The following is a 56,828-nucleotide window of genomic DNA, read 5'->3' as shown; positions in this document are numbered from 1 at the left end:
CCGGGCCCGCGCGTAGACGTCGAGGGTGGTGCGGCGCAGCCGGGCCGCGGTCTCCGTGCCGACCTCGCGGGCCACTTCCTCGTACGACACGTTCTCGTCGTGGTCGCCGACGGCCGCCTTGGTAGCGGGGGTGAAGATCGGCGCCGGCAGTTCGGAGCCGTCGACGAGACCCTCGGGGAGAGCGAGGCCGCAGACCGTACGGGACGCGTTGTACTCGAGGAGGCCCGAGCCGGTCAGATAGCCGCGGGCGACGCACTCGACCGGGACCATCCGCAGCGACTTGCAGATCAGCGTCCGGCCGGCCCAGTCCGCGGGTGCCCCGGCGGGGAGCTCCGTGGACAGGACGTGGTTCGGGACGAGATCGGAGAGCTGCTCGAACCACCACAGCGACAGCCGGGTGAGGACGCGCCCCTTGTCGGGGATCTCGGTGGGCAGGACCCAGTCGTACGCGGACATACGGTCGCTGGCGACCATGACGAGGTCGCCCGCCTCGTTCCGGTACAGATCCCGCACCTTGCCGGTGTGGAGGTGGGTGAGTCCGGGGACCACCACGGGCTCGGGCTTTTCTACGAATCCGGACACGCTGCCTCCGCGTAGGTTGATCCAGGAGTCGTTCCGATTGTCCCGTATCCGGATGGGGTGGGGTGGAGCGGGGTGGAGCAGGGGCAGCGCGTGGCGGCGGTGACGCGTCGTTCAGGCGTGTTTGCAGATGCGGTCGAGGAGATTGGCGGTGGCGCGCTGGATGCGCGGGTCCACATGGCCGGGGCGGTCCAGCGCCGGGGACCAGGCGAAGGTGCCGGAGGCGAAGACGAGGGCGCCTGAAGGGGCCCGGTAGAGGGATGTCTCCTGGTGGCGCGTCGTGCCTTCGCCGTCCTGGTAAGGGGAGTGGGCGAGCAGGATGCGGTTCTCGTGCTGGGGGAGTGTGGTGCGCGGGAAGTAGCGGTCGGCCTCGCCCGCGACCAGGCCGTCGATCTCGTCGCCCTCGTCGGCCCCGGTCGCGTCCCAGAGCCAGTGCTCCGCGTTCCGTACGACCAGGGGGTGGGGGTCGGGGACCCGGCCCGCGTACTGGATGCCGAGGAGCTGCTGCTCGGCCCGGTCCACCTCGCGCCAGAGCGCGGGCTTCCCCGGGCCGCGGCGCTTGCGGCAGGTGAGCAGCCGGTCCGGTACGCCGGACGGCGACGGGGAGAGGCTGACCTGCCAGTACATGGTGTTGGCGGACAGGAAGACCAGCGAGGTGCCGCCGTCCCTGGCGGCCTCCACCGTGCGGCGCATCGGGACCGACCAGTACTCGTCGTGGCCCGGGAAGACCAGGCCCCGGTAGCGGCCGACGTCGATCCGGCCCGCGTGCAGATCGCGGGTGTCGGCATACGCGATGTCGTAGCCGTACCGCTCGGCCCAGCGGATGAAGTCGTAGGCATGACCGACATGGAGCGGCAGACCGGCACCCGCGTACGGGCGGTCGAAGGAGACGGTGACCGCGGCGTCCTCCTCGCCCAGGAGCCGGCCCTGCTCGTCCCAGGCGTGATAGAGGCTGGCGCCGGTGCGGCCGTCCTCGGGGTAGAGGTTGTACGCCTGCCAGGTGATGTCCGGCAGGACGAGCAGCAGATCCGCCGGGTGGTCGTCCCGCACCGTGAAAGGGATGTGGGAGCGGTATCCGTCGGCCGTGGTGAGCACGGCGACATAGGCGCCGATCGACCAGTAGGTGGGGATCTGCAGCCGCCAGGACTGCCACCAGTGGTGGCAGGAGACGGTCCGGTCGGCGGTGAGCGGGGGCGGCTGGACGATGCCGGACAGCCGCGGGCTGGTGGTGATCTTGGCGGCGCCATCGCCGCCGTAATGACCGATCCGGTAGATGTCCACGGAGAACTGCTGGGGCGGGTCCACGGTGATGTGGAAGTCGATCGCCTCGCCGGGGGCCGCCGCGCCGGTCGAGATGAAGCCCTTGATCTGGCGGTGGACGTCGTCGGCTGTACGGGTGCCGCCTCCGGTGCCGCGGGCCAGGGCGAGATCGGCGTACCAGGGCACGACCTGGCCGGTGTCGTCGAAGTAGTTCTCACTGCCGCGCAGCCAGGGGAGGGGGCCCTGACCGAAGGGGTCGGAGACGGCATGCGCCAGGGCACCCGATTCCCACCGACGAATCTGCTCCGCCCCCATAGCGCTTACCTCCCTCGAATCCCCCGAGACAACGGTGATGTGCCGGCTGTGGTGCGCCGAGTGTCAGCCTGTGATGCGACGACTGTCAGCGCCGATCCCCAGCACATCACATAACGCACGCACTCCGTCACCGTTCGTCGTGAATTGACGGGAATGGAACGCGCTCCTCCGGATTACTGGCCGGTGCCGCGAGGACGGGGTGGGCAGTGGATCACACGAGACGGACGGGCTTGTCCGTGCGGACACCGACCGAGGCGAGCCAGCAACGCAGCGGTCCGGCGTCCCCGTCCTCGACCAGGCTGAGCACGGGACTGCCCAGATCCGCCCGGCGCTCGCCGTCGACCAGCAGGGCCGGCCCGTCGAGCCAGTCGAGGCCGGCCGCCGCGCCTGCCGTGTCCACGGCGGCGCAGCAGACCATCGCCGCGACATGGTCGGCGAGCAGCTCCGTGCCGGTACGCGGCGGCTGGAGCGGAAAGAGCGGCAGGGGGTCGGGGCCCCAGAAATCCAGGACGTCCCCGTCCGACGCGGCGGGCGAGCCTGCCGGAGACTCCTGCGGGGCCGCCGCCTCCTCGCGGGCCACCGCCGCGCTGATCCCGGCCGCGAGCTCCTCGCCCCGCCCGTCCGGTCCGGAGAGCTGCTCGACGACCCGGGCCAGTGTGGGCACGGCGACGCCGAGGGCATCGACGCCGTGTGCCCCGAAAGCCCGGACGGCTCCGGCTCCCCCGACCGCCTCGTCGGGTCCTCCGGCCGGGGAGGGCCGTACGCCCATCGCGTCGAGGACGCGGAGCAGGCGGGCCGCTTCGGTACGCCACTTCCGGTCGACGACCTCTTCCGGATACTGCTGCCAGTCGACCGGGGACCAGTCGGGACCGGTCTCGGCGGGGCCGCCGTGGAAGAGACGGGCGGCGAGCAGCGAGGCCGCCTCGTCGGCCGCGCCCGGCTCCTCGAGGAGGTCGCAGGCGGGGCGCTCACCGAGTCGGGAGGTGAAACCCTCGGCGAGGCGATCGCGCCGGGAGAGCTCGGTGAGGGCGGAGACGACGCCCGCGTCGAGCCTGGACGGCCAGCGGCCCATCCGCCAGGCCGGCAGCGCGACCCGGGTGAGCAGCCGGTCCCAGCCCGCGTAGGCGAGGCCGACCTGCTCCTGAGCCGCGATCCGCAGCCCGTAATCCACAGCCTGTGCACGCTCGGACGCGGCGGCGGCGACACCCCGCTCCATCGCCGCGGCATGGCCTCGACAGCTGCGCAGGAGCAGCCGGGCGATCCAGCCGACGAGGCCGCGCGGCAGCCTGCGCAGCCGCGCGAACCGTCCGGGGGCGGGGGAGGCCGCATCGGCGACCGCGCCGTCCAGCCCTCGTACGAAACGGCGCGCGGCGGCTATATCGGGGTGGGCGGCGGAGCCCGTACCCGCGACGACCGGGGCGAGCACCGCCCGTAGCTCAGCAACCCGCATCCACCACAGGAACGGCGATCCGATGACCAGCACGGGCGCCACCGGTGCCCCATGCCGGCGGCCACCGGAGGGGGCGGGCCGGGTCGCCGGGCTCTCCGCGGGCTGCGCTGAGCGGTGTGTGCGGTCCTCCAGCCAGCTGTCGCAGTCGGGGGTCAGAGCTATGGCCGACGGCGCGGGTACGCCGAGCCGGTCGGCGAGGTCCCGGACCAGCCGGTAGAGGTCGGGGGCGGCCTGCTCGGTGAGCGGGACGGTCGGACTGACCGCCGGCCTCGCTCGTGCGATCGCGACCGACACCGCTGCGGCGCCCAGCAGCACGACCGTCGCGCAGGCCGTCACGGCCCAGCGCAGGGCATCCCACCCGCCGCCGCCGATGCGGCCCTGCGCGGCCGCGACGAGCAGCACGACGGCGACCGCCGCCGGCAGCAGGGCCGCGGCTGTTGCCCTGCTGCGGATGCGCAGCAGGGCGAGAGCCCGGGCGCGCGCAGCCTGCGCACCCAGCTCCTCACCAGTACCGGTACCGGACACGGCCGGACGTCACCCCCTCTGCCCCTGCGGCGGTATTGCTCACTCCCCCACTGTGGCACCCGTCACTGACATCGCAATGCCGGTGGGCCAAGTGCCGGAACGCTTGCGCCGCACCCTAGTTGGGGCCTCGGCGGGCGTCATTCGGATGGCCCAGCCGTCACTCGATGGAATGGCTTTGGGTAAAGGTGCTGACGGACCGGTGTCCATAGGGCAAAGGCGCTCGGGCAGCGGGGTCGGGACGTCCCGGGACATGCCGCGCCCCCTCGGGCCTCGGGCCTGAGGGGGCGCGATGTACAGGGCCGGCCGGGGCCGTCCGGTCAGACGCCGGCGGCCTTCCGGGCGATGTCCGTACGCAGCTGCGAGCCGTCGAGCCGGATCCGCGCGGCCGCCGTGTAGGCACGCTCACGGGCGCTGGCGAGGTCCTTGCCGGTCGCGGTCACGGACAGCACGCGGCCGCCCGCACTGACGATCTCGTCGCCGTCACGCCTGGTCCCGGCGTGCAGGACGTACGCATGCGGGGCATCCTGCGCCGCCACCTCGTCGAGGCCGTGGATCGGGTCACCCGTCCGCGGCGTGTCCGGGTAGTTGTGCGAGGCGATGACCACGGTGACCGCGGCCTCGTCGCGCCACGTGAGCGGGGGCAGCTCGTCGAGGGTGCCGTTGGCGGAGCCCAGCAGGACACCGGCCAGCGGGGTCTTCAGACGGGCCAGGACCACCTGGGTCTCCGGGTCGCCGAAGCGGGCGTTGAACTCGATGACACGGACGCCGCGCGAGGTGATCGCGAGACCCGCGTACAGCAGTCCGGAGAAGGGGGTGCCACGGCGGCGGAGCTCGTCGACGGTCGGCTGGAGGACCGTCTCCATGACCTCGTCGACCAGCTTGGGATCGGCCCACGGGAGAGGGGAGTACGCACCCATGCCGCCGGTGTTCGGACCCTCGTCGTCGTCGAGTGCGCGCTTGAAGTCCTGCGCGGGCTGGAGCGGCAGCACGGTCGTGCCGTCCGTGATCGCGAAGAGGCTCACCTCGGGGCCGTCGAGGAACTCCTCGATGACCACGCGGTCGCAGGCCAGCGCGTGGGCGCGGGCCGCCTCGATGTCGTCGGTGACGACGACGCCCTTGCCTGCGGCGAGGCCGTCGTCCTTGACGACGAACGGGGCGCCGAAGGCGTCGAGGGCGGTGTCGATCTCGGCGGGGGTGGTGCAGACGTAGCTGCGGGCGGTGGGGACACCCGCCCCGGCCATCACGTCCTTGGCGAACGCCTTGGAGCCCTCCAGCCGGGCCGCCTCACCGGAGGGGCCGAAGCAGGGGATGCCCGCGGCGCGCACGGCGTCGGCGACCCCGGCGACAAGCGGTGCCTCCGGGCCGACGACCACCAGCTCGGCGCCCAGTTCGGTGGCGAGGCGCGCGACGGCGTCGCCGTCGAGCGCGTCGACCGGGTGCAGTTCGGCCACCTCTGCGATGCCGGCATTGCCGGGCGCGCAGTACAGAGCGGTGACGTCGGGGTCGAGGGAGAGAGAGCGGCACAGGGCGTGTTCGCGGGCGCCGCCGCCGATGACGAGGACCTTCACGGGGTGCAGCCTAACCGCCGGGGCACAGCCGCCTTGACGGATGCCGCTCCGTGGACAGCCCGTGAGGCGTACCGCGACCCCGCCCGGCCCGCGCTACTCGTTGGTGAACTCCTCGACGACCGTGGCCCCCAGCTCCCGGACGATCAGGTCATGACCGGAGAGCGCCGAGTCGACCAGATCCGGGTCGTCCGCCTCCGGAGTGTCGTCCTCCGGGGCGACCGGACGCGGCGGCTCGGGAGCGGCCTGCGGCTGCGGGGCGGGGGCCGCGGCGCCCGGCTGCTGATACGGGGCCGGTGCGGGCCGGGACTCGTACTGCTGCGGGGCGGGCGTGGCCGGGCGCTGCGGTGCGGGCGGGGCGGACGGCCGGCCACCGCCGGTCTGCGGGGGCTGTCCCGCGCCGCCCGAGGGGTCGACGATCGCCTCGATCTTCCACTGCATGTTGAACTGCTCGGCGAGCGCCTGCTTGAGCACGTCCTCGCTGCCGCTGCTCACGAAGTTGTCGCGGGCACCGGCGTTGAGGAAGCCGATCTGCAGGGTGGCGCCGTCGAACCCGGTGACCTGCGCGTTCTGGCTGAGCAGGATCCAGGTGAACCGGCGCCGGTTCTTGACGGCCTCGAGGATGTCCGGCCACATGTTCCGCACCTGCGCGGCGCCCTGCGCCATGCCCGGGCTGGGCTGGGGGGCACCGGGCGCGGGCGCCGGGGCTGCGGGGGCCGGGGCAGGGGCGACAGGGGCGACGTGGGCCGGTGCCTGGCCCGGGGCGGAGGCGGTCGGCCAGCCACCGGGGCGGCGCCCGGACTCCGGCGCGGCCGCGGCGGGCCAGGCCCCGGGGCGCTGCCCACCAGCGGGAGCCTCGGAGGGTGGCTGCGGAACGGGAGCGGCAGGTGCAGGAGCGGCAGGTGCAGGAGCAGGGGGCGCTGCTGGGGCCGCGTACTGGGTGGGCTGCACGGGTTGTACGGGCGCGGCCGGGGGCGCGGCCTCGGGAGCCTCCCCCCGCACGGCCGCCCGCGCCGCGGCGACCCCGTCACCCGTCGGAACCACGGCTGCGGGCGCATGCGCCTGCGCCTGAGGTCCCGGTACGTACCCCATGGCGGGCCCGGCCCCGGCGGTTGCGAACGAGGCGCCGCGCTCCAGCCGGTCCAGCCGGGTCTGCAGCGAACGCTCGTCGTCGAAGGCCGCGGGCAGCAGCACCCGGGCGCAGATCAGCTCGACCTGGAGACGGGGCGAGGTCGCCCCGCGCATCTCCGTGAGCCCCTGGTTGACCAGATCGGCGGCGCGGCTCAGCTCGGCGGCGCCGAAGACGGACGCCTGGGCCTGCATCCGCTCGACCACATCGGCGGGTGCGTCGATGAGGCCCTTCTCCCCGGCATCCGGCACAGCGGCCAGGATCACCAGGTCGCGCAGCCGCTCCAGCAGGTCGGCGACGAAGCGCCGCGGGTCGTTCCCGCCCTCGATCACCCGGTCCACGACCTCGAACGCCGCCGCCCCGTCGCCCGCGGCGAACGCGTCCACGATGGAGTCGAGCAGCGACAGGTCCGTATAACCGAGCAGCGAGGTCGCCATGGCATATGTCACACCGTCGTCGCCCGCGCCCGCCAGCAACTGGTCCATCACGGACATCGAGTCACGCACGGATCCGGCACCGGCCCGCACGACCAGCGGGAGGACGCCGTCCTCGACGTGGCTGTTCTCCCTGCCGCAGACCTCGCCGAGATACTCGCGCAGCGTCCCCGGCGGCACGAGGCGGAACGGGTAGTGGTGCGTACGCGACCGGATCGTGCCGATGACCTTCTCGGGTTCGGTGGTCGCGAAGATGAACTTGAGGTGCTCCGGCGGCTCCTCGACCACCTTCAGCAGGGCGTTGAACCCCGCCGATGTGACCATGTGCGCCTCGTCGATGATGTAGATCTTGTAACGACTGGACGCGGGCCCGAAGAACGCCTTCTCCCGCAGATCACGGGCGTCGTCCACGCCACCGTGCGATGCGGCGTCGATCTCGATGACGTCGATCGACCCCGGCCCGTTGCGCGCGAGGTCCCGGCAGGACTGGCACTCCCCGCACGGCGTCGGCGTCGGTCCCTGCTCACAGTTCAGACAGCGGGCGAGGATGCGCGCACTGGTCGTCTTCCCGCAGCCGCGCGGCCCACTGAACAGGTACGCGTGATTGACCCGGTTGTTCCGCAGGGCCTGCTGCAGCGGGTCAGTGACATGCTCCTGCCCAATGACCTCGGCGAACGACTCGGGGCGATAGCGGCGGTACAGCGCAAGGGACGACACACCTACGAGGTTATCGGGGCGGACTGACAACCGGCCCCGGCCCGGGCACACCACCGGGTCCCGCACCGCCGGAAGACACCGGGAGGCTCCGCAGGGCCCCGGGAACGCAAGGGCCCCCCACGCACCCGCCAGAGCCAACCTACCCTTGCTGCCTTCCGGCCCTGGGGGAGTTCAGTCAGATAGCGCCACGTGAGGGGCTGACACCTACCTTAGCCGATCCCACCCCGATCAAGTCCACCGGCCGCCGTCCCGACCCCCGCCGTGGGGAACGTGTTCGCGAGCACTCCTCAACGTCTTGTATTGTTTGCCGCGGAGGATTCGCCTAGTGGCCTAGGGCGCACGCTTGGAAAGCGTGTTGGGGGCAACCCCTCACGAGTTCGAATCTCGTATCCTCCGCCATTGCTCTCACCGGGCAATACGTCGAAGGGCCCCACCGCTTGCGGTGGGGCCCTTCGACGTTGTCTCAGCCCTCGTTGTCCTGGTCTTTGTCCACAAGGGCTGTTTGTGGAGCTCCCCAGATCGCCGTGCCGATCTTCCGGGCCACCTCCTTCAACAGATGGTCGGGGACGTGGGGGTACCGCGCCCGCATCCGTGCGGCCCCGCCCGGTTCCCAGCCCATGATCTGGTCGATGACCCGGTCCGGTACGCCCAGCAGCATGAGGACCGTTCCGGCGGTGTGCCGGGCATCCCGGACCGCCGCGTCATCCAGGAGTCGCTTCCAGTCGTGGTAGTCCGTGTTCGGACTCAGCGGTCCGCCCGTGAGCTTGGTGAAGACGTAGTCCGATTCAGTCCACAGATTCCCGGCGGACTCGCGTTCCCGGGCCTGAGCCTCTTTGTGTGAGCGCAGCATCAGGACCAGCGGACCCGGCAGGGGTACAGCGCGACGCCCGGCGCGGGACTTGGTGTTCTTGGTCTCACGCCGTGCCTGGAGGCGGTCAGGGCAGTAGCCGGCCTTCCGGCCACACGGCGCGGTCTCCGTGCACCCGTGTTCATACTTGAGCCGCAGCCGGTTCCGGCGCAGCTTCAGGTACTCGTTGTCCAGGTCCACGTCGGCCCACCGGAGTCCGAGCGTCTCGCCCTGCCGGAGTCCGAGCGCCAGTGCCAGCATCCAGCGGGCGCTGTTCCGGCGCTTGTTCACCTCGATCAGGAGGCGCTGGACCTCCTCCACGGAGTAGGGCTCAATCTCCGTTTCTTCTTCCATCCGCGGCGGCTTTGCCAGGGCAACGGCGTTCTTCGTGGCGTGGCCGCGCCGCGCCGCCTCACCGAGGGCGGTGCGGGCGGTGCGGTGTGCCTGGTGAGCGGTACTGGCCTTGCTGCCGTTCTTCTGCATGCGGCGGTAGAGGCTTTCCAGGTGTTCCGGCTCCAAGCGGTCGATGCGGTGCTTGCCGATGCCAGGAACGAGGTGGACGCGAACGGCAACCTCGTAGCCGTCGTACGTGTTCTCGCTAACGGCCGGCTTGGCGATGTTCTCGACCCAGTGCCACAGCCACTTGTCGACCGTCCACGGCTTGCCAGGCTGCTGAGCCGATCCCTGGTCACGCTGCTTCTCCAGCTTGCGGACCTCATCAACCAGTTCTTTGCGGGTGGGGCGGGTGAGGTGCCGCCTGTAGGGCGTGCCGTCGTCCTTGTAACCCATGGGCACCCGGGCGTGCCAACGGTCGTCTTTGCCGTAGTAGATGGCCGATTCGCCGTTGGCCCGGCGGGTGCGCTTCTTCTCTTCCACAAGGGGTCCTTTCAGGCGGCGGGCTTGTTGGCGGCGCGCAACCGGTTCACGTACTCGGGGATGGCAACGGCGGGCACTCGGCGGAGTCGGCCGATGGGGACGGACTCCAGCTCTCCCGTACCGATGAGCCGGTAGCAGACGGTGCGGCCGATCCGGAGGCGGCGGGCAGCCTCCTCCACGGTGAGCAGCACGAGGGTGTTGTCGAACGTGTCGGCGGGGCCGTGTCCATGCGGAGATCTCCCTGGGACCGAAGGAGCGAGCTTGGGGGCCTTGCAGAGGTAGTGGCTGCGCGTGTGTGTCCGAGGTTCGGATTTCTGCGTCACCGCGTCATCAGCGTCACTTAAGCCTCTGACCTGCGGTTTTGGGTGACGCTGCGGATCTGGGGTGCGTCACCGGTGCGTCATCGGCTGCGTCACCGGGTGACGCAGGTGACGCAGGATGACGCAGAGTCGGCCGTCTGCGTCATCACTGTCGGCGCAGGTCAGGTGCCGTTTTCCGGTCCGGGTGACGCAGGTGACGCAGCGTCTTCCCTCTTAGAGGAGCTAACAGAAAGGACTCGACGGGCCATGTCCTGTTCCGGGGTGGGCCGTTGGTCAGGCTGTGGGGAAGGGGAACGGCCCGCCGTGGCTGATATCGGATGACCTGTGGGGACGAGTCGAGCCTCTGCTGCCGGTGCGCTCGCGTCGGCTTCGCCATCCCGGCCGCTTGCCGCTGGACGACCGCAGGTGCCTGCAGGGCATCTTGTTCGTGCTGCATACCGGCATCCAGTGGGAGTGGCTCCCGCAGGAACTCGGCTTCGGCTCCGGGATGACGTGCGGGCGTCGGCTGCGGGACTGGAACGAGGCTGGCGTATGGGACCGGCTGCACCAGGTGCTGCTGACCGAGCTGCATCAGGCGGGGAAGTGGACTGGACCCGGGCGGTGATCGACGGCTCACACCGACAGGCACGGCGAGGCGGCCCAAACAGGACCGAGCCCGGTCGACCGTGCCAGACCGGGCTCGAAGCACCATGTGATCACCGACGCGCACGGCACTCCGTTGGCCATCAGCCTGACCGGCGGAAACCGGCACGATGTCACCCAACTGCTGCCTCTCCTCGATGCGATACCGCACATCAAGGGCCGCACCGGTCGGCCACGCCACCGGCCGCGGCAGCTGTTCGCCGACCGCGGCTACGACTTCGACAAGTACCGCCGGCTGCTGCGGAAGCGCGGGATCAAGCCGGTCATCGCCCGACGCGGCGTGCCGCACGGTTCCGGGCTCGGCACCGTCCGCTGGGTGGTAGAGCGCACCAACGCCTGGATCCACGGCTTCCGACGCCTGAGAATCCGCTGGGAGATCCGCGACGACATCCACGAAGCGTTTCTCAAGCTGGCATGCTGCGTGATTACTTACCGACGCGTCCAAGCATTGTGTTAGCTCCTCTTAGGACAAAGAAGGGGCTGCCTGCAGTACTTGGGTGCGCCTTACAGAGCGAAGAAGGAGCCGCTTCGCGGCGTGACCTTTGGGCGGCGTGCCGCCGAACAGCAAGAGGCACGTGCTCTTCTTGCTGTTCGCTTGAGCGTGCGGATCGCGGATCAGAACGCCCGCGACTGCTCGTGTGACGCCGGCGCGGCCGTGCGGGTCATTTCGAGGTAGCGGCCCGCCTTGGTGCGGCCCGAGTCGATGAGGACGCCCCGTGCCGCCAGCGTGGGCTGGAGGCGCTTGAGCCGGTCGGAGAGGACTTTGCCCGTGGTCGGCCACCCCTTGGGCAGGGGACGGCCATCCTCGCCGCTGTAGAGGCGGCTGAGGCAGTGCAGCCACTCCGTGGACGTCATCTGCTGCGCCGCGCCCGGTTCGATGGTGTCGGCGTGCCTGAGGATGGTCTGTGCGAGGAGGTCGCCCTCGATCACGTCGTCGTTCAGGTCGTCCAGACTGGCCCGGTAGGCCGGGAGGGCCCCGAGACCGGTCGCGGCGTCGAACTGCGCGCACAGGTGGGCGAAGTCGGCCATCCGCAGGTCAGTGGGGGTCTCTGCCTCCACGGCACGGACCTTGACCGTGAGGTCCAGGAGCGAGCCGAGAACGACAGGCAGAACCTCTGCGTACTCCGCCCACAGTTCCGCCTCGGTGCGCCGGACACGGGGCCGCTCCAAACGCAGCGGCAGGAGCCGTTCCCTCAGGTCGGGCCGGATGACTCCCACATCGATACCGGTGAGGAGCAGGGGTCGGCGGTAGCCGACGCGGAACACGTCCCCGTCGGTGAACAGCGCCCGCTTGACGCTCTCGGCACCGGTCACGATGCAGCACATCGCGTCCGACAGGTCCGGCGTCATGTGGGAGAGGTTGTCCAGGGCGGTGACCCATCCCGCCGCCACCGCCGCGATCAGGTTCTCCTCATCCTTCGGCGCTCGCCGCAGGTCGCCGCTCATCCCCTCGACGATCCGCACGAGCATCCGCCCGCCCGTGGACTTCCCCGCGCCCTGCGGCCCCGTGAGGAACGGCGCGGGCACGGGCACAGACGGCCCGAGACAGCCGATCAGCCACGCGATGGCCAGGCACTCGGTCTCCGCGTTGGCGAAGTTGCACAGCCGCATCAACAGGTCGATGCCCTTGCCGTCGGTGTCCTTGGCCGGCAGGGGCAGTTCCCCGGTGAGCTGGGTCCGCCTCCAGCAGACCTCATGCGGGTCGGGGGTGAGAATGTCCCAGCCGGTGGGGTGGATGCGGACGGACTGCCCGTCGTCGCGGCCCAGGTCCAGCCAGGTTGCCCCGTCGAACCCGGGGGCTGCGCGGATGTGTACCGGCTGGACGTCCTCGGTGAGTGCGAGCGCTTCGATCAAGTCCAAGGCCTCCTTGAGGGCGGTCCCGTTGAACGCGCCGCGACCGTCCTTGAACAGGCCGACCATGAGTTCCTGTCGGTGACTGCCGGTCGTGCCCTGGGAGCGGATCGGCCGTGTCGGGCGGCGGTCCAGGTGCAGCAGGGAGAGACGTCTGGACCACCACTCGTACACCAATCCTCATGCCGGCCTGGTCCCCGCGCATCCCGGCCTGCAGTGGGGTGGCAAGGGAGACCACCACGCACACCCTTTGGGACGGCTCCCTGCGCCAACAAGCGTTGTTGAGAAAGCGTGGTCTGGCCCATCGGTCCTATAGAGGTCGAGGCGATGCGGGGATGAGCCCTCCGTTCACCGCGCGGGCGTAGAGCCGCTGGTGCCACTCATTGGCATCCGGTCCGGGATCTGACGCCAGCACGGGGTTCGGGCCCGTCTCGATCAGATGCAGAAGAGTCCAGGCGACGCCGTAGCAGTCGTCGGGACCGAAGCAGGCGATGAGCGCTTTCGCTTCCTCCCGTGTGACCGGCCGACCGATCGCAGAGATCTGCTCGACGCGCCTGTCAATCTCCTCTCCGCTCGCGTCACAGTCGGGGAGTGGGCCATCGGCCACGAATGCCTGCACTTCGGGTCTCATGGGTGGATGATCTCGTGTCTGCCGGCGGCTGCCCCTTCTCCGGGTCCTTCCGATCTCGCCTTCCGACCGCCCGGGGTTCGACACGTCACTGGTCCGGGTCCAGAAGCGCGCGAACCTGACCCCATTTGCGTCCGATCAGCTCGTCCAATGCGCGGATCTCCTGCGCGCCCGGATGCTCGACGAAGCAGAAAGTGTGACCTCGCGCGGCAATCAGTGGTCGGCCACTATCGGCCCTCTCAGCATGACGCTCACCCCGACCGGCTGAAAGCCGCAGGCAGTGCGCCGAACCGGCGTGTCTAAAGGGCATCCCGATCGCGGCATGACCGGCGAGCTGAACGCCTGCCGGTTCGAGAACCTGAACTTCCCGCAGAACGGGCAGCGGGCAGAGCAGCGTCCTTGCGGTTTAGGTCAGTCACGCCCACGTGAGTGGCATTTGTGCGAGAGCTGCGTGTCCGCCCAGGGTGGATGACGTTGCCCGGGTAAGCATTTCCGCGTCAGGTCACAAACCCTTTCCACAAAAAAGGAGAGCGTACGGAATGGAACCGAAGCGCAAAATTGCCGCAGCTCTGACTGCCGCAGCCATGATGACGGTCATCGGGGCTGGCGCAGCAGAAGCTCAGACACAGCCTAAGGCAGGAGATACGGCGCAGGTCAACGCTCAGTCAAATCCCAAGCCCAAGCCCAAGCACTGCGTCGACATCGACTCTACAGCGACTGAACTGACGACCTTCGAGTACGTCAAGTACGTCGCGGCGGTGTGTGACGGCAAGGTGTACGTCTTGTCGGTCAATGAGGCGACGCCGACTCTCGCTGATAGTGAATGGAAATTCGTGGGAGGCCCCACCGACGTAATCGATGTCACGCTCGCATCTAATACTGAGGGCGTCGTCCCCGTCGGCCCCACGGTATACGTCACCGTTTTGACTAAGAAGGGAAAGGTGTGGGAGGGCAGATGCCCCGGTGCTTTGCCGCTCGGGCCGTGCGAATGGACACAGCTGACCAATCCGCCTCAGTGATCCGAGGCAGCCTGATCCCCCTCGGCGGGCTCGTCGTGACGTAATTCTTTTCCGGCGGCGCCGCGACTCTCCCTGTCGTTAAACACTGCTTCCCTCAAGCTCGAAATGTCGAGTGACGGAGCACGATGAAACGCCCGCCGAGAAGGCAGCGCCGCGGGATAGCCCAACTGCCTGGGCGGTCCCTGGGTCGCCTCTGGGCCGGCCGAGGCCGCTCGGCCGGGGCCGGTCGGCCAAGCACTGGGAGCCCACTGGCGACGGGGCGATGCGGAGGAGTCTGAGTATCAAGCCCGGCGAGACCGGTACGCGCAGCGATGCCTGCCTTCATCGGCCAGAGCAGTCGCGTGCTCGGCAGGCATCTGGAGCGGCCTTAAAGGACCTTTATGTCCCGTGGTCCGACAAGGCGTCCTTCACCGCCGCTCGTTGTCCTGTTCCTTGTCCAGTTCGCTCACGCCCGCCTTGGTTCGCCGACGTACGCCAGCCCTCTCCGATCTGCCGAGTGGCCGTCCATGAACGCTCACGAACGGCCACTCGCACAGTTGGAAAGCGTGTTGGGGGCAACCCCTCACGAGTTCGAATCTCGTATCCTCCGCCATTGCTCTCACCGGGCAATACGTCGAAGGGCCCCACCGCTTGCGGTGGGGCCCTTCGACGTTCGTAGTCTCATCTGCAGTCTCAACGAGACTTCTCAGAGCCCTCCGGCCCGCTCTCCTCGGGGTCCTTGGCCACTTCCCAGATGGGTCCACCGACCCGCTGCGCAACGTCGGCAAGGATGCCGCCCGTCACATGCTGATACCGGGCCGCCATCGCCGTGGACGACTGCCCACGGCCAGAAGCGGCGGAACGCGTCGGCCGAAGACACGGCCGCCGCAAGGGGCACTGGACTGTCCTCGGCCGCCGGGGCCACGGGCTTGATGTGAGCCGAGTCGGCGTGTGTCGCGTCCGCCAAGCGGGGTCACCTTCTCGGGGAGGGAGCCGGGTGGGGCATGCGGCGGAAGGGGGCGACGGACGGGACGCGCCGTCGCCCCCGATGACGATCCTCGGGTGAGGCGGCGATGCTTAGTAGCCGCCGCCGTAGCCGCCGCCGTAGCCGCCGCCGTAGCCGCCGCCGTAGCCGCCGCCGTAGCCGCCACGGCCACCGTAGCCGCCACGGCCACCACGGCCGCCGTAGCCGCCACGGCCACCACGGCCACCACGGCCACCACGGCCGCCGTAGCCGCCACGGCCACCACCTCGGCCACCGCGGCCGTTGAAGATCGAGAAAGCGCTCATGACGTACCTCCTGTGTGACTGGATGTGCCGGAAGGACTTCGCAGCCAATTGGTTGCCTGAGATCGGCCCCAACGGCACCGAAGACATTTATGCAGCTGGGGTGGGACCCCTTGGGCAATCCGGCGTGGACTGGGGTGATCGATCAGAACCCTCTACGAACGTACCTAGATCAGCCTAAGAGTGCTCGTTCATGCACAAACAGTGACAGCCCTCGTGTGGGTGTGTGACACCTCGGCGGATGTCTCCCGAGGGCGGTAGAGAAGCGACCCAGTTCGCGGCGCCGCCACACGGCTGCCGAACCTGCCTTTGAGGCTGTGAGATCAATGCCTGACGTGAACTCAGTAGCCCTGCGCCGAATACAGACTGACGCCACATCATGTGTCGTCGGACGGGATGCGCCGTTGACCGCCGCCCGCTATGGGACCGCGCTCGGGCAGCATCGGAGCGGGGTGCCACGACCCTCGGGCAGCATCGGAGCGGGGTGCCACGACCCTGGGGCACGTGATCGGAATGGTCGGGAATCGCGGCAGCCATTCAGGTGACGTGACCACCTGAGGAACTCTGTCGCCGGAGGACATCGAGACCGCTGGTCTGACTGCAGTCTTTGACGGCAACACCGGTGCACCCTGCCGTACCAGGAAAGTCGATGCCGGACGCTGCGCAGGACGCTGGCGGCCCGCATGCCCGGCCCTTCGGCCGCCGGAAGGAACTCCTGAAGCGGGTGTCAGCCCTCAGCCCCACTCGAACGTGCTGCGGGGTCCAGGGCTGCCGTGCGGGCAGTCCCGCAGTCTCATTCGCAGCCGTTCGCGGCCGTTCAGGTCTCCCGCGAGCAGCCCAGTGGCCCGGCTCGCGGACGACCGTGAACCAGCACGAACGGGGCCGTGCAGAGTTGGAAAGCGTGGGGGGCAACCCCTCACGAGTTCGAATCTCGCATCCTCCGCCATTGCTCTCACCGGGCAATACGTCGAAGGGCCCCACCGCTTGCGGTGGGGCCCTTCGACGTTCGTCGTCCTGACGCTGCTCGCGGCCCTGCTACTCGGCGCGCCGGTGCGCCGGTACCCGACGCTGAACGGCCCGGTCCAGGCCGACGGCGGCGGCCTGGGGGGCGCCTGCAAGCGTTGGACAGCCCGGCTCCTGAGGGGAAGGCTGGATTGGCGAGGGCCGCGTCCTCGTCCTCGCTGGTGGTGGCTCGCTCAGGCGGAGCCTTGGCGCCCCGCCCCACGTCAGAGGAGCGCTGATGACACCTACCTTCGACGCGGTCGTGATCGGGTCCGGCGTGAACGGCTTGGTCGCCGCTGCCCAGCTGGCCAAGGGCGGCTGGTCGGTGGCCCTCGTAGAAGGAAGCGACCGGCTGGGCGGCTTCATCGCCACCGAGGAGCGCACTCTGCCTGGCTACCTGCACGACACGTACTCCTCGTGGCACCCGCTGTTCGTGTCCGGCGGGGCCTACGCCGCCCTCGGTGAGGACCTGCACCGTCACGGTCTGGAGTATCGCAACACCGACGGACTGATCACGGGCACCGTCACCGACGAAGGGCGCGTGGTCCTTGCCCACCGCGACCCCGCGGCCACCGCCGAGATGTTCGGCCACTCCGAGGACCGAACCGCCTACCTCACCCTGCTGCAGAGGTTCCTCGACAACGCCGACGCACTGGGCGGCATCCTGGGCGGTGAACCACGCTCGCCCCGTGTGCTCCGGCATGTGGTGAAACTGCTGCGCCGCGAGCGCTTCAGTGGCACCGAGCAGTGGTTGCGGGCCGCCGTGACCAGCGGCCGCTCCTACTGCCGCGGCACCTTCCGCGGCGACGAACCTGATGTGCTGTGGATACCCTGGCTGCTGCACGCCGGACTGTCTCCGGACCACGCCTTGGGCGGCCTGACGCTGCCTGTCATGGCCGCGACCCTGCACGGTTTCGGCATGCCCGTGGTGGCGGGCGGCGCTTCGTCCGCGCCTTCGAGGCACTGCTCGGCGAGCTCGGGGTTCACATCTCCACGGGGCAGTCGGCGAAGCGGCTGCTCCTCGCAGGCGGCCGGGTCGCGGGCGTCGCCACCGACGGCGAAACCATCCGGGCCCGCCACGCCGTCCTGGTCTCGGTAACCCCGACCGCGCTGTACGGCGAGCTTCTGCCGCAGGACGCGCCCGTCCCGCCCGCCATCCGTGACGAGGCAATGCGCTATCGGTACGGACGCGCTGCGATGCAGCTCCACGTCGCCCTCTCCGCCCCGCTCGGCTGGCGCGATACGCGCCTGGCCGGCATACCGCTGGTCCATCTCAGCGACGGGTCCGCGAGCACCGCGATCGCGTGCGCGGAGGCCGAGGCGGGACTGCTGCCGCGCAGGCCCACACTGGTCGTCGGCCAGCAGTATGTCCTGGACCCTTCACGCGTTCCGGACGGCGCGGCTACCTTGTGGATCCAGCTCCAAGAACTGCCCTACAAGCCGACCGGCGACGCGGCGGGCGAACTGGACGCCCACGGCCGCTGGACGAAGGAGCTGACCGAGGGATACGTCCAACGGGTCCTGGCCAGGATCGCGCTTCACGCGCCCGACCTGCCGGAGAAGCTACTCGCCTGGGACGCCGTCACACCGTCGGACCTGATGGCGCACAATCCGAACGCGGTCAACGGCGACCCCTACGGCGGCTCGGCCGAACTCGACCAGGCCCTGCTGTGGCGCCCCCTACCGGGCGCGGCCCGGCACGCCACACCTGTACCCGGCTTGTGGCACATCGGCGCCTCGACCCACCCCGGCCCGGGCCTCGGCGCCGGATCGGGGCACCTCGTGGCCCAGCACCTCATCCGCGGCAGGCGCCGGAGCAGCCGCCGCTGACACGCGGTGAGGTGGGCATCTGTCCGGTCACCCACGTCGACGGCACTACGGCCCGCTTCCGCTACTGACCACGTGGACGCCCGAGCCAACACGGCCCGTCCCGTCTCAGTGCCCGTCTCATTCAGCCCCGTCCACGGGCGTTCAGGCCAGTCCCCGAACCGTCACCGATCTCTCGTGACTGAGGAAGTCGCATCGTGCCGAGTGGAAGAGCGGTCGATTCGCCGACCGCGTGACGCACACCGGGACGCCCCTCGGAGGCGTCACCGTTGCTGTACAACTATTCGTTCTGCTCGTTCGTCTGGTAGTGATCCGCTGGATTACTCACCGTTGAAGGGCTGTTATGCGTACACGTGTGACCGTGGCTCTCGTGCCCGTCCTGATCGCCGGCCTCACTCCGCTGCTGGCCTCCCCGGCAGGTGCCGTCGGGGCGAGGTACGCCGACGACTTCAATGGCGACGGCTACCGCGACCTCGTGATAGGCGCGCCGTACGCCGCGCCGAACGGTGTCGACCGGGCAGGTTTCGTCAGCGTCGTGTACGGCTCGGCGGCGGGCCTCGGTCCTTCCGAGCCTGCTGTGATCAGCCAGAACAGCGCCGGCATCCCAGGCGCCGCGGAAGAGGGCGATGCTTTCGGGAGCGCCTTCACCAGTGCCGACCTGGACGCAGACGGCTATGCCGACCTGGTGGTCGGCACCAAGTACGAGGACGTCGGGACCGTTCGGGACCAGGGTGCGACGACCATCCTGTGGGGCAGCCGAACAGGGCTGAGCGGTGCAGCCGGCGTGGCCAACCATGCCCCGGTCATCGACGGCTACTTCGGCGACGTGCTGGCCGCGGGAGATTTCACGGGCGACGGCCATCCGGATCTCGCGGTCGTGCAGAGGGACTACACCCTGCGCCTCTACAAGGGGCCGTTCACCCGAACCGGCGCACCCAAGGCCGTCATCACCAAGAAGCTCGCCATCGGCGCGGAGAAGGCGATCGCAGGAAAGATCAACAAGACGGGGGGTGTCGACCTGGTGACGGTGAACTCCAGGACCACGCAGGTTCTCCTCGGCACATCCACCGGTTTCAGCGCCAGCAGCAAGACCATGACCGGTGGCGAATCAGCCACTGTCGGCGACTTCGACAAGGACGGCTACGGTGACGTCGCGGTGGGGAGAGGCTGGGCCGACGTCGGGGGCGTCACCGCGGCCGGGCGGGTCGGTGTCGCATATGGCTCCTCCTCCGGACTGAGCACTACGCGCAGTACCTGGAGTATCAGCCAGTCCTCGGCCGGACTGCCAGGGACGCCGGAGGAGTACGACCACTTCGGCTCCGACGTCTCCGCCGGTGATGTCACGGGTGACGGATACGCCGATCTCCTGGTCGGCGTCAGTTCGGAGAACAACCGAGGCGGGGCGACCGTCCTCAAGGGATCGGCAACCGGATTGAGCGGCTCCGGCGCGCGGTGGATCTCGCCGGACGCCGCAGGCATGCCGTACGCCTACGGCACCGACTTCGGCAACAGCGTGCTCGTCCGGGACACCAATGGAGATGGCAGGCCGGATACGGCGATCGGCGACTACAGCGCCAACGGGTGGCGGGGCGCGGTGTGGTCGCTGCCCTCGAACGCCACCGGTCCTGTCACCACGGGCTCGAAGATCATTCATGCGCCCGGAACCTCCGCCGGATCCGACCTCTCGACGGAGTTCGGCATCCTGCTCGGCTGAGTCGGATCGAGGGGGCTCCGGCATTTCGGGCACCCGCTCGGAGGTGGAATCCGCGGGCGGCGGTCACCGGACGGATGCGGATAACCGCGTTCTCATTCAATGTCGTTCGCGGCCGTTCGACGCTGCTGCAGGCCGTCCATGGCCCCGGCCCACGGGCGGTGTGAACCAGGACGAGCAGATCCATGCAGAGTTGGAAAGCGTGGCGGGGCAACCCCTCACGAGTTCGAATCTCGTATCCTCCGCCATTGCTCTCACCGGGCAATACGTCGAAGGGCCCCACCGCTCGGGAGGGCCCTTTCGCCATCGGCCACAATCGGGGCAACGCCGGTGTACGACAGTACCCGTGAGCGATGGAGGAATGCTGTGCCGCCGACCTCGAAGCAACTGCGGAAGCTGGGTTTTCTGACCATCGGGCTGTTCGACGAGACCGATCCGCGCCGGGGCCACGAGTCGACCCTCTCGATCATCGAGCTGGGTGAGCGACTGGGCTTCGACAGCGCGTGGGTGCGTCACCGGCATCTGCAGTACGGCATCTCGTCCCCGGTCGTCGTCCTTGCGGCGGCCTCCCAGCGCACCAGCCGCATCCAGCTGGGCACCGCGGTCACCCCGCTGGGCTGGGAGAATCCGCTGCGGCTGGCCGAGGACCTGGCGACCGTCGACATCCTGTCGGGGGGCCGCCTCAATCCAGGGGTCAGCGTCGGGCCGCCCATGCGGTACGAGCGGGTGAAGCACGCGCTCTACCCGGACACCGCCGACGCCGAGGATTTCGGTTACGAGCGTGTGCGACGGCTCCTGGCATTCGTACGTGGGGAGCCGGCCACCGACTTCACCGGCAAGGAGGGTTTCGAGGCGTACTCCGACCGCGTCCAGCCGCACTCACCCGGCCTGGCCGGCCGTATGTGGTACGGCGGCGGCAGCCTGCGGTCGGCGCGCTGGGCTGGCGAGCAGGGCATGAACTTCCTGACCAGCAGCGTCGTGAAGGCGGAGGAGTCGGAGGACTTCGCCGAGATCCAGCTCTCGCACATCCGGGCCTTCCGCGCCCATCACCCCGATGGCGAGCGTGCCCGCGTCTCCCATGGGCTGGTCGTCATCCCCACCGACACCGCCTCGGCGCAGCAGCGCGCCAAGTACGAGGCGTACGCCCTCGAGCGGATGCCTCGCACCACCGCCCCGCAGGGGCCGGCCCGCATGATGTTCGCGCCCGACCTCGTCGGAAGTTCCGCAGAGATCGCTGAACGGCTGCATGCCCACGCCGCGTTCCGTGAGGTCGACGAGGTCGCGTTCGCACTGCCCTTCACCTTCGACCACGACGACTACGTCCAGATCCTCACCGACATCGCCACCGAGCTCGGCCCGGCTCTCGGCTGGCAACCGTCTGCCTGATCCAGGTCGCCACGAGTGCTCGCCGGCCTCGACGGCCATCAGTGCCCGAGGCGGCGGCGGAGATTCCCGACGTCACGTCAATTTTCCCTGACCTGGCGGCTGTTCGGCCCACCACAACCCGGCCGGCGGCGGTCGGGTGATCCGGCTGAGCGCTGTTGCGTGGCCGTGACAGCGCTGGATCGATTCCGGGGTCGACGGCTGCCACGCTTCGTTCATCACGCAGTGCCATCCAGGGGGGATGCATCATCATGCCTGCACGCAACCGTCTCGCCGCCATCGCCGCGATCACTCTGATCACCACCAGCAGTGCGATGCTCCTCACCGCCTGCGATCCGTCGGGTTCCCCGGAGTCCGCCTCGACGCCCGCCTCCTCAGGCAAGTCCTCCGCCTCTCCCGGCAAGTCCTCCGCCGCGCCGTCGAGTGACGGCGGGGCGAGCATGAACGGGACCTCTGCGGCCAACCGGCTGACCATCAGCGACGGTTCGAACACCGTGCTGATGAACGGCACTTCCGTCGACTTCGGCACCGCGGTACGGGATCTCGCCTGGTCCCCCGACGGGTCCAGGGCCGCGTTCATCGACGGCGAAGGTGATCTGGTGGTCTCCGCGGCCGACGGCACCGGACGGAAGATCGTCGCGAAGAACCCGGGCGGTCGGACCTGGTCCCACCCGACCTGGCAGGTGTACGGCAAGGACGACCGGGGCGACCACTCGGGTGAGCAGAACCTCATCTTCACCGCCAAGCAGGGCGGCACCCTCGAGCTGGACGTCGTCGATGCGACCGCCACCGGCGCCACCCCGAAGCCGCTGCCCCTCGCGAACAGCGAGGACACCACTGCGCAACCGCCCCTGACCGGCAACCAGTGGCCGAACTCGGGCGGCCCGCAGGGGTTCACGGCGTACGCCAACACCGACGGCCAGGTCTACCTGCGCGACGACTACGTGCGGCTGGGCGGTGGCGCGACGGCCAAGGGTTCCGAGCCCGCGCTGGCACCCGACGGGCGGACCGTGGTCTTCGTCCGCTCGGTCGACGGGCACGATCACCTCTTCGAGAAGACCGGGTACGACCACTCCGAGAAGGACCTCACACCGGACGCGACCACGGACTACACCGAGCCTGCCATCTCGCACGACGGCAGGACCATCGCCGTCCGCACCCCCGACGGCATCTACACCCTCCCGATCGACGGTTCCGCCGCCCCGACGCGGGTCTCGACCCGGGCCGGTCTGCCGGCCTACCGCTGAGTCCCGGCCGGCCGGGCCAGCTCGGCGCGCAGCTCGTCGAGTTGCGCATCGGCCGTCGCGTGCGGCCGGAACTCGATCACGTCGAGGAAGCGGAACAGTACGTGGGTGTCGGTGACCGCGTATTCGTAGTCGGCGAAGCCCACCACCGCACCGGTCCCGCCCCGGACGGCGCCCCGGACGACATGCGCGGTCATGTCTTCCGGGTCTTCCGCCGACAGCCCTCGCCGCGCGTTCGGGCGGGCCAGGTAGGGGCAGACCATCGAGGCGTACAGCATGCACGCCCGGTGTCCGGGACCCTCCATGGTCGGGGCGAGATTGCGGTACGGGCGGCCGGCGGCCAGTGCCTCTTCGATCGCGGCGGCCTCGGTGCCGCCCACCACCCGCCACACCGGGCCCCGGGGTATCAGGGTGTTGCAGACCGAGCACAGCCGTCCGTGCGCGCACTCCGCGCTGCGTCCGTAGTCGGTGAGGGCGAACCGGGGCTCGTCCCCTTCCCATGGTGTGATCGCGGGAACGGGATAGCCGCGGCTGTCGCGGGGCCTGGCCCGGACGGCGGGCGGCATCGGGACGCTGTCGACATGCACCGCCCATGCGTACCAGGCGCACTCACCCGGGCACCAGTGGATGTGGCCCGTCCGGATCCGCCGGTGCAGCGGCGGGCCACCGAACACTCCCTGGACGCGGTCCTCCTCCGGCGGCGGCGATCGGCCATCAGCGGCACCTGGACTCGCCGTCGCCCGCCGCTGTCGCGATGATCGAAGACATGACACAGAGCAACAGGAGCAAGGCCATCACTTTGCAGATCGCTCAACAGCCGGAGGCCGACGAGCTTCTCGGCCGCAGCCCGCTAGCGGCCATGATCGGCATGCTGCTGGACCAGCAGGTCCCGATGGAGTGGGCCTTCTCCGGCCCGTTCACCCTGGCGCAGCGGATGGGCTCCGACGACCTGGACGCCCATGAGATCGCCGCCTACGACCCCGAGGCGTTCACCGAGCTCTTCACCGCCAAACCCGCTCTGCACCGCTATCCCGGTTCCATGGCCAAACGGGTCCAGCAACTGTGCCAGTTCCTGGTCGCGGAGTACGACGGTGACGCGAGCGCGGTCTGGAGCGATGCCGGGACCGGCGCCGAGCTGCTGAAACGGCTGAAGGCGCTGCCCGGGTTCGGCGCCCAGAAGGCGCAGATCTTCCTGGCTCTGCTCGGCAAGCAACTGGACGTCCGGCCGACCGGCTGGCGGACCGCGGCGGGGCCGTACGGGGAGGCGGGGTCGCACCGTTCGGTCGCCGACATCACCGGCCCCGGCTCACTCGCCAAGGTCCGCGCGTACAAACAGGAGGCGAAGGCGGCGGCGAAGGCGGCGGCATCAGCAAAGAAGAGGTGAGGCCGCAGCGGCGCACGGCCGCCGGGCCGGCTGTTCTCAGGTGGGAGCCGCCGGCCGGCTCCCACCCCACCGTCTGCGCTACCCCCTGCGGCGCGCCGTGCCGAAGAGCGAGCGCGAGATCTCCCGTCCCAGCTGCGTCCCGACCGACCGCGCCAGCGACCGGAACACTCCACTGCCCACCACCTGTTCCACCAGCGAGTCGTCGTCCTCCGGGTGTCCGGACCTCTTCGACGGCTCTTTCGCCGGCCTGCCCGCAGCCTCGGCCGCGGCCCGCTGCTCCGCCTCGTGCTCGGCGGTCAGCTTCTCGTACGCCGACTCCCGGTCCACCGGCTGTGCGTAACTCCCGTACAGCGATGATCCCTTCACCGACGCATCCAGTTCCACCGCACCGAGCGGACCCATCAGCGACTGCGGCGACCGCAGCCGGGTCGCGGCGACCGGGGTCGGCGCGCCCTTCTCGCTGAGCACGGTGATCACCGCTTCGCCGATGCCCAGCCCGGTCAGCAGCTCCTCCAGGTCGTACGCCGACGACTTCGGGAACGTCTTCACCGTCGCCCGCAGCGCCTTCGCGTCGTCCGGGGTGAAGGCCCGCAGCGCGTGCTGCACCCGGTTGCCGAGCTGCGCCAGCACCTCCCCCGGTACATCGCGCGGGGTCTGCGTGACAAAGAAGATGCCCACTCCCTTGGAACGGATCAGCCGCACGGTCTGCGTGATCGAGTCCAGGAACGCCTTCGACGCCCCGTTGAAGAGCAGATGCGCCTCGTCGAAGAAGAACACCAGCTTGGGCCGCTCGATGTCGCCGACCTCCGGCAGATCGTGGAAGAGATCCGCGAGCAGCCACATCAGGAACGTCGAGAAGAGCTGCGGCTTGTCCTGTACGGCCGCCAGTTCCAGCACCGATACCAGTCCCCGGCCGTCCGGCGCCTGCCGCAGGAACTCCGCGGTCTCGAACTCCGGCTCACCGAAGAAGTCGCCCGCCCCCTGCTGTTCGAAGGCGGTGAGCGACCGCAGGATCACCCCGGCCGTGGCTGTGGAGAGCCCGCCGATCCCCTTCAGTTCGGGCTTGCCGGTGTCCGAGACGAGAAACGCGACGACGGCCCGCAGATCCTTCAGATCCACCAGCTCCAGGCCCTTGGCGTCGGCGTAGTGGAAGATCAGGCCGAGCGACTGCTCCTGCGTACGGTTCAGCTGGAGCACCTTGGAGAGCAGTACGGGACCGAAGTCGGTGACCGTCGCCCGCAGCGGAATGCCGGGGCCGATGCCGCCGAGGGCGTAGAACTCGCACGGGAAGCCCTTGGCCTCCCACTGCTGCCCGACCTGCCCGGCCCGCTCGGCGACCTTGCCGCCCGGCGCGCCGGGAGCGGCGATGCCGGACACATCGCCCTTGATGTCGGCGAGAAAGACCGGCACGCCGTCGGCCGACAGCTGTTCGGCGATGAGCTGGAGGGTCTTGGTCTTGCCGGTGCCGGTGGCGCCCGCGACGAGTCCGTGCCGGTTGAGCATCGCCAGTGGGATCCGGATCTGCGCAGCAGGCAGGCATGCCCCGTCCCAGAGCAGCGCACCCAGGTCGAGGGCGGCGCCGTCGACGGCGTACCCGTCCGCGATCTCCCTGGCCTGCTGCGGCAGCACGCCGACGCCCTCTCCCGGGCCCGCTCCGGCGCCGTCCCCGATGCCCGATTCCGCGCTCCCGCCCGTGCTGTCGCTGCCACTCATCACGGCCTCTATTCCGGAATGTCTGCATTTATGACGCTCTGGCCAGCATCGCAGTACCGCTCCATAGCTGCGCCCGGAGGCTCTTGGCCGGTAGGCTTTCCGTGTGATCTTCAAGCGCATCGGAAATGGGCGGCCATATCCCGACCACGGCCGGGAAAGCACCCGGCAGTGGGCGGATGTCGCGCCGCGCCCGGTCCGCCTCGACCAGCTGGTGACGACCAAGGGTCAGCTGGACCTCGAAACCCTCCTCGCCGAGGACTCCACGTTCTACGGCGACCTGTTCGCCCATGTCGTGAAGTGGCAGGGCGACCTCTATCTGGAGGACGGGCTGCACCGCGCGGTCCGCGCAGCGCTCCAGCAGCGCCAGGTGCTGCACGCCCGGGTCCTCGAACTCGGCTGACGAACGGCACTCATCGGGTGCTTTCGGGTGCTTTCGCACCCGGACGGGTGCCATCGGTTGATCATTTAGTACGCATCTTCACCGGGTCGCACTACGCTGCGCCCATGAGCATGCTCACTCCCCCCGGCCTGGGCGGAAAGTACCGCATCACGGGCGACAAGTATCCGCGCATGCGGCGTCCCCGGCACCGCCGCAGACTGGTCCTCGTGTCCCTCGCCTCCGTGCTGACCCTCGGGCTGGCCGGATGGGGGACGCTGCAGCTCATCGACGTCTTCACCGGCGACAGGACGGCCAGCGCCGCCGACCGGAAGTCCGACTGCCCCTCCGTCAAACCGGCGGCGCCCGCGAAGGCGCTCCCGAAGCCGGCGAGGATCACGGTCAACGTCTACAACGCGACACCGCGCGGCGGGCTCGCGAAGGCCGCGGCCGACGAGCTGAAGAAGCGCGGCTTCCGCATCGGCAAGGTGGGCAACGCCTCTGCCGCGTACGACAAGAAGGTCCCCGGCCCCGGAATCCTGCTGGGCGCCCCGGCGGCCACGAGCGGCACGTTTCCGGTCCTCGGTACCCAGCTGACGGGCGCCACGCCGAAGACGGACACCCGCAAGACGGCGGATGTCGATCTGATCCTCGGTACGGCGTTCAAGAAGCTGAACACCCCTAAGAGCGCTGCTGCGGCCCTTGCCGCACTGAACAAGCCGGCCCCCGCACCCTCCTGCGGGTGACACCGCAGTACAGGATGCGAGGGCCGAGAGCCTTCTTCGGAACCGTCGGGCCGGACAGCCCCTGGGGTCTTCCTAGTCGACGGTGCCGTACATCCGGTCGCCCGCGTCGCCGAGCCCCGGCACGATGTAGCCGTTCTCGTTGAGCCGCTCGTCGACCGAGGCGGTGACCACGGTGACAGGCGTACCGGCCAGGTCGCGCTCCATCACCTCGACGCCCTCGGGCGCCGCGAGCAGCACGACGGCGGTGACATCGTCCGCACCGCGCTTGATCAGCTCCTGGATGGCCGCGACCAGCGTGCCGCCGGTGGCGAGCATGGGGTCCAGGACGTACACCTGGCGGCCCGAGAGGTCCTCCGGCATCCGCGTGGCGTACGTCTCCGCCTTGAGCGTCTCCTCATTACGGATCATGCCCAGGAAGCCGACCTCGGCGGTCGGCAGCAGCCGCACCATGCCGTCGAGCATGCCCAGACCGGCCCGCAGGATCGGCACGACCAGGGGCCGCGGGTGAGACAGCTTCACGCCGGTGGTCGGCGTCACCGGGGTCTCGATGTCGACCTGCTCGGTGCGCACGTCCCGGGTGGCCTCGTAGGCGAGCAGGGTGACCAGCTCGTCGGCGAGCCGCCGGAAGGTCGGGGAGTCGGTGCGCTTGTCGCGCAGGGTGGTGAGTTTGTGCGCGACCAGCGGGTGGTCGACGACGTGGATCCGCATGGGCTCAACAGTAGCCGGGCCACCCGCACCCGTGCGCTGGCATCAATCGCCCGTTCGGCGGGAAGGTGGGGGCATACGGACCCAGCCTTGGGGTGATGCGCCGATGTCCGACGGGGAGCAGCAGGAGCGGGACCAGCCGGAACCGCAGGGCCGCCGGGACACGCTGGACGCGCCCGAGACGGATGTGGAGCGCCGCAGGCGCCGCGCCCAGTTCCTGCGCGAGCTTCATGAGGCGAAGGCGCTGCGCGACCGGGTCCAGCCACGCCGGGCCAGGGCCGCCCGAATGCGCCAAGCCATGCGGATGCGGACCTTCCGCTGGTAGCCGCCGGGACCGCCGGACGGCCCCCTGGAAGCGGTGTTGTCGACAACTCATGGACGACGCAACGGTCGAACTCCTCTCGCGAACGCTCGGTTTCTGCCACGATTCCGATGGGCGGGGCACAGGACAGCCGGATCACCGACTGTCCTCCCGCCGGACCGACACCCCTATGACCAGTGGGAGAGTCACGGTGTACTTCGCCGCACTGCTCGCGCGCACCGAAGACGGGTGGGAAGCGAGCGACACGGAACTCGACGATGTGGAGACCCTGTCCGATCTGACGGATCTGGCCCGTGAGGCCTCGGTGGACGAGGACACGGTGCTCGTCTTCATCGAGCAGGAGGACGCCTGGTTCGGCGTCATCCGGGTGGACGGAGAGGAGGACCCCCGTATCTACATCTCGGATGCGTCCGCCGCCGCCCGCTCCTCCTACGGGGAGATCCTGCTCACCGATGAACTGCTCGGCCGCGAACCCGAGGCCGAGGACTCGATTGCCGCCCTCGAAGAGCTCGTCGGCCTCGACGGTACGGAGGACGGCGAACCGGACCACACCACCGACAACAACAACGACACCGACCTCGACGACAACGACGACGACGGGCTCGACGCCGACGCCGTACCGACGGGTCCGCTCGGTGACACCGGGGTCCTGGCCGACCTCGGACTCCCCGAGAAGGAGCTGCTGATGCTGCGGACGGACGCACTGGTGGAGATCGCGGACGCGCTGGGAGCGGCCGAGGTCCTGGAGACCGTCCGTTAGGGTCCGCGGGTGACCGAACGACCGGGCCCGCACCGACTGCCAGAACCGCACGATCCTGTACGGGACCCGTGGCGCGCGCCCATGCGCCGCGCCCTGGACGAGGCCGCGCACGCGGCGCGGGCCGGCGATGTGCCGGTCGGCGCCGTCGTCCTCGGCCCGGGTGGCGCCCTGCTCGCCACGGGACACAACGAACGTGAGGCGACCGGTGATCCGACCGCGCACGCCGAGATCCTCGCTGTGCGCCGGGCCGCCGCGGCGCTCGGCGAGTGGCGGCTTTCCGGGTGCACGCTGGTGGTCACCCTGGAGCCGTGCACGATGTGCGCGGGCGCGCTCGTGCAGTCCCGGGTGGCCCGTGTTGTCTACGGGACACGGGACGAGAAGGCGGGCGCGGCGGGTTCGCTCTGGGACGTTGTACGGGACCGGCGGCTCAACCACCGCCCCGAAGTGATCCACGGAGTTCTGGAGGAGGCCTGTTCCGCCCAGCTGACGGCCTTCTTCCGCGACCGCTGACGCTACGGCACGCCTGCCTCCGGCCAGTCTTCCGCGCACGCCGGGGAATCGGATTTCGACCCACGGCCGAGATGGTCTAAGCTCTCTCTCGGTAGCGTGTCCGAGCGGCCGAAGGAGCTCGCCTCGAAAGCGAGTGTGGGGAAACTCACCGAGGGTTCAAATCCCTCCGCTACCGCAGATGGATGAAGGGGCAGACCCATTTGGGTCTGCCCCTTCACTGCGTCGTAGGTCCGCGACACAAGGCAGGATTTCGGTCTCACCATCGCGACAGACAGAACACCTAGTTGGGCGGATCCTCGATTTTGAGCTTGTCTCCCGTGCCGGAGATGAAGATGACCAGCAGCTTCGCCTCCTTTGTCCGACTCGTGTTCTCCGTGAGCACGTGGTGGGCGCCCGGCGGCTCGACCCAGTTCTGGCCTCGGTGGTACGTACGCACCGGCTCGCCGGCGAGCTGGCTGCGCACAGTTCCCTCGAGCACGTAGGCGTAGACAAAAGCCGCGCCGTGCCGATGCGGCACCGCACGTGCGTTGGGCGGGAAGTCCACGATCGCCGAGGTGAACGTCTTGCCCTTGACGTTCGGAAGTGGCTGTTCAAATACGGGCGATAGTGTCTCGGACGCGCGCTGCGAAGCCACGGTGGCCGTTGGCGCCGCCGGCACCGCGGCGGTCGCACGGTCTACTGCGGGGGAGCATGCGGTGGCCGTGGCCATCATGCCGGCAGCCAGCAAGCCGCTGGCGATCCGCATTCCGATCATGATTGCTCTCCTTTCTGGTCTTCGGTGACCGGATGGCTGCCCGCTCCCAGCTTTGAGTTCGGCAAGGTGGGCCACCGCATCGGCACCGGAGAGGCCGGGGATCTTGCCGTACGAGTCATCCGGAGCTCCGTCGCCCTCGACGAGGCGACACCACAGTCGACCGCGTACGGCCTGATGGCCCCGCTCGATGTCGCGAGCCGGACACTCCGGTAACCGGTCGGTGTCGCCACGCCGCGTCCGGGGCCCTTGCCAGTGTTACGGCAAGGAGGCCCCACCGCATCGCCACGCCGACCCTGATCCCGCGCCCCACCTGCCTGCGTTGCCTGATCGGCACTTACTCCCGGCCGCCGGGTCGTCCTCCACCCGTTCCAGCTTGCGCACTCCGCCCAGACCCCGCTGTCGGCCAGATGGGCGTACAGCCGGAGGTGCACGAAAGCGCCCCACCGGGCGCTGCTGCGTGTGGCTTACGTGAGTGAGCGCGGGTTGCCGTTCGGGGCGAGGCTTGGTCCATGTCCGGATACCTGCCGATCGTGATCTACCCGCCTGATGAGTCGGGTGGTCGCCGGGTGCGTGTGGACGGGGAAATCCTCGGCATGGCGCACAGTCTCCGTGATGTCACCGAGTTTCTGCGTCGGGCTGGGATGAATGACATCACCGAGGAGGACGTGGCCCTGTCCGGCATGATCGATTGGCGTGGGGGTGGGCCGGACCTGTGGCCGGCCCCGTGGTGAGCAAGCCCCGAATGCACGAAACCCCTGTCTCAGCCGTGGCCTGGCCCGAGACAGGGGCGGAATGCTCGGGGGTGGGGTTCGAACAGTCTGAGTCCGCCCCCCCTCCCGAGTGTGGGGGGCGGAGTCGCCGTCCGGCCGCGGCCGGGGTGAGGGTTCGGCTCCGTGGACCGGACGACTCATCCACTCAACCAGCCCACGATCCCCTGGCTCAAACCCCACGTAGGCCATCCGGTGGTACGGCGAGATCCGTGATCCCCGCCGGTGGGGACGTTCCTAAGGGCTGTCCCCCGCTACGCAGCCACCGAAGTGCCCTCGCTCCGGCCGTAGCCGGAACAGGGGGCGTGCATAAGCGCGTCAGGGAGCCCCGTCGACGACGGAGACGACGCGGCCAAGTCCAGCGCTGGAGGTGACGGCGGTGTCCACGCCGTTGAGGGCTTCGCTGCTGACGGGCTGCGCGTACTCGAGGATGTCCTCAAGCCGTCCCCTGCTGAGTCCGCCGTTGTCGAGCCGCTCAGTCTCGATGTACGTGACGCTGTCTTGGGTGAACACCCCGGTCACCCGGACCTCGTAGTCGTGCTGCGGGGCGCCCGGGAAACGCAAGGCCCAGATGGAGCCGATCCGTGGATGTCCGGTCATGCTGACCAGTCTGTCAACTGCTTCTCCATGTTGAGGGCCTGGTCGCGAAACTCATCGCCAAGGCTGGACACGGCGCTTCACCGACCGCGGCTCTGTCCGAGCGTCCTGCCGGAGAGTGCGTGTTCAGTTCTCGCAGATACGGCGCGCCTCGTCCACGAGTCTGTGGGGCAGCCCCGGTCCCGCGCACGCGTAGTCGATCAGCAGGTCCCGGTAGGAGGTGTTCGCGAGCTCCGGAGCCAGGACGATCAGGGCCCGTAGGTCGTCGGACGATCCGGACAGGCGCGTGCGATAGGCGGCACTTGCCGCGCGCAGGGAGGCTTCCCGCGGCTCGTGTTGCAGGCCCCGTTCGACGAGACCCACGGCAGCGGCGAAATCACCCTGCTCGGCGCGTACGTCGGCAAGGTCCAGATGGAGGGACCAGTTGGCAGGGTCCAGGGTCAGGGCGCCTTCGAAGGACGCCGCAGCCTGGTCCAGGTCGCCCATCGCCCGCCAGGTGCTCGCGCGTGCGACCGCAGTCCACATGACCCGATCGACGGCATCGCCACGGTCGCACAGGGTGAAGGCCAGCTCGTAGCGGCCGCAGGCACGGGGCAACCGGGCCATGGCGGCCAGCGACTCCGGCACGGGACTTCGTTCGGACACCACGTCGATGGCATGGAACCAGGGCGTGAACCGCTCGCGCATCTCGTCGGTGTCCAGGTCGTGGCCGTAGTCCAACGTCCGCAGACACGCCTCCGCCAACGCCTCGGCACTCACCGCGCCGAGGAACCGCGCATCGCCGAACCAGAGAACGGTGCCCCACGCCACGTCGGGCCGCGCCCCCGTGACCGAACCGAGGGCCATCACCGCGTCGTCCATGTCCCCGTCGAGGAAGAAGAAGTAAGCCTGTGCCAGCACAGCGCTCAAGGACCCGTCCCCTTCGAGGCCCTCCCTGAGCTCCGAACCACGGTCCCGCCACAACTCGGCGAGGACCGCATGGGGCTCCGGGGCCGCCGGCGCGGAGGCTATCGCCCCCGCCAGGAACTTCACGGCGCCGACCGGGCTTCCGCCGCAGTGCGCCATCACACCGGCGAGAGCGACTCCCGCTGTCACTGACTGATTCGACATCGACAGAGAATAGCCATGGCCGAGGGCTGTGTGGACCGTTCCGCTTGCGGGGCGGTGCAGCCATCAGTGATCCGTGCGTGATGCCAACCCAGCCGGCAACGACGGCACGAGCTCCCCGGTCCCAGGTCCTGTCCGGCGGATCATGGCGTCGTAGGCTCCAGGTCATGCACGGCACTGGATGGAAGATGCCTACGCCTCACCATCAACTCTGGGCAGTGACTCCGGAATTCGGCCGGTGGCCACCCAGGATCTGATGACCGGCTCCGCGGGCGATCCGAAGGCGCCCGCGAGCAGGACGTGTAGCAGGAGCTCGGCGGCCGTTGCGAACAGCACGGGGGAGGACTCCTGGTCGTAGCCCGCCCGGTCGATCACCAGCCGGCCGGCTGGCAGGGCCCCGCTGTTGAGGTATGCCCACAGGCCGTGCGCCGCTTCGTGATCCAGTCCTTCGGGCAGGCCCGGCAGCAGCGCACTGCGCAGCAGCCCCTGCTGTGGGGTAGGCCGGACCGTCTCCCAGAACCTGACCCGCCAGGCCAGCCGGTCGCCCTCTCCCGGCACGAACTCGCCACCCACCAGAGCCCTGAACTGAAGACTGCCGTAGTTCTGTTGCAGTTCCAGAACTGCGCGGGACCGGACGCCCGTGGTGACCGGGCGTGCGAGGTCCAGCCCGCTGAGCTGCCTCCTGCCCAGGAGGCTGAACTCACGGCGGTCGTCGTCGATTGCCGCGCTTCGGCCGGACGTCCTCACCACAAACACGCAGAACTCCTCTGTTTCGTGCAAGACCGGAATCCGCGACGCAAGCGTGCGTTGCGGTCACATGATCCGCCGGACAGAACCTGGCGCCGCTCCCGTCTCGGTCTCCGTCTCGTTCATGACCCTACGGCGACGTTCCGTGATGGGGGCCGGATGCGTGTCAACGACGCTCGGGCCGGGCGCCCCGTGGCACGGGCGCGAGGTAGGAGTGGAAGACGTTGTCCGGGTCCCACTCCAGCTTGAGTTCCTGCAGGCGGACCCAGTCGGCGGCGGCGTACGAGCGCCGGGCCCGGTCGGCATCGGCTTCCAGATCCGCTTCGGCGATGTAGTGACCACCGCGGCCCGACGGGTCCGCCGCGGCCATCGTCTCCCGCAGCCATCCGGTGTTCGCTTCGTCCGCGGCCGGATCGTCCCAGACCGCGTAACAGGCGAGATAGGACTCGCCGGGTGCCGAGAAAGCCATGTTCCGCAGCAACGCCGGATCCGAGGAGACCGGCTGCACGGGCGCGAGCACCAGGGACTTGCCGGAGGGTGCCCGGGCGAGGACGCCGGCGACGCGAGTCATCACGGTCTCGTAGCTCTCCGCCGACCACAGCGTGTCCGCCGCATAGCGATGCGCCGACGGCCACGCCCGACCGGCGCCGTCGTGCAGCGAGGCGAAGGACGTCGGCTCGGGTTGCTGCCGGGACAGGGCTTGCTCGGCGAACGGGCAGGCGACCAGGGGTTCGAGAGCGGCGAGCGCCTCGTCCCGCGTCGCGGCGAACGCGGTGGCACCGACGGTGATCCGCGGCCCCGGCGGGGCCGCGGCCGTGGCCTCGCCGGAGGCCGCCAGGACGAGAGCCGTCTCGACGTTCGACGGCAGGTCACGCGCGGTCCGGACGGCCCAGCCCGTCACACGCTCGACGTCGGCCAGCGGGAAGGTGAGGCCGGTGGTGGTGATTGCCGGGGGGTAAGGGTGCAGACCCAGCCGGAATCCGGTGACGACGGCGAAGAAACCCGGCCCCGCGCCGCGCGCGGCCCAGAAGAGATCGGCGTTCTCCGTCTCGCTGCACACGACCGTCCTGCCGTCGGCGGTGACGGCCCGGATCTCCAGCACGTCGGCACATGCCGGTCCCCACACACGGGAGTTCCAGCCGAGTCCGCCGCTCAGCAGAAAGCCGCCCACCGCGACGGAGGGGCAGTGCCCCACGGGGAAGGCCAGGTCGTGCGGGGTGAGGGCCTCGACCAGGTCCATCCCGGTGACGGCGGGCCCCACCTCGGCCGTCGCCGACACCGGGTCGACACTGCAGTGCCGCATCCGTGACAGGTCGATCAGCATTCCCCCGTCGCGGAGTTGGGAGCCGGACCAGTTGTGCCCGCCGGAGCGCGTGGAGACGCGCAGCCCCTGGGCGCGTGCCCAGGCCAGGGCCGGGGGGATGTCCCGCTCGGCGGCGGCCTGCAGGATGACCTCAGGAAAGCGTTCCGGCGTCAACCCGTTCCACACCGCCTCGGCCCGGGCCCGGTCGTAGCCGGGGTCACCCCTTCGGAACAGGGTCCCCTCGAAGAGGCCTGCGGGCGTCCGTTCGGGCATCAAGGCCTCCTCGAGCGGCTCGACCGCGGTCGGCCGGCGGAACAGGTCAGTGGGTGGCCAGGCCGAAGATGACGAGAAACAGCACGTAGCAGAGCACCACCACCGCGGCGCCGGCCAGGTGCACGCGGTAGTCGGTTGCGCGGCCGGGCACCAGCCAGAAGGCGAGTGCCTTGTTCACGAGAGGCATCAGCAGCCAGGTCAGCGCGCTGACGCTCAGTACGTTACCGATGAAGAGGCCGATGTATGCGGGGACGCCCAACTCGCCCAGCCAGTGCCCCTCGGTCAGGTTCAGGACCGCCACCGTGGGATAGAGAGCCAGGAGCACGGTCATGGCCTGCTTCCAGTTGGGCGGTGCACTGTCCTCCTTTCCGTCACCGAAGCGGAACCAACCGCTGAACGCCGAGCGGACCTTGCGCACGTCGTAGGAGGCGAAATAGGCGCGGCCCTCCTCCAACAGTTCCTGGCGGACATCGGAGGCGAGCCAGTCGTCGAGGTGCTCGCGGGAGTCGTACCGGAAGACGGCGACCCAGTGGTCCTGCACGCCCTCCACGGGCTTGAACAGCTCGGACCCCATGAAGCCGGGTGACTTCGCCTGTGCCTTGAAGGCCTTCTCCTGCCAGCTCAGAAACTCCTCTTCCCGCCCAGACTTCACCTCGTGCGAGATGACGGCCGTGACCGTCTCCGGCGCCTGCTCCGCAGGGGCGCCGCCACGAAGCACCTCCTGCGTCGGAGTTCCCTCGAAGAATTCCTGCCCTTCGTCGAGCAATTCCCGCCGTCTGCCCGAATCCAGCCAAGCCGTCAGGCGGTCGAGACCAGCGAAACGGAAGACCGCCACCCATTCGTTCTCGTCGCCCGCTACGGGCGGGTACACCTCGACGCCCTCGAACCCGTCGAATTCGCGGGCCGCTTCGTTCATCCGGTGCTGCCAGCGCTGATAGTCGTCGGCGCGGCCCGCGCACACCCTCTGGGAGGTCACCACGGTGGCGTTCTCTGCCGGCGGCTCACGGCTTGCACGGGGGCTCACCTGCAGTAGCGTAATGTATGCATTATTTTAGGGGCAAATCAGACATTTGATTGCCTGTTTCCGCACGTTCGTTTCGCCAAGGGCATCGATGTCGATCGGAGACCCAGATGGAACACAAAGAGCTCATCACCGAAGCGGTCCGGCTGGCCACCGAGTCGGTGGAGAACGGCTGGGGCGGACCCTTCGGTGCGGTGCTCACCCGCAACGGCGACATCATCGCCCGCGGGCAGAACCGAGTGCTCCTCACCGGCGACCCCACGGCACACGCCGAGATCGAAACGATCCGCAAGGCCGTGCAGCGGCTCAACCCCGAGGCTCCGTCGATCTCCGAAGAACACCAGAACGAGAGCACTCTGGAATACGTGCCCCGCCCTGACGGGTCGCCGGATCCCGTACCTGAGCGGGCCCGGATGCTCCAAGGCCATTCGATCTACATCAGCGGTGCCCCCTGCCCGATGTGCATGAGCGCCATCTACTGGTCGCGGATCGATGCGGTGTACTTCAGCTGCGACCTGGACGACACCCGCCGGATCGGCTTCGACGACGCCTACCAGTACGAGGACTTCAAGAAGCCGCTCGACCAACGCAGGATCAGGATCGAACAGGTCCACCCGGAAATCGGCGCCCAGGCCTACGACACATGGACGGGCAAAGCGGACCGGCACGCGTACTGAAGACGGCCGGGCCCGGAGATCCACGCCACGAGTGCGCCCGGCGGAGCAGGCCGAAGAGGCGTCCCTCCTGGCTGCGGTGCGCGAGGCGCCGTTCGGAGCCCATCGCAAACCCCGTCGGAAACCCCCACCGGATACGGCCATCTGTGCGGATAGAATCGCCCGACTGCACAGGGGATCGAATGGGGTGGCAGGGGCCGATGGTGCAAGCGAAGAAGATCGCGCTCTACATGGTTGTCGTCTTCGTGCTGTACACGATCATCACGTCCCCAGCCCGGGCCGCGGATCTTGTCCAGGTAGGGTTCGAGGGCGTTTCGAGTGCCGCACAGGGCGTCGGCGATTTCATGTCCGAGCTCGTGAAGTAGGAGTACCCCATGATCCGCCACCTGGTCCTGTTCAAGCTGAACGACGGCGTGAGGCGCGACGATCCGCAGGTCGTCGCCGGGGCGAAGGCGTTCCAGGAGCTGGCGGGAAAGATCCCCGAACTGGAGTTCTGGGAGTGCGCCTGGAACATCACCGACCGGCCGATCGCCTACGACTTCGCCATCAACTCCGCCGTCGCCGACGAGGACGCGCTGAAGCGCTACATCGAGCACCCGGCCCATCAGGACGCCGCCGGACAGTGGCGGGCCTTCGCCACCTGGGTGATCGCCGACTATCCGTTCTGACCCCCTCGGTTCCGACGTTCCGGACCTCTCGGTCCAGGAGCGCGTAAGCCCCCCACCGATCCGGTGAGGGGCTTTTCCTCTTGTTTAAACCAACTTGACCCCAACACGGCACTACGCGGTGCTTGCACACAGTGGACATGTCTTGTGATGCTATGACCGCTTTTGACGGATGAGTTGACCGAAGTTGACCGCAAAGGGGTGGCGTATCGTGCCGGCCAGTACAGCGCCTCAAGTGCCTCCCCAGACCGTCCAGACGGAGACGCCCGACGGCACGACGCCCGCCAGGACCCGGGGCGCGGACACCAGAGCGCTCACCCAGGTCCTCTTCGGGGAGCTCAAGCAGCTGGAACCGGGAACCCCGGAACACAGTAGGGTCCGGGCGGCGCTGATCGAGGCGAACCTCCCCCTCGTCCGGTACGCCGCTGCGCGCTTCCGGAGCCGTAACGAACCGATGGAGGACGTCGTCCAGGTCGGCACGATCGGCCTGATCAACGCCATCGACCGGTTCGACCCCGAGCGCGGCGTACAGTTCCCCACCTTCGCGATGCCCACCGTCGTCGGCGAGATCAAGCGGTACTTCCGGGACAACGTACGGACCGTCCATGTACCGCGACGGCTGCACGAGCTCTGGGTCCAGGTCACCGGCGCCACCGAGGACCTGACCACCGCGCACGGCCGCTCGCCCACCACCGCCGAGATCGCCGAACGACTGAAGATCTCCGAGGAGGAGGTGCTGGCCTGCATCGAGGCAGGCCGCTCCTACCACGCGACCTCACTGGAGGCGGCCCAGGAGGGCGACGGGCTGCCGGGGCTGCTCGACCGGCTCGGCTACGAGGACCCCGCACTCGCCGGCGTCGAACACCGCGACCTGGTCCGGCACCTGCTCGTCCAGCTGCCCGAACGCGAACAGCGGATCCTGCTGCTGCGCTACTACAGCAATCTGACGCAGTCGCAGATCAGCGCCGAACTGGGCGTCTCCCAGATGCATGTGTCAAGACTGCTGGCGAGAAGCTTCGCGCGGCTCAGATCCGCAAATAGGATCGAGGCGTAACCGGATCGGGTAGATCACTCGAAGCCCACCCTGAAACGCCCGAATGCCGCACACCCCCTCTTAACTGCACATACTCCACCTTGACTTGTCGACATGTCACTACAGCGTGTTGCCGACATGTGACATTCTGCGTGAACCGCGTTTGCCGCAGCCCCGCCTCCGGTATTCAGGTGGAGGCTGCGTTCCTCCGATGGTCGCGGCTCGACGCGACCGTCCGCGACCTCAAGGGGGTGGCATGTCCGCAGAACAGGGCAGCTCGAAGGTGCTCACGCTCACGAAGAGCGCACCCGCACCCGTTGTGCTCACCAGCTCGCCGGAAGCCATCGACACCCGCACTCTGTCCCGCTCCCTTTTTCAGCGGCTCGCCGCCCTGGGTCCCGCACCGGGCCCCGACGGACCGGACGACAGCCCGGAGCGTGCCTACGTACGGGACACACTCATCGAGCTCAACCTCCCGCTCGTTCGTTACGCGGCGGCGCGGTTCCGGAGCCGTAACGAACCGATGGAGGACATCGTCCAGGTCGGCACGATCGGTCTGATCAAGGCGATCGACCGGTTCGACTGCGAGCGGGGCGTGGAGTTCCCGACGTTCGCGATGCCCACCGTCGTCGGCGAGATCAAGCGCTTCTTCCGCGACACCTCCTGGTCGGTTCGGGTGCCGCGCCGGCTCCAGGAGCTGCGGCTCGCCCTGACCAAGACCAGCGACGAGCTGGCCCAGCGGCTCGACCGCTCGCCGACCGTGCCGGAGCTCGCGGCGGCGCTCGGGGTCTCCGAGGAGGATGTGGTCGACGGCCTGGCCGTCGGCAACGCGTACACCGCGTCCTCGCTGGACTCGCCCTCTCCCGAGGACGACGGCGGCGAGGGTTCCCTCGCGGACCGTCTCGGTTACGAGGACTCGGCGTTGGAGGGCGTCGAGTACCGCGAGTCGCTGAAGCCGCTGCTGGCCAAACTCCCGCCCCGGGAGCGGCAGATCATCATGCTGCGGTTCTTCGCCAACATGACCCAGTCGCAGATCGGCGAGGAGGTCGGCATCTCGCAGATGCATGTCTCGCGGCTGCTCACCCGGACGCTCGCACAGCTTCGGGAAGGACTCATCGCCGACTGACCGCGACCGGGCGCCGCCGGACGTCGCACTGGAGCGCGAGGGTTCCGAATTGACGGACCGTCAGCCACACTGGCGCGATGCGACGTCAGACGTGGGGCTCGACCGGCCGCCGGGGCACAGTGTTCGCCGCCTCGGCGGCCGTGCTGTGCCTGGGCGGCGCACTCGCCGCCTGTGGCGCGGGGGCGGGCGGGGGCGACGGCTATGTGGCGGTCGGCGCGGCGGGTACGGGGCCGGAGAAGGCCCCGAAGGGAGCCGTGGCCCCCTCGGGGAAGGTGACACTGATCCCGCTGGACGGCGCCGGGAGCGACGGCCGAGGCGGTGACGCCGGCGGAGGCGCGGAGCCGGAGCCGGGCTCTTCCGCGCAGAGCGGCTCCCCCGGTGGGGCGGGCGCTACGGGGGGCGGCGCGGGCGGCAAGGCACAGTCGCCCGGCTCGTCCGGCACCGTCGCCGGCGGCACCACGGGATCCGCCAGCAGTTCCAGCAGCGGCGGCACCGGTGGCACGGGGAGCGCCGACGCCACCGGCGGCACCGGTTCCGGTGCCGCGGGAAGCGACTCGCAAGGCCCCTCCGCCCCGTCCGCACCAGGGTCCACCGCATCCGCCGGGCCTGCCGTGCTGACACTGAGCGCACCCGAGCGGGCGGCGGCCGATGACCGCTGGTGCGAAAAGGCGACCGTCGAGTTCCGCAATACCGGTGGCTCACCGGTCCGCTCAGGGACGGCCACCTTCGCCACGCACATCATCGGCGCGCTGGGGATCGACTGGGCGACCATCGAATCGACAGCGCCGCTGCCCGCGCCGATCGACGCGGGAGCGGCGCGGAAGAAGACGTACACCGTCTGTGTGGACGCCTGGCGGGTGCCCCTGGGCATGCATATCGAGACCCGGGACGTCACCGCCGTCTGGAAGTGACGGACGGAGAGAGCGCGGCCAGGTCAGCTGAGCGCGAGCCAGGCGATCGCTCCGAGGATGACAACCACCGCGACGACGGCGACGATCACCCCGGTCCTCGGTCCGGACGACGCGGCCGGCTGCTGCCGGCGCTGCGGCTCGCCCTCGTCGACGAAGGCGCGGAACATCTGGGTGCTGCCCGCGGGGTCGTAGTTGCCCTCGGGGCCCTGCGGGGCATGGGGGTTGTGTGCCATGGGCCAGGACCCTAGCGAACTCGGGGGTGCGACCCAACCCCCGGGTCGGTGAAGGCCCCGCGCCGGAGACGGAGAACCCGTGAACCACTGCGGGCTGTGGCGCGATGCACACGGCCGCGAAGTGCGCCGGGCGCACGCTGGGCGTTTGACCCGACCCGTACGCAGCCTTTTGCGTTCCTTTACTTGTGCAAGGCCGTTTTCGTTTGCCTGCAGCAACCAACAGGTTTTATGGTTGCCCTAAGCAACAACATGCAGTGGAACAGTCTGGGGGTCCCGTGGCCGAACGGAGTCAGTACGAAGAACTGGCCCGGCAACTCAGCGCCGTCGGAGCCGTCAAACGCGGACTCGCCCGCGCCCTGCCTGCTGAATGTCCTGGCGGATCCGCCGCCGTGCTGGCCCTCCTCGATCTGCACGGCGAGATGCGGATCAGCAGACTGGCCGAGCTGCTGGCCGTCGACATGTCGGTGACCAGCCGACATGTCGCCCATGTGGCCGAGCGCGGCTGGATAGAACGGTCTCCGGACCCGGCGGACAAACGGTCCCGCATCCTGCGGCTGACCCCCGCGGGAGACGACGTACTCGTCGATCTGAACCTGCGGATCACCGACATGTTCGCCCATCACCTTCAGGAATGGTCCGACGACGACGTCGGAAAGCTCAACACGCTGCTGGCCCGGCTGCGCGACAGTTTCGCCCGTCGCGGCTCCGGCGGGTGCGCCCCCGGAAAGCACAGCGACGACTGCCGTCTGCGGCCCGCCGACAGCGACGACGACTCGCACACCCGTACACCCGTGTAACAGAAGCAAAGACAAGGAACTCAATGGCTACGACCACACCGACCGGTGTGCGGGGCGGCCACGCCAAGCACGGGGGAACCGGTTCCCCCGACGGCGCGCCGATGACACACCGGCAGATCATGGAAGCACTGACCGGGCTGCTGCTCGGCATGTTTGTCGCGATCCTGTCGTCGACCGTCGTCTCCAACGCTCTTCCCGAGATCATCTCGGACCTCGGCGGTGGCCAGTCCGCGTACACCTGGGTCGTCACGGCCTCGCTGCTCGCGATGACGGCCACCACACCTCTGTGGGGCAAGCTCTCCGACCTGTTCAGCAAGAAGCTGCTGGTCCAGATAGCACTGATCATCTACGTCGCGGGCTCGGTCGTGGCCGGTCTGTCGACCAGCAGCGGCATGCTCATCGCCTGCCGTGTCGTGCAGGGCATCGGTGTCGGCGGTCTCTCCGCCCTCGCCCAGATCGTGATGGCCGCGATGATCGCCCCGCGTGAGCGCGGTCGCTACAGCGGCTACCTCGGCGCGGTCTTCGCCGTCGCCACCGTCGGTGGCCCGCTGCTCGGCGGTGTCATCACCGACACCAGCTGGATGGGCTGGCGCTGGTGCTTCTACGTGGGTGTGCCGTTCGCGGTCATCGCACTGATCGTGCTCCAGAAGACCCTGAAGCTTCCGGTCGTCAAGCGTGACGTCAAGGTCGACTGGACGGGTGCGTTCTTCATCAGCGCCGCCGTCTCGCTGCTGCTGCTCTGGGTGACCTTCGCGGGCGACAAGTACGACTGGATGTCCTGGCAGACCGGCGTGATGCTGGCCGGCTCCCTGGCTCTCGTCCTGCTCTTCGTCTTCACGGAGTCCCGGGCCAGCGAGCCGATCATCCCGCTGCGCCTCTTCCGTAACCGCACCATCACGCTGGCCTCGCTCGCTTCGCTGTTCGTCGGTGTCGCGATGTTCGCGGGCACCGTCTTCTTCAGCCAGTACTTCCAGCTGGCGCGCGGCAAGTCGCCGACGATGTCCGGCGTCATGACGATCCCGATGATCACCGGCCTGTTCCTCTCGTCGACCGTCTCCGGTCAGATCATCACCAAGACCGGCCGCTGGAAGGCCTGGCTGGTCAGCGGTGGCTTCCTGGTCACCGCCGGGCTCGGGTTGCTCGGCACGATCCGGTACGACACGACGTACTGGCACATCGCGATCTTCATGTTCGTGATGGGTCTCGGCATCGGCATGATGATGCAGAACCTGGTGCTCGCCACGCAGAACCAGGTCGCCCCGTCCGACCTCGGCTCGGCCAGCTCCGTCGTCACCTTCTTCCGTTCCCTCGGCGGTGCGATCGGCGTCTCGGCGCTGGGCGCCGTCATGGCGAACCGCGTCACCCACTACGTCAAGGACGGCCTCGCGGACCTCGGTCCGAAGGGCGCGGCCCTGGGCCACGGCGGTACCGGCGGCGGGGGCATCCCCGACCTGGACAAGCTGCCCGCACCGTTCCGTACGGTCGTGGAGAGCGCCTACGGGCACGGTGTCGGCGATGTCTTCCTGTACGCCGCTCCGGCCGCGCTGATCGCCTTCCTGATCACGATCTTCATCAAGGAGGTCGCGCTGAAGACGAACGCCGCGAACGACGCCCCGGCGGAGGCCGAGGTTCCCGCCGCGGTGCTCGCCGAGGTCCCGTCCGGCGCTGCCGCGCTGGTCGCCGAGGGCGCGGCCGGGGTCACCTCGGTCGACACGCTCGAGGCTCCGGTGGCGACCACGCCCGGCACGGCGGTGCGCGGTGTGGTGCGCGGTGCCGAGGGCGCACCCGTGGCCGGTGCAGCCGTCACTCTGATCTCGCTGGGCGGCCGGCAGCTGGGGCGCTCCGTCGCCCAGGCCGACGGCAGCTACGGCGTGCAGGCGCCGGGCTCCGGCAGCTACGTCCTGATCGCGTCCGCCGACGGTTTCCAGCCGCAGGCGTCCACCGTGGTCGTAGGCGACGAGCAGCTGTCGTACGACATCCTGCTCGTCGGTACGAGCGGCCTGGCCGGGACCGTGCGGGCCGCCGAGAGCGGCGCTCCGGTCGACGGCGCCATGGTCATCGTGACCGATGTGCGCGGCGATGTGCTGGCCACCGGCAAGTCCTCCGAGAGCGGCGAGTTCACCTTCGCCGAGCTGGTGCCCGGTGCGGTGACCGTCGCGGTGAACGCCGCCGGGTACCGTCCGCTGGCTCTGCCGGTGGAGATCGGCGGCCAGGGGGTCACCCGGATCGACGCCGCCCTGCAGTCCGGTGCGCTGGTCCAGGGTGTCGTGCGGGCCGGTGCCGCGCTGCGGCCGCTGCCCGACGCCCGCGTCACGCTCGTCGACGCGGCGGGCAACGTGGTCGCCACCTCGACGACCGGGGAGGACGGGGCGTACGCCTTCGCCGACCTGGATGCGGGCGAGTACTCGGTCATCGCGACCGGCTACCCGCCGGTGGCCGGGGCGCTGACCGTGGCCGGTCGCGGGGTCGACGGCCACGACATCGAGCTCGCCCACCCCGGCGAGTGATCGAGTAACACAGACCCCTGGTGGACAGCGCTTCGAGCGGAGAGGCTGCCCCCGGTGGAAATGGGCCCCGGTGGTGGGGACGGCAGGCAGGGGACGGCCTGCCGTCCCCGCCCCGGGGCCCGACTCATTGAGTCATGGAGCAAGGAGAGAAACGGGATGGGACTTCGCGCACAGGTACGGACGCGGGACGGCTGGGCCGTCCAGCACGCGGTCGTGACGGTGACCGACATGACCGGAACCCAGGTGCTGCGGGCCGCGGCCGACGAGGACGGGGCGGTCCGGACCGACGCTCTGCTGCCCGCCGGCGCGTACACGGTGATCGTGACCGCGGTCGGGTACGCCCCGGCCGCGTCGACCGCCCTCGTCACGGCGAGCGGCCGCGTCGAGGCCGGCACGGTGGTGCTGGCCCGCCAGGGCGGCGTGGAGCTGCCGCCGCCGGGTGCCTGGTCGCTGGACCCGGCGCACTCCTCGGTGGGCGCGGTCGCGCAGCACCTGGGGATCTCCAGCGTGCACGGCCGGTTCACCGAGTTCAGCGGCCGGATCGCGATCGCCGAGGAGCTCCACCGCTCCCGGGTCGACGCGATCATCAGCGCGGCCAGCATCGACACCGGCAACGACATGCGGGACAAGCACCTGCGGTCGCCGGACTTCCTCGACTCGGACCGTTTCCCGGAGATCACGTACCGCTCCCACGGGCTGGCCCCGGCCGGTCCCGACCGCTGGACCGTGCACGGCGAGCTGACGATGCACGGTGTCGCGCGAGACGTCGACCTGAACCTGAGTTACCTCGGCACCGGCCCCGACCCGTGGGGCGGGACGCGTGCGGCGTTCAGCGCCACGGCCGAGCTGCGCCGCGAGGACTTCGCCATGAACTACAACCAGGTGGTCCAGGCCGGCATCTCGGCGATCGGTACGACGCTCCGGGTCGAGCTGGACATCCAGGCCGTGCAGGGTGACTCCCTGCCGTCGTAGTCTGCGGACATGGCACCCAACATCGCGACCAACACCGCCGTGGAGCTCGACGAGTTGCTGGCGTTCGTACGGCCCAGGCACCGGGCGATCCTGCTGACCACCCGGTCCGACGGCCGCCCCCAGGGCTCGCCGCTGACGTGTGGCGTGGACGACGCGGGCCGGATCGTCGTCTCGACGTATCCCGAACGGGCCAAGACCCGTAACGCGAAGCGGGACGAGCGCGTCAGCGTGATCGTCCTTTCGGACGACTGGAACGGGGCGTGGGTGCAGATCGACGGCTCGGCCGAGGTGATCGATGCCCCCGACTCGATCGAACCGCTCGTCGAGTACTTCCGGAACATCTCGGGGGAACATCCGGACTGGGACGAGTACCGGGCGGCGATGGTGAAGCAGGGCAAGTCGATCATCCGGATCACTCCGGAGCGGTGGGGCCCCATTGCCACGGGCGGTTTCCCCGCCCACCTGGCGCCCGGCAACTGACCACTGTTCCGGGATGAATGAGAACCTTCCGGCACCGGGCCTGCTCGCCCGGGCCCGGCTGCTGGCCGCACCGACCGTCGGTGCCTCCGTCGTCCGCGGTCTGGAGCGGATCACCGGCCGCCCGGTGGAACAGGGTTTCTCCGGCACACCGCCGGAGGAACCCTTCATCTGCGTCGGGGCCACGCTGCCGGATGCACTTCGGAGCGGGCCGTTGGTGTGGTTCCACAGCGTGAACGCCGGCACGGACGCCCTGCTCGGCGCCGGACCGTGGCCGCCCGGGGCGCTGCTCACCCGGACGGTGGGCCGTATGGGTGAGCGGATCGCCCAGTACGTACTGGCCTGGGTGCTCGCCGACTGCCAGTCCGTCCCCGAGTTCGCCGCCCAGCACGCACGGGCCGAGTGGCGCCGTATCCCCTCCGAACTCGCCACCGGGCAGACCGCCGTGATCTACGGGACCGGTCGCATCGGCTCGGCCGTCGCCGGTCTGCTGCGGGCGTGCGGCATCCGGACCGTGGGCGTCGGGCGCGGGGCGCGTACGGCGCCGGCGGGCTTCGACCAGGTCGTCGGGGCGGACGACGACACACGGTCGCTCGCCTCGGCGCGGTGGGTGGTCTCCACGCTGCCGCTGACCCCCGCGACGGACGGTTTCTTCGGGACGGAGCGCTTCGCGGGCATGGGCGGAGCCACGTTCATCAACGTCGGCCGGGGCGCGACAGTGGACATGCGGGCGCTGGAGGCCGCCCTGCACACCGGTGCGGTGGGACGCGCGGTGCTCGACGTACTGCCCGAGGAGCCCGCCGCACCCGGCGACCGGTGCTGGCAGCTGCCCCGTACGGTGATCACCTCGCACTCCGCGGGCATCACGGCGGACGAGGACATCGTCATCGACTTCGCCGCGTGCTGGGAGGCGATGGCGGAGCGGCGGATGCCGGACACGGCCGTGGATGTGGGGCGCGGGTACTGAGAGTCGTGTGCCGGGACGGGCAGGATCTCAGCGGTCCCGCATCGCCTCGATGCCCGCGATCAGCAGGTCCAGGGCGAAGGTGAAGTCCCGCTCCCGCATCTCCTCGACCGTGTCGCCGCCGCGGGCGTCCATCAGGTCCTGCGAGGACTCCACGATCCGGCTGAGCTGCGGCTGGGACCGGATCGTGCCCATCGCCTGCTGGAAGAACTCGTCCTGGCTGAGCCCCGCCTCCGCGCTGCGCTGCACGAAGTGGCCCTCGATGGTGCCGAATCCGTACACGAACTGGAAGACCGCGGAGAGTGCTCCCGTCTGCCTGCGCAGCGGCAGCCCCGTCGCCCGGATCACATCCTGGACGGCGTACGAGAACAGCATCGAGTGCGGGCCGATGTTGAGGAAGTGACCCGCGAGCGGCGACACCCAGGTGTGCCGGACCAGCAGTTCCCGGTAGGTGGTGGCCAGTTCACGCAGCCGGTCGTGCCAGTGCGCCTCCTCCCGGGGAGGCGCGATCTCGCTGTAGACCGAGTCCAGGGCCAGCTCCAGCAGGTCGTCCTTGGTCTCGACGTACCAGTAGAGAGACATCGCGGTGACGTCCAGCTCGGCGGCGAGCCGGCGCATGGAGAACTTGGCGAGGCCCTCGGCGTCCAGCAGCCGGACCGTTGCCGCGGTGATCTTCTCGCGGTCGAGTCCGGCCGGCTGGTCGGCCCTGCGGGTGCGCGAGGGTGTCCGCCGGTCCAGCCAGACGCTGGTCCGGGCACGGTTTTTCACACGGTCGGCCGCGGACACCATGGCGCACTCTCCTCGTCTTGCCGGCGGGGCGGACCGGATCCGCATCCGGTGCGCAGGAACCGGGTTCATGCGTTCGGTACGCCCCGCCTGATGCTAGGCCGCCGCCGCGGCCGAGTCTGCCTGAGCCGATTCTGCCCGCTCCGCCCGCCGCAGCAGTACGGCGGCGAGCAGACCGCCGGCCAGCACCGCCACCGCTCCGACCAGCTGACTCGTCTCCAGCCCCGAGGCGAAGGCGTCGGTGATCCGACGCCGCTCCCCGTCTCCGGTCGCCGCGGCGACGGCGGCGGGCAGCGAGGCGGCGCCTACCGCCGCCGGCACGAGGGCGGCGAACCGGGAGTTCAGGACCGCACCGAGCACCGCTACCCCGAGCCCGTTGCCGCATTCGGCCAGCGTGCCGTTGACCCCTGCGCCCACGCCCGCCTTCTCCGGCGGAATGGCACTCATGATCGCGTTGGCCATGGCAGGCATGGCGAGGGCGATGCCCGCGCCCATCACGACCAGGCCCAGCAGCATGCCGCCGTAGCCGTTGCCGCCGGACAGCGCGATCGCGGCGAGACCCGCGGCCAGCAGACTCATGCCGGCGGCGATGGTGGCGGGCGTGCCCAGCCTGGGCACCAGCCTGGCGCCCAGGCCCGTGAGGTTGAGCACGACGACACTCAGCGCCAGCGGAGCCGTACGCAGACCCGCTTCCAGCGGTTCGTAGCCAAGAACGAACTGGAGCTGCTGGGTGAGCAGGAACAGCGAGCCTCCCATCCCGAACGCCACCAGGATCGCGCCCGCGACCGCCCCGATGAACTTCTGGTTCCGGAAGAAGTGCATGTCCAGCATCGGGTACGGGATGTGCAGCTCCCACAGCACGAAGCCGGTGAGGACGGCGACCCCGGTGAAGGCCGTGAGCAGGACACGGCCCGAGGTCCACCCGTGGGCCGGCCCGGAGATGATCGCGTACACGACAGCGGCCATACCTACGGTGGAGAGCAGCGCGCCGAGCAGGTCGGGACGGTCGCCGCGCGGGTTCTTGGACTCGGGAACGAGCCGGACCACGGCGACCAGGCCGATGACCGCGACCGGAATGTTGACCAGGAAGATCGCGCCCCACCAGAAGTGGTCGAGCATGACCCCGCCGATCAGCGGCCCGACGGCGAAACCGAGCGAGTTGACGGTGGACCAGATACCGATCGCCTTCACGCGCTCGGCGTCGTCGAAGATCTGGACGACGACGGCGAGGGTCGTGGTGATCAGCAGCGCACCGCCGATGCCCATGCCCGCACGGGCGGCGATCAGTTGCCCGGACGACTGGGCGAGCCCCGCCACCAGAGAACCGATACCGAACAGGGCGAGGCCCGCGAGCAGCATCTTCTTGCGGCCGTAGCGGTCGGCGGAGCTGCCGGCGGTGAGCAGCAGACCCGACTGGACGAGCGAGTAGGCGTTGATCATCCACTGCACATCGGCGGTGGACGCGTCCAGCTCCCGGGTGAGGGAGGGGATCGCGACGTTGAGGACCGTGTTGTCGAGCAGCACGGTGAGCTGGGCGAGGCAGATGACGCCGAGGATCATCCAGCGCTGCGGGTGGCCTGGGGACGTGAGCCGGTTCTGGGCGGCTTCGGTCGCCGTCATGCGGGCTCCTTGAGCTCCTGGAGTTCTTATACGGTGTACGGGAGAGTCCTTGTACACCGTAAAGCAACCCGCGTACGGCCTACAAGCAACTTTCGCGCGGTACGGTGCTCGACGCTGATCCGAGAGGGAGCCGACTAGCACCGGGAGTGGCATGTCACTGCGTCGTCGTACGGCGGAAGTCCTGATCGCTGCAGGCCTGTTGGGGGTGGCCGCCGTCCCGCCCGCCGGAGCTGTCGGGCACGGCCGTCCGGTGCCGCTGCGCGTCGCCACGTACAACATCCATGCGGGCGCCGGCATGGACAACGTCTTCGATCTGGACCGGCAGGCGGCGGAACTGCGCGCACTGGACGCCGACGTGATCGGGCTTCAGGAGGTGGACGTCCACTGGGACACCCGCAGTCAGTGGCGGGATGTCGCGGGCGAACTGGCCGAGCGTCTGCACATGCGGGTGTCGTTCGCCCCGATATACAGCCTCGATCCCACGACACCGGGCGCGCCAAGGCGTGAGTTCGGCGTCGCGGTGCTGTCCAGGTACCGGATCGTGAGCGCCGAGAACCACGAGATCACCCGGCTCTCCACCCAGGTCCCCGACCCCGTGCCGGCGCCCGCACCCGGCTTCGGCGAGGTGGTGGTACGGGTGAAGGGGATGCCCGTGCATGTGTATGTGACGCACCTCGACTACCGCGGTGACCCGTCCGTGCGGATCGCACAGGTCGCCGACACCCGGCGCGTCATGGCGGAGGACGAGGGGCGGAAGGTACTGCTCGGCGACTTCAACGCGGAGCCGGGCGCTCCGGAACTGGCCCCGCTCTGGCAGGAGCTGGCCGATGCCGAACCGGGCGCGCCGACCTACCCCGCGCTGAACCCCGTGAAGCGGATCGACTTCGTGGCCGTGTCCAAGGACGGCGTACGGGTACGCGACGCGGCGGTGGCCGAGACACTCGCCTCGGACCACCGCCCGGTTGTCGCCGATCTGCTGCTGCTCCGACGCTGACGGCCGGTTCGGATCAGCTCTTGGGCCGGGTCAGGTCGTAGAAGGTCGAACTGCCGGCAGTGACCTTCTCGAAGGTGTCCTCGACCCACGAGCTGATCTTGGACGAGGTGCCGCTGTCACCGCCCATCCCGCCCGTGCCGCTCGAAATGAAGTAGTGGATCCTTCCGTCCTCGACGTACTGCTTGAACTGGGCGAGCGTCGGGGACGGATCACTGCCGTTGAAGCCGCCGATCGCCATCACCGGGTCGCCGGTGGCGAGCTGGTAACTGGCGGCGTTCTGCGATCCGATGGCCGCGGCCGCCCAGGTGTAGGCGCCGGCATTCTTCTCCAGGAGCTTCTCGGCCTGCGAGCCGACCGACGAGCCGTTCAGCAGACCGCCCATGCCGCCGCCCGCACCCATGCCGCCTTCGGCCATGCCGCCAGGGCCGCCGCCCGGCATGCCGTTCTGCTGATTGCCCTGGGCCTGGCCCTGCGGGCCACCGCCCGGAAAGCCACCCTGACCGCCGGTCGGAATGCCGCCCTGGCCGCCGGTCGGCGGCCCACCCATGGCGCCGCCCTGCTGATCGGCCTGGCTGCTCCGGCCGTTCCGGCCCGGAGGCTGCATTCCCCCACCGCCCCCGGTACCACCCCGGCCGCCACCGCCCATCGTGCTGGCGCCCGACGGGCCGGCCGTGACGATCGAGCCCTGGTGCCCGGTGTTCAGCGTGGTCAGGGTGTACGCCGCCGGCCCGGCCAGCGATGCGACGAACCCGATGCCCACCGCGGCGAACGCCAGCCGGCGCCCGGCCCGGGCCGCGAGCAGCAGACCCGCCGCGCCCAGGAGACCGCCGACGAGGACGGCCCAGCGCAGCCACGGCAGGTAGTCCGGGGCCCGCCCCAGCAGCACGTACGACCACAGCGCCGTGACAGCGACCGTGGCGCCGAGCATTCCGCTCGCCGCCCACTTGGCCCGCTCCTCCCACAGGACCGTGACGCCCATGCCGACGAGCGCCGCGATGTAGGGGGCCAGGGCGACCGTGTAGTACTGGTGGAAGATGCCGGCCATGAAGCTGAAGACGACCGCGGTCATCAGCAGCGAGCCGCCCCAGGCGAGGAAGGCCGCGCGGGCGGTGTCCGTCCGCCTCGCCTTCCAGGTGATCCAGATGGCCGCGAGGAGCAGGATCAGCGCGGCGGGCAGCAGCCAGGAGATCTGGCTGCCGATCTCGGAGTTGAACATCCGGCCGATGCCGGTCTCGCCCCACTGGCCGCCGGACGGACCACCGCCGCCGCCGACGCTGCCGGTCTCGTCGCCGCTGATCCTGCCGAGCCCGTTGTAACCGAAGGTCAGTTCCAGGAAGGAGTTGTTCTGCGACCCGCCGATGTACGGGCGGGAGGAGGCGGGCCAGAGTTCGACGATCGCCACCCACCAGCCACCCGCGACCACCATCGCGAGCGCCGACAGCCCGAGTTGGCCGAACCGCTTCCGTACCGTCGTCGGCGCACACACCGCGTACAGCACGGCCAGCGGCGGCAGGATCAGGAACGCCTGCAGGGTCTTCGACAGGAACGCAAGACCGACCGCGACCCCGGCCCACACCAGCCACTTCGTCCGGCCGTTCTCCAGCGCGCGCAGCACGCAGTAGACCGTCACCGTCATCAGCAGCGCGAGGAGCGCGTCCGGGTTGTTGAAACGGAACATCAGCGCGGCCACGGGCGTCAGCGCGAACACCGTCATCGCGATCAGTCCGGCAGCCGCGCCGAACCGGCGGCGTACCGCCGCGTACAGCACCCCCGCCGTCGCCACGCACATCATCACCTGCGGAGCGAGGATCGCCCACGAGCTGAGACCGAAGATCCGCACCGACAGGGCCATCGGCCAGAGCGTGGCCGGGGGCTTGTCGACGGTGATGGCGTTCGCCGCGTCCAGCGAGCCGAAGAAGAACGCCTTCCAGCTCCGGCTGCCGGCCTGCACGGCGGCGGAGTAGAAGGAATTGGCGTAGCCGGATGCGCTGAGGTTCCACAGGTACGCCAGCGCGATGACCAGCAGCAGGGCGAGGAAGGCGGGCCGTGCCCAGCGCGGGTCCTCGGGCCTGCCCTTCCATACACGCCGCAGGAACGGCTCGTCCGCAGCCGGTGCGGCCGTGGTCGGCGGTGTCGGAAATCGGTCGGTGGGGTGCAGGGTGGTCATCGGACGTTCCCCAGTTCGTGGTGAGTGTCGTCGGCGCGGCCGGCCGCGGGGGCCCGGTCCGGGAAGACCCAGGCGCGCAGGAGCAGGAACCGCAGCACCGTCGCCGCGAGGTTGGCCGCGATCAGCACGGCGAGTTCCGTGCCGTGCGAGGGTGATCCGGACGCCGCGCCCAGCGCCGCGAGCGAGCCGCTGGTCAGTGCGAGGCCGACGGCGAAGACGACGAGGCCCTGCGCCTGGTGGCGTACCGCGCCGCTCCGGCCGCGTACGCCGAAGGTGAGCCTCCGGTTGGCCGCCGTATTGGCGACGGCCGACACCAGCAGCGCACCGCCGTTGGCGATCTGCGGGCCGGCGCCCAGTCGGAAGAGCGAGTACAGGGCGAGGTAGAAGAGCGTGGAGAGCGCGCCCACGACGCAGAACCCGACCAACTGCCGGGCCAGACCGCCCGGCACCCCGCTCAGTCCACGGTCGCGCGGATCGTCCCCGAAGGGCCGGGCGAGACGGTCCAGCGGCAGTGCCCCGACGGCCAACGCCCGGCCCACCCGCCACACACCTTTCAGGTCCTCGGTAGCCGTCCGCACGATGTGGACCGTGGAGTCGGGGTCGTCGACCCAGTCCACCGGCACCTCGTGGATGCGCAGCCCGGCGCGCTCTGCGAGGACCAGCATCTCGGTGTCGAAGAACCAGCCGGTGTCCTCGACCATCGGCAGCAGGCGCTGCGCGACGTCCCGCCGAATGGCCTTGAACCCGCACTGCGCGTCGCTGAACCGCGCGGCCAGCGACGACCGGAGGATGAGGTTGTAGGCCCGCGAGATGAACTCCCGCTTGGATCCCCGCACGACACGCGAACTGCGGGCCAGTCGCGATCCGATGGCCAGGTCCGAATGCCCGGAGATCAGCGGTGCGACGAGCGGGAGCAGAGCGTTGAGGTCGGTGGAGAGGTCGACGTCCATGTAGGCGAGGACCGGGGCGTCCGACTGCGACCAGACGGTACGCAGAGCCCGTCCGCGCCCCTTCTCCTCCAGCCGGTACGAGCGGCACCGCGGGAGGACCGCCGCCAGCCGTGCCGCCACCTGGGGCGTGCGGTCGGTGCTCGCGTTGTCGGCGACGGTGATCCGGAAGGCGTACGGGAAGGTGCGCACCAGATGGTCGTGCAGGCGCAGCACACAGGTTTCGAGGTCCTTCTCCTCGTTGTAGACGGGTACCACCACGTCGAGGACGGGGGCATCCGCCGCGTCCACCACTCCGGCCAGGAGATGCTCCCGGGCCGGCAAGGTGCTCCAGGAAGAGTCGGTTCGCATGTCATCGACAGTCGCCAACCCCGCTGTCACACCGGTGTGATGGACCTGTGGTTGTGCTGTGAGTCGGTACGGACCGGCGGAACAGCAGGCAGAACCGCAGGCAGATGGACGGCGAAGACCGTGCACCCGGGCACCGACCGCACCTCCACCCGGCCGCCGTGCGCGGTGACGACAGCCTGCACGATGGCCAGGCCGAGCCCGGTGGAACCGGCGTTGCGCGAGCGCGACGCATCGCCGCGCGCGAACCGTTCGAAAACATGCGGCAGCAGCTGCACCGGGATTCCCGGCCCGTCGTCCTGTACCTCCAGCGTCACCCACGGATGAGCGGCCCCGGCCCGTACGCGCGCGGTGACGGTGGTACCGGGCGGGGTGTGCGTTCGGGCATTGGCCAGCAGATTGACCAGTACCTGGTGGAGCCTGGTCGGATCGGCGTGCACGGTCGCGGGTTCGTCGGGCAGCTCCAGCCGCCAGTGATGACCCCGCTGCCCGGCTGCGCGGGCATCGCTCACCGCGTCGACGACGATCGGCGACAGATCAGTGCTCTCGTACGAGAGCGGGCGCCCGGCATCGAGGCGGGCCAGGAGCAGCAGATCCTCCACCATGCCCGTCATCCGCTCCGCCTCGGACTCGATCCGCCCCAGCGCGTGCCGGGTGTCGGGACCGGTCTCCTCGCGTCCGCGCCGGGTCAGTTCGGCGTAGCCGCGGATCGAGGCCAGCGGTGTCCGCAGCTCATGGCTGGCGTCCGCGACGAACTGCCGTACCCGCATCTCGCTCTCCTGGCGCACCGCCAGCGCCGAACCGACATGGCCCAGCATCCGGTTGAGCGCCGCGCCCACCTGTCCGACCTCGGTCCGCGGATCCGCCTCGGCATCCGGCACCCGCTCCAGGGGTGCCACCTCACCGCTGTGCAACTGGAGTTCGGAGACCCGGGTGGCGGTCGCTGCGACCCGGCGCAGCGGCCGCAGTGCGACCCCGACCATGGCGGCCCCGGCGATCCCGGCGGCGATCAGCCCGGCCCCGGTGACACAGACCTCGACGAGTATCAGGGTGGTGAGGGCGCCGCGCACCTCGGCGGCGGGGATGCCGACGAGGACGGTCGTCGTCCTGTCCGCTCCCACGACAGCCTCCACGCGGTACGGGCCGAGTCCGGGCAGATCGACGCTCCGCACCCCTTCCCCGACCTCGACGTCCGCCGCCTCCAGGGCCTTCCCCTCCGCACTCTTCAGCGGCCGCTCACCGGCCGCGGCGCTCTGCTCGAGGGCGTCGGGATTCTCCTGGACCACGCTCGACGCAGTGATCGAACCGTCCACGGCCACCGCGCCGAGCGTGCCGAAGGGCTGCCCGCGGGCGTCGATGAAGGCCAGCGGGTCGTCGTCCGGACCGCCGCCGGGCATCGGCAGCTCCCCCGCGCCCCCGCCAACGCCGCCCGGCGGCTTCGAGGCACGCATGGCGATGGAGTGCAGCTGGTCGTCGAGCTTGTCGTACATGTAGCTGTGGAAGGCGATGGTGGTGACCGAACCGATCACCGCGGCCACCACGGCGATCAGCGTCACCGCGGACACCACCAGTCGGGTCCGCAGCGTCCACGGCCCCCTTCCCCACCGCTCTCCGCGCCGCCGCGCCCGTCCGCTCACCGCGCTACTCACCGGGCTTGATCAGATACCCGGCCCCGCGCCGGGTGTGGATCATCGGCGTCCGTCCGGCGTCGATCTTCTTACGCAGATACGAGATGTACAGCTCGACGACGTTCGCCTGCCCGCCGAAGTCGTAGTTCCACACCCGGTCCAGGATCTGCGCCTTGCTCAGCACCCGTCGCGGATTGCGCATCAGGAAGCGCAGCAGCTCGAACTCGGTCGCGGTGAGGTGGATGGAGGTCGTCCCCCGGCTCACCTCATGGCTGTCCTCATCGAGCACCAGGTCACCGACGACGAGCGTCGACTCGCTCCGTACCGTCGCCGTCCCGGACCGCCGGATCAGCCCGCGCAGCCGCGCCACGACCTCCTCCAGGCTGAACGGCTTCGTCACATAGTCGTCGCCGCCCGCCGTGAGTCCGGCGATCCGGTCCTCCACCGAGTCGCGTGCGGTCAGGAACAGCACGGGGACTTCGGAGAGATCCCGGCGAAGCTTGCCGAGCACCGAGAGCCCGTCGGTGTCGGGCAGCATCACATCGAGGATCACCGCATCGGGCCGGAAGTCGCGCGCCATGCGGACGGCACTCGCACCGTCCCCGGCGCTGCGCACCTCCCAGCCCTCGTAGCGCAGGGCCATGGAGAGCAGCTCGGCGAGCGGCGCCTCGTCGTCCACGACCAGCACGCGGACGGGATTGCGGTCCGGCCTCAGCAGTTCGGTACGCCCCTGGGGCGTGGTCGTCGTCATGCCGCAACCCTGTGCGACGCCTCTGAGAGGGTCCTTTCCCGATCCTGTGAATTCCCTGAGAAACCAGGAAAGGCGGGCTCAGCGCCGGTCGAACATCGCGTGCGCGTTCCCGTAGCAGACCGCCCGCAACCAGTCGTCCCCCAACTCCAGCCGCTCCAGGGCATGCAGCTGGTGCACGTACGGGTACGGAATGTTCGGGAAGTCCGTCCCCAGCAGGATCCGGTCCCCGAGATCGGCGAGCCGTCCCCGCTCCGCCACCGGGAACGGCGTGCGGTCCTCCGAGAAGTCCGTGAACGCCATCGTCGTATCGAGCCGCACCTCGGGGTACGCCTCCGCCAGCGCCAGGAACTCCGCGTACTCGGGCATCCCCATGTGTGCCACCACCAAGCGCAGCCGCGGATGCCGGGCGAGCAGCCGGCCGACCGGCTCGGGCCCGGTGTACTTGCCGGGTGCGGGACCGGAACCGCAGTGCATCACGACCGGGACCGCGGCCTCGGCCAGCAACCCCCAGACCGGTTCGAGCAGTGGATCGTTCGCGTCGTACGCCCCGACCTGAAGGTGCGACTTGAAGATGCGCGCCCCCGCCTCGACCGCCTCGCGGACGTAACGCTCCACGCCCTCCTCGGGGAAGAGGGTCGCGGTGTGCAGACAGTCGGGCACCCGTCGCGCGAAGTCGGCTGCCCAGCCGTTCAGCCAGGCCGCCATCCCCGCCTTGTGCGGATAGAGCATCGAGGTGAACCGCCGCACGCCGAAGGACCGGAGCAGCGCGAGCCGTTCGTCCTCGTCGTGCCGGTAGGCGATCGGCCACTCCGTCCCGGTCAGCGGACCGGCGGAGTCGAAGTACGCCCACACCTTGCGGAGCACCTGCTCCGGCATGAAATGCGTATGGACATCGATCAGTCCCGGCAGCCCGAGCCCTTCCCAGAACCGCACCACGTCATCGCTGCCGCCATTCACCGCGCACTCCTCGTCCGCCCCGTCCCGACCTGATCACCGACGATCTCAGAAGAGCCCGTCCTGCACGCCGCCGCCCCCGATATCGATCACCGGCACCGTCACCCCCGACCGCGCATCGGCCCCCACCAGTTCCCATCCGGTCATCAGCCGGGTGTCCAGCACGACCACGCCGTCGGCGGCCGCCAGATGCAGATCGGGCCCGGCGGCCGCGACCAGCTGCCCCGCGACGACCCCGCCGTCCATCAACTCGGTCACCGCCCGGGCCACTTCGACCGGGCCGTCGAGCCCGAACAGCCCCATGTGATCGACGGGCTCGAACGGCAGCCGCTCCAGCGACTGCGGCCATCCGGCCCCGTCCCGCTCCAGCGCAGCCGCCTGCCCGTAGAGCCCCTCGACCTCCGCGACCCGTTCCGCGGCCCCGGGCAGCGCGGCCCGCACCGCACGCTTGCGCGCGTAGGGGATCCGGTCCGGCACCCCCAGCGCCGACCGCAGCAGCTCCTCGGTACGGCGCGCCGCCATCAGCGGCCCGCGCCCCAGCCAGCTGTAGACCACGGCCCCCTGCTCCCGCAGCCGCGCCGCGCCCCGCGCCTCGGCGG

At 69.8% G+C, this 56,828-nt stretch carries 52 protein-coding genes, 2 tRNA genes, 1 other RNA gene and 2 pseudogenes (2 of these 57 cut by a window edge); 29 read left to right on the top strand and 28 right to left on the bottom strand.

Annotation, left to right across the window (positions count from 1 at the left end; genetic code table 11):
• The 6 genes from ACFYP5_RS16860 to ffs all read right to left on the bottom strand — a co-directional run.
• On the bottom strand, positions 1-582 hold the 5' portion of the coding sequence (locus ACFYP5_RS16860; RefSeq protein WP_389036040.1) for a phosphoribosylaminoimidazolesuccinocarboxamide synthase. It extends 318 nt beyond the left edge of the window; only the first 582 of its 900 coding nucleotides appear in the window; it begins with the start codon at positions 580-582; its stop codon lies off the left edge, out of view.
• A gap of 111 nt (positions 583-693) precedes the next feature.
• Positions 694-2,154, bottom strand: coding sequence for a N,N-dimethylformamidase beta subunit family domain-containing protein (locus tag ACFYP5_RS16855; RefSeq protein WP_389036039.1), 1,461 nt, complete (start codon positions 2,152-2,154; stop codon positions 694-696).
• Between the two features lie 211 nt (positions 2,155-2,365).
• Entirely contained in the window at positions 2,366-4,129 is a 1,764-nt protein-coding gene (locus ACFYP5_RS16850; protein ID WP_389036036.1) for a hypothetical protein, read from the bottom strand.
• A 317-nt stretch (positions 4,130-4,446) separates the two neighbouring features.
• Positions 4,447-5,697: a phosphoribosylamine--glycine ligase gene (gene purD, locus ACFYP5_RS16845; protein WP_389036033.1), complete on the bottom strand. Its 1,251-nt coding sequence runs from the start codon at positions 5,695-5,697 to the stop codon at positions 4,447-4,449.
• A 93-nt stretch (positions 5,698-5,790) separates the two neighbouring features.
• Positions 5,791-7,974, bottom strand: a complete 2,184-nt coding sequence (locus ACFYP5_RS16840; RefSeq protein WP_389036031.1) for a DNA polymerase III subunit gamma and tau — start codon at positions 7,972-7,974, stop codon at positions 5,791-5,793.
• A gap of 105 nt (positions 7,975-8,079) precedes the next feature.
• Positions 8,080-8,176: signal recognition particle sRNA small type (gene ffs, locus ACFYP5_RS16835), an RNA gene on the bottom strand.
• A 109-nt stretch (positions 8,177-8,285) separates the two neighbouring features.
• On the opposite strand from ffs, the gene ACFYP5_RS16830 reads away from it, so the two are divergent.
• Positions 8,286-8,373 (top strand) — tRNA-Ser (locus ACFYP5_RS16830).
• A gap of 64 nt (positions 8,374-8,437) precedes the next feature.
• On the opposite strand, the gene ACFYP5_RS16825 is transcribed toward ACFYP5_RS16830, so the two are convergent.
• Together ACFYP5_RS16825 and ACFYP5_RS16820 are read right to left on the bottom strand one after the other, a co-directional pair.
• Complete coding sequence (locus tag ACFYP5_RS16825; RefSeq protein ID WP_389036030.1) at positions 8,438-9,697, bottom strand: tyrosine-type recombinase/integrase; 1,260 nt, start codon at positions 9,695-9,697, stop codon at positions 8,438-8,440.
• Between the two features lie 11 nt (positions 9,698-9,708).
• Positions 9,709-9,888, bottom strand: a complete 180-nt coding sequence (locus ACFYP5_RS16820) for a helix-turn-helix domain-containing protein (protein WP_389036196.1) — start codon at positions 9,886-9,888, stop codon at positions 9,709-9,711.
• 409 nt (positions 9,889-10,297) lie between these two features.
• Between ACFYP5_RS16820 and ACFYP5_RS16815 the strand changes: the two are divergent.
• Positions 10,298-11,116, top strand: a pseudogene (locus ACFYP5_RS16815) (IS5 family transposase).
• 158 nt (positions 11,117-11,274) lie between these two features.
• On the opposite strand, the gene ACFYP5_RS16810 reads toward ACFYP5_RS16815, so the two are convergent.
• Positions 11,275-12,684 (bottom strand): ATP-binding protein, encoded by a 1,410-nt coding sequence (locus ACFYP5_RS16810; protein WP_389036028.1) that lies wholly within the window; start codon positions 12,682-12,684, stop codon positions 11,275-11,277.
• A 993-nt stretch (positions 12,685-13,677) separates the two neighbouring features.
• Between ACFYP5_RS16810 and ACFYP5_RS16805 the strand changes: the two genes are divergently transcribed.
• Positions 13,678-14,157, top strand: coding sequence for a hypothetical protein (locus tag ACFYP5_RS16805; protein ID WP_389036026.1), 480 nt, complete (start codon positions 13,678-13,680; stop codon positions 14,155-14,157).
• A gap of 1,056 nt (positions 14,158-15,213) precedes the next feature.
• Here ACFYP5_RS16805 and ACFYP5_RS16800 read toward each other — a convergent pair.
• Positions 15,214-15,426: a hypothetical protein gene (locus tag ACFYP5_RS16800; RefSeq protein WP_389036023.1), complete on the bottom strand. Its 213-nt coding sequence runs from the start codon at positions 15,424-15,426 to the stop codon at positions 15,214-15,216.
• 1,237 nt (positions 15,427-16,663) lie between these two features.
• Between ACFYP5_RS16800 and ACFYP5_RS16795 the strand changes: the two are divergent.
• The 5 genes and pseudogenes from ACFYP5_RS16795 to ACFYP5_RS16775 form a co-directional block, all read left to right on the top strand.
• A pseudogene (locus ACFYP5_RS16795) lies at positions 16,664-16,885 on the top strand (FAD-dependent oxidoreductase); the annotation flags it as partial.
• A gap of 362 nt (positions 16,886-17,247) precedes the next feature.
• Positions 17,248-18,255 carry a phytoene desaturase family protein gene (locus tag ACFYP5_RS16790; RefSeq protein WP_389036022.1) on the top strand — a complete coding sequence of 336 codons (1,008 nt, stop codon included), beginning with the start codon at positions 17,248-17,250 and terminating at the stop codon, positions 18,253-18,255.
• 358 nt (positions 18,256-18,613) lie between these two features.
• Positions 18,614-19,966 carry a hypothetical protein gene (locus tag ACFYP5_RS16785; RefSeq protein WP_389036020.1) on the top strand — a complete coding sequence of 451 codons (1,353 nt, stop codon included), beginning with the start codon at positions 18,614-18,616 and terminating at the stop codon, positions 19,964-19,966.
• Positions 19,967-20,329: 363 nt separating this feature from the next.
• A complete protein-coding gene (locus tag ACFYP5_RS16780; protein ID WP_389036018.1) occupies positions 20,330-21,349 on the top strand; it encodes an LLM class flavin-dependent oxidoreductase in 1,020 nt (339 codons plus the stop codon).
• Positions 21,350-21,597: 248 nt separating this feature from the next.
• Entirely contained in the window at positions 21,598-22,593 is a 996-nt protein-coding gene (locus tag ACFYP5_RS16775; RefSeq protein ID WP_389036017.1) for a hypothetical protein, read from the top strand.
• Here ACFYP5_RS16775 and ACFYP5_RS16770 read toward each other — a convergent pair.
• A complete protein-coding gene (locus ACFYP5_RS16770; RefSeq protein WP_389036015.1) occupies positions 22,584-23,177 on the bottom strand; it encodes a hypothetical protein in 594 nt (197 codons plus the stop codon). The genes ACFYP5_RS16775 and ACFYP5_RS16770 overlap by 10 nt on opposite strands.
• 179 nt (positions 23,178-23,356) lie before the next feature.
• Here ACFYP5_RS16770 and ACFYP5_RS16765 point away from each other — a divergent pair, with 179 nt between their 5' ends.
• Positions 23,357-23,974: an HhH-GPD-type base excision DNA repair protein gene (locus ACFYP5_RS16765; RefSeq protein WP_389036014.1), complete on the top strand. Its 618-nt coding sequence runs from the start codon at positions 23,357-23,359 to the stop codon at positions 23,972-23,974.
• Positions 23,975-24,052: 78 nt separating this feature from the next.
• Here the strand turns inward: ACFYP5_RS16765 and ACFYP5_RS16760 are convergent, their stop codons facing one another.
• Positions 24,053-25,687: a helicase HerA-like domain-containing protein gene (locus tag ACFYP5_RS16760; protein ID WP_389036012.1), complete on the bottom strand. Its 1,635-nt coding sequence runs from the start codon at positions 25,685-25,687 to the stop codon at positions 24,053-24,055.
• A gap of 103 nt (positions 25,688-25,790) precedes the next feature.
• On the opposite strand from ACFYP5_RS16760, the gene ACFYP5_RS16755 reads away from it, so the two are divergent.
• Together ACFYP5_RS16755 and ACFYP5_RS16750 are read left to right on the top strand one after the other, a co-directional pair.
• Positions 25,791-26,087 carry a type II toxin-antitoxin system VapB family antitoxin gene (locus ACFYP5_RS16755; protein ID WP_003955420.1) on the top strand — a complete coding sequence of 99 codons (297 nt, stop codon included), beginning with the start codon at positions 25,791-25,793 and terminating at the stop codon, positions 26,085-26,087.
• 104 nt (positions 26,088-26,191) lie between these two features.
• Entirely contained in the window at positions 26,192-26,809 is a 618-nt protein-coding gene (locus ACFYP5_RS16750) for a LytR C-terminal domain-containing protein (RefSeq protein WP_389036010.1), read from the top strand.
• Positions 26,810-26,881: 72 nt separating this feature from the next.
• Here ACFYP5_RS16750 and upp read toward each other — a convergent pair whose 3' ends face one another.
• Positions 26,882-27,517 (bottom strand): uracil phosphoribosyltransferase, encoded by a 636-nt coding sequence (gene upp, locus ACFYP5_RS16745; RefSeq protein WP_326604676.1) that lies wholly within the window; start codon positions 27,515-27,517, stop codon positions 26,882-26,884.
• 103 nt (positions 27,518-27,620) lie between these two features.
• Between upp and ACFYP5_RS16740 the strand changes: the two genes are divergently transcribed.
• The 4 genes from ACFYP5_RS16740 (at position 27,621) to ACFYP5_RS16725 (ending at position 29,281) form a co-directional block, all read left to right on the top strand.
• A complete protein-coding gene (locus ACFYP5_RS16740; RefSeq protein WP_389036007.1) occupies positions 27,621-27,839 on the top strand; it encodes a hypothetical protein in 219 nt (72 codons plus the stop codon).
• Positions 27,840-28,026: 187 nt separating this feature from the next.
• The gene (locus tag ACFYP5_RS16735; protein WP_313941605.1) at positions 28,027-28,596 is read left to right on the top strand and encodes a hypothetical protein; all 570 of its coding nucleotides are present in this window, start codon (positions 28,027-28,029) and stop codon (positions 28,594-28,596) included.
• Between the two features lie 81 nt (positions 28,597-28,677).
• Positions 28,678-29,106: a tRNA adenosine(34) deaminase TadA gene (gene tadA, locus ACFYP5_RS16730; RefSeq protein WP_389036194.1), complete on the top strand. Its 429-nt coding sequence runs from the start codon at positions 28,678-28,680 to the stop codon at positions 29,104-29,106.
• A gap of 90 nt (positions 29,107-29,196) precedes the next feature.
• Positions 29,197-29,281, top strand: a tRNA-Ser gene (locus ACFYP5_RS16725).
• 105 nt (positions 29,282-29,386) lie between these two features.
• Here the strand turns inward: ACFYP5_RS16725 and ACFYP5_RS16720 are convergent.
• The gene (locus tag ACFYP5_RS16720) at positions 29,387-29,860 is read right to left on the bottom strand and encodes a cupin domain-containing protein (protein WP_389036005.1); all 474 of its coding nucleotides are present in this window, start codon (positions 29,858-29,860) and stop codon (positions 29,387-29,389) included.
• A 24-nt stretch (positions 29,861-29,884) separates the two neighbouring features.
• On the opposite strand from ACFYP5_RS16720, the gene ACFYP5_RS16715 reads away from it, so the two are divergent.
• Positions 29,885-30,073, top strand: coding sequence for a hypothetical protein (locus ACFYP5_RS16715; protein WP_389036002.1), 189 nt, complete (start codon positions 29,885-29,887; stop codon positions 30,071-30,073).
• A gap of 296 nt (positions 30,074-30,369) precedes the next feature.
• Positions 30,370-30,591 carry a hypothetical protein gene (locus tag ACFYP5_RS16710; protein WP_389035999.1) on the top strand — a complete coding sequence of 74 codons (222 nt, stop codon included), beginning with the start codon at positions 30,370-30,372 and terminating at the stop codon, positions 30,589-30,591.
• Positions 30,592-30,945: 354 nt separating this feature from the next.
• On the opposite strand, the gene ACFYP5_RS16705 is transcribed toward ACFYP5_RS16710, so the two are convergent.
• From ACFYP5_RS16705 to ACFYP5_RS16685, 5 genes are all read right to left on the bottom strand, one after another.
• Positions 30,946-31,227 carry a hypothetical protein gene (locus tag ACFYP5_RS16705; protein WP_389035996.1) on the bottom strand — a complete coding sequence of 94 codons (282 nt, stop codon included), beginning with the start codon at positions 31,225-31,227 and terminating at the stop codon, positions 30,946-30,948.
• Between the two features lie 123 nt (positions 31,228-31,350).
• On the bottom strand, positions 31,351-32,334 hold the full coding sequence (locus ACFYP5_RS16700) for a tetratricopeptide repeat protein (RefSeq protein ID WP_389035993.1): 984 nt from the start codon (positions 32,332-32,334) through the stop codon (positions 31,351-31,353).
• 189 nt (positions 32,335-32,523) lie between these two features.
• Positions 32,524-33,087, bottom strand: a complete 564-nt coding sequence (locus ACFYP5_RS16695) for a hypothetical protein (protein ID WP_389035991.1) — start codon at positions 33,085-33,087, stop codon at positions 32,524-32,526.
• 157 nt (positions 33,088-33,244) lie between these two features.
• On the bottom strand, positions 33,245-34,654 hold the full coding sequence (locus ACFYP5_RS16690; RefSeq protein WP_389035988.1) for an FAD-binding oxidoreductase: 1,410 nt from the start codon (positions 34,652-34,654) through the stop codon (positions 33,245-33,247).
• A gap of 46 nt (positions 34,655-34,700) precedes the next feature.
• Positions 34,701-35,678 (bottom strand): antibiotic biosynthesis monooxygenase, encoded by a 978-nt coding sequence (locus ACFYP5_RS16685; protein ID WP_389035985.1) that lies wholly within the window; start codon positions 35,676-35,678, stop codon positions 34,701-34,703.
• Positions 35,679-35,785: 107 nt separating this feature from the next.
• On the opposite strand from ACFYP5_RS16685, the gene ACFYP5_RS16680 reads away from it, so the two are divergent.
• The 6 genes from ACFYP5_RS16680 to ACFYP5_RS16655 all read left to right on the top strand — a co-directional run bounded on the left by ACFYP5_RS16680 (position 35,786) and on the right by ACFYP5_RS16655 (position 40,084).
• Entirely contained in the window at positions 35,786-36,352 is a 567-nt protein-coding gene (locus ACFYP5_RS16680) for a nucleoside deaminase (protein WP_389035983.1), read from the top strand.
• Positions 36,353-36,549: 197 nt separating this feature from the next.
• Positions 36,550-36,714: a hypothetical protein gene (locus tag ACFYP5_RS16675; RefSeq protein WP_176902190.1), complete on the top strand. Its 165-nt coding sequence runs from the start codon at positions 36,550-36,552 to the stop codon at positions 36,712-36,714.
• Between the two features lie 9 nt (positions 36,715-36,723).
• Positions 36,724-37,017, top strand: coding sequence for a Dabb family protein (locus ACFYP5_RS16670; RefSeq protein ID WP_389035980.1), 294 nt, complete (start codon positions 36,724-36,726; stop codon positions 37,015-37,017).
• 208 nt (positions 37,018-37,225) lie between these two features.
• Positions 37,226-38,068 carry an RNA polymerase sigma factor SigF gene (locus ACFYP5_RS16665; protein ID WP_030929789.1) on the top strand — a complete coding sequence of 281 codons (843 nt, stop codon included), beginning with the start codon at positions 37,226-37,228 and terminating at the stop codon, positions 38,066-38,068.
• Between the two features lie 235 nt (positions 38,069-38,303).
• On the top strand, positions 38,304-39,173 hold the full coding sequence (locus tag ACFYP5_RS16660; protein WP_389035977.1) for an RNA polymerase sigma factor SigF: 870 nt from the start codon (positions 38,304-38,306) through the stop codon (positions 39,171-39,173).
• A gap of 77 nt (positions 39,174-39,250) precedes the next feature.
• Entirely contained in the window at positions 39,251-40,084 is an 834-nt protein-coding gene (locus tag ACFYP5_RS16655; protein ID WP_389035975.1) for a hypothetical protein, read from the top strand.
• 23 nt (positions 40,085-40,107) lie between these two features.
• On the opposite strand, the gene ACFYP5_RS16650 is transcribed toward ACFYP5_RS16655, so the two are convergent.
• Positions 40,108-40,317, bottom strand: a complete 210-nt coding sequence (locus ACFYP5_RS16650) for a hypothetical protein (protein WP_352264123.1) — start codon at positions 40,315-40,317, stop codon at positions 40,108-40,110.
• A 275-nt stretch (positions 40,318-40,592) separates the two neighbouring features.
• Between ACFYP5_RS16650 and ACFYP5_RS16645 the strand changes: the two genes are divergently transcribed.
• The 5 genes from ACFYP5_RS16645 to ACFYP5_RS16625 all read left to right on the top strand — a co-directional run bounded on the left by ACFYP5_RS16645 (position 40,593) and on the right by ACFYP5_RS16625 (position 46,037).
• Positions 40,593-41,114: a MarR family winged helix-turn-helix transcriptional regulator gene (locus ACFYP5_RS16645; protein ID WP_389035973.1), complete on the top strand. Its 522-nt coding sequence runs from the start codon at positions 40,593-40,595 to the stop codon at positions 41,112-41,114.
• A gap of 23 nt (positions 41,115-41,137) precedes the next feature.
• A complete protein-coding gene (locus tag ACFYP5_RS16640; protein WP_389035970.1) occupies positions 41,138-43,621 on the top strand; it encodes an MFS transporter in 2,484 nt (827 codons plus the stop codon).
• A gap of 156 nt (positions 43,622-43,777) precedes the next feature.
• The gene (locus ACFYP5_RS16635) at positions 43,778-44,593 is read left to right on the top strand and encodes a YceI family protein (RefSeq protein WP_389035968.1); all 816 of its coding nucleotides are present in this window, start codon (positions 43,778-43,780) and stop codon (positions 44,591-44,593) included.
• 9 nt (positions 44,594-44,602) lie between these two features.
• Positions 44,603-45,073 carry a PPOX class F420-dependent oxidoreductase gene (locus ACFYP5_RS16630; RefSeq protein ID WP_389035966.1) on the top strand — a complete coding sequence of 157 codons (471 nt, stop codon included), beginning with the start codon at positions 44,603-44,605 and terminating at the stop codon, positions 45,071-45,073.
• A gap of 13 nt (positions 45,074-45,086) precedes the next feature.
• Positions 45,087-46,037, top strand: a complete 951-nt coding sequence (locus ACFYP5_RS16625; RefSeq protein ID WP_389035964.1) for an NAD(P)-dependent oxidoreductase — start codon at positions 45,087-45,089, stop codon at positions 46,035-46,037.
• A gap of 27 nt (positions 46,038-46,064) precedes the next feature.
• Here ACFYP5_RS16625 and ACFYP5_RS16620 read toward each other — a convergent pair whose 3' ends face one another.
• Positions 46,065-46,823 (bottom strand): TetR/AcrR family transcriptional regulator, encoded by a 759-nt coding sequence (locus ACFYP5_RS16620; protein ID WP_389035961.1) that lies wholly within the window; start codon positions 46,821-46,823, stop codon positions 46,065-46,067.
• 93 nt (positions 46,824-46,916) lie between these two features.
• The gene (locus tag ACFYP5_RS16615; protein ID WP_389035958.1) at positions 46,917-48,440 is read right to left on the bottom strand and encodes an MFS transporter; all 1,524 of its coding nucleotides are present in this window, start codon (positions 48,438-48,440) and stop codon (positions 46,917-46,919) included.
• A 151-nt stretch (positions 48,441-48,591) separates the two neighbouring features.
• Between ACFYP5_RS16615 and ACFYP5_RS16610 the strand changes: the two genes are divergently transcribed.
• Complete coding sequence (locus ACFYP5_RS16610) at positions 48,592-49,434, top strand: endonuclease/exonuclease/phosphatase family protein (RefSeq protein ID WP_389035955.1); 843 nt, start codon at positions 48,592-48,594, stop codon at positions 49,432-49,434.
• A gap of 13 nt (positions 49,435-49,447) precedes the next feature.
• Here ACFYP5_RS16610 and ACFYP5_RS16605 read toward each other — a convergent pair whose 3' ends face one another.
• The 6 genes from ACFYP5_RS16605 to ACFYP5_RS16580 form a co-directional block, all read right to left on the bottom strand.
• The gene (locus tag ACFYP5_RS16605; protein ID WP_389035952.1) at positions 49,448-51,601 is read right to left on the bottom strand and encodes an ArnT family glycosyltransferase; all 2,154 of its coding nucleotides are present in this window, start codon (positions 51,599-51,601) and stop codon (positions 49,448-49,450) included.
• Positions 51,598-52,899 carry a glycosyltransferase gene (locus ACFYP5_RS16600; protein ID WP_389035949.1) on the bottom strand — a complete coding sequence of 434 codons (1,302 nt, stop codon included), beginning with the start codon at positions 52,897-52,899 and terminating at the stop codon, positions 51,598-51,600. The genes ACFYP5_RS16605 and ACFYP5_RS16600 overlap by 4 nt, the downstream gene beginning before the upstream one ends.
• Before the next feature lie 26 nt (positions 52,900-52,925).
• Positions 52,926-54,545, bottom strand: coding sequence for an ATP-binding protein (locus ACFYP5_RS16595; RefSeq protein ID WP_389035946.1), 1,620 nt, complete (start codon positions 54,543-54,545; stop codon positions 52,926-52,928).
• The gene (locus ACFYP5_RS16590) at positions 54,538-55,275 is read right to left on the bottom strand and encodes a response regulator transcription factor (RefSeq protein WP_266983553.1); all 738 of its coding nucleotides are present in this window, start codon (positions 55,273-55,275) and stop codon (positions 54,538-54,540) included. The genes ACFYP5_RS16595 and ACFYP5_RS16590 overlap by 8 nt, the downstream gene beginning before the upstream one ends.
• A 78-nt stretch (positions 55,276-55,353) precedes the next feature.
• On the bottom strand, positions 55,354-56,232 hold the full coding sequence (locus ACFYP5_RS16585; RefSeq protein ID WP_389035943.1) for an amidohydrolase family protein: 879 nt from the start codon (positions 56,230-56,232) through the stop codon (positions 55,354-55,356).
• A 45-nt stretch (positions 56,233-56,277) separates the two neighbouring features.
• Positions 56,278-56,828: the 3' portion of a DUF2797 domain-containing protein gene (locus ACFYP5_RS16580; protein WP_389035941.1), read on the bottom strand. Its footprint extends 358 nt past the window's final position; 551 of the gene's 909 nt are visible here — the last part of the coding sequence; the start codon falls outside the window, past its right edge; the stop codon is at positions 56,278-56,280.

The organism is Streptomyces sp. NPDC005262, assembly GCF_042872425.1.
Taxonomy (GTDB): domain Bacteria; phylum Actinomycetota; class Actinomycetes; order Streptomycetales; family Streptomycetaceae; genus Streptomyces.
This window is presented reverse-complemented; position numbering and strand designations above follow the sequence as displayed.

Bases quoted from the DNA above. Each gene is read 5' to 3' on its own strand.
- ACFYP5_RS16855 (WP_389036039.1), bottom strand. From the start codon at position 2,154: ATGGGGGCGGAGCAGATTCGTCGGTGGGAATCGGGTGCCCTGGCGCAT.
- ACFYP5_RS16805 (WP_389036026.1), top strand. From the start codon at position 13,678: ATGGAACCGAAGCGCAAAATTGCCGCAGCTCTGACTGCCGCAGCCATG.
- ACFYP5_RS16800 (WP_389036023.1), bottom strand. From the start codon at position 15,426: ATGAGCGCTTTCTCGATCTTCAACGGCCGCGGTGGCCGAGGTGGTGGC.
- ACFYP5_RS16775 (WP_389036017.1), top strand. From the start codon at position 21,598: ATGCCTGCACGCAACCGTCTCGCCGCCATCGCCGCGATCACTCTGATC.
- ACFYP5_RS16765 (WP_389036014.1), top strand. From the start codon at position 23,357: ATGACACAGAGCAACAGGAGCAAGGCCATCACTTTGCAGATCGCTCAA.
- ACFYP5_RS16760 (WP_389036012.1), bottom strand. From the start codon at position 25,687: ATGAGTGGCAGCGACAGCACGGGCGGGAGCGCGGAATCGGGCATCGGG.
- ACFYP5_RS16750 (WP_389036010.1), top strand. From the start codon at position 26,192: ATGAGCATGCTCACTCCCCCCGGCCTGGGCGGAAAGTACCGCATCACG.
- upp (WP_326604676.1), bottom strand. From the start codon at position 27,517: ATGCGGATCCACGTCGTCGACCACCCGCTGGTCGCGCACAAACTCACC.
- ACFYP5_RS16740 (WP_389036007.1), top strand. From the start codon at position 27,621: ATGTCCGACGGGGAGCAGCAGGAGCGGGACCAGCCGGAACCGCAGGGC.
- tadA (WP_389036194.1), top strand. From the start codon at position 28,678: ATGCGCCGCGCCCTGGACGAGGCCGCGCACGCGGCGCGGGCCGGCGAT.
- ACFYP5_RS16720 (WP_389036005.1), bottom strand. From the start codon at position 29,860: ATGATCGGAATGCGGATCGCCAGCGGCTTGCTGGCTGCCGGCATGATG.
- ACFYP5_RS16710 (WP_389035999.1), top strand. From the start codon at position 30,370: ATGTCCGGATACCTGCCGATCGTGATCTACCCGCCTGATGAGTCGGGT.
- ACFYP5_RS16705 (WP_389035996.1), bottom strand. From the start codon at position 31,227: ATGACCGGACATCCACGGATCGGCTCCATCTGGGCCTTGCGTTTCCCG.
- ACFYP5_RS16700 (WP_389035993.1), bottom strand. From the start codon at position 32,334: ATGTCGAATCAGTCAGTGACAGCGGGAGTCGCTCTCGCCGGTGTGATG.
- ACFYP5_RS16690 (WP_389035988.1), bottom strand. From the start codon at position 34,654: ATGCCCGAACGGACGCCCGCAGGCCTCTTCGAGGGGACCCTGTTCCGA.
- ACFYP5_RS16680 (WP_389035983.1), top strand. From the start codon at position 35,786: ATGGAACACAAAGAGCTCATCACCGAAGCGGTCCGGCTGGCCACCGAG.
- ACFYP5_RS16675 (WP_176902190.1), top strand. From the start codon at position 36,550: ATGGTGCAAGCGAAGAAGATCGCGCTCTACATGGTTGTCGTCTTCGTG.
- ACFYP5_RS16670 (WP_389035980.1), top strand. From the start codon at position 36,724: ATGATCCGCCACCTGGTCCTGTTCAAGCTGAACGACGGCGTGAGGCGC.
- ACFYP5_RS16660 (WP_389035977.1), top strand. From the start codon at position 38,304: ATGTCCGCAGAACAGGGCAGCTCGAAGGTGCTCACGCTCACGAAGAGC.
- ACFYP5_RS16655 (WP_389035975.1), top strand. From the start codon at position 39,251: ATGCGACGTCAGACGTGGGGCTCGACCGGCCGCCGGGGCACAGTGTTC.
- ACFYP5_RS16650 (WP_352264123.1), bottom strand. From the start codon at position 40,317: ATGGCACACAACCCCCATGCCCCGCAGGGCCCCGAGGGCAACTACGAC.
- ACFYP5_RS16640 (WP_389035970.1), top strand. From the start codon at position 41,138: ATGGCTACGACCACACCGACCGGTGTGCGGGGCGGCCACGCCAAGCAC.
- ACFYP5_RS16635 (WP_389035968.1), top strand. From the start codon at position 43,778: ATGGGACTTCGCGCACAGGTACGGACGCGGGACGGCTGGGCCGTCCAG.
- ACFYP5_RS16630 (WP_389035966.1), top strand. From the start codon at position 44,603: ATGGCACCCAACATCGCGACCAACACCGCCGTGGAGCTCGACGAGTTG.
- ACFYP5_RS16625 (WP_389035964.1), top strand. From the start codon at position 45,087: ATGAATGAGAACCTTCCGGCACCGGGCCTGCTCGCCCGGGCCCGGCTG.
- ACFYP5_RS16620 (WP_389035961.1), bottom strand. From the start codon at position 46,823: ATGGTGTCCGCGGCCGACCGTGTGAAAAACCGTGCCCGGACCAGCGTC.
- ACFYP5_RS16615 (WP_389035958.1), bottom strand. From the start codon at position 48,440: ATGACGGCGACCGAAGCCGCCCAGAACCGGCTCACGTCCCCAGGCCAC.
- ACFYP5_RS16610 (WP_389035955.1), top strand. From the start codon at position 48,592: ATGTCACTGCGTCGTCGTACGGCGGAAGTCCTGATCGCTGCAGGCCTG.
- ACFYP5_RS16605 (WP_389035952.1), bottom strand. From the start codon at position 51,601: ATGACCACCCTGCACCCCACCGACCGATTTCCGACACCGCCGACCACG.
- ACFYP5_RS16600 (WP_389035949.1), bottom strand. From the start codon at position 52,899: ATGCGAACCGACTCTTCCTGGAGCACCTTGCCGGCCCGGGAGCATCTC.
- ACFYP5_RS16590 (WP_266983553.1), bottom strand. From the start codon at position 55,275: ATGACGACGACCACGCCCCAGGGGCGTACCGAACTGCTGAGGCCGGAC.